Below are 57,671 nucleotides of genomic sequence, written 5' to 3'. Positions count from 1 at the left end.
GCCTTCTTCTCCCTGCCGTCAAACACCGTCGGCAGGCTATGGCACAACGGCAACCGGGCCAGCTTTTCGCGCCAATAATTGATGGACTGCTGCATCGCGTGAGAGGAAAAATAGGCTTTCTGCCCGTGGGTGTAATCGGCGTACTGATGCCGCAACGGTGCGAGCGGCTGCGCTTCCCCGCCAGCCAGACCGCGATATAACTGGCAAAAATCTCTGACCAGCACCCCCATCGACCAACCGTCGGAAACAATATGCGGCAAGGTAAACAGCAGGACGGCATGCTCTGGCGCTCGTTGCAGTAAGGTGATCCGCAATGGGATGTCCCGTTGCAAATCAAACGCGCGCAACGCTTCCGCCTGGCTCCGTAGCCGAACCTGTTCATCCAACTCATGGCCGGAGTAATCGCTCAAGTCCTGATACGCTATCGCCGGATAACGGTCGTCATGAATATGCGCCCAGATCCGCCCCGCTTCGGCCTGAAAGGTGGTTCTTAATACCTCATGGCGTGCAACCAGCAGCCGGATGGCGCCTTCAAATGCCTGGCGATCCCATTTTCCCCGCACGTCGATCTGGTTCGGCATGTTGTAAGCGCCGGACTGCGGATCCATGTTATGCAGCAGAAACAGACGCTGCTGCGCATAGGACAGCGATGACCGATCCTCATCCATAACGGAAGCCCGCTCGTCGTCACTGCCGTCGCGTTGTGCCGCTAACAGAGCGAGCAGCGCTGATTTCTGCGCTTTGACACTGGCAATAAACCGCTCGTCGGTGATCGGCGCTGACGACTTCAACTTTAAACGCCCCCCCTCTACCGAAAGCCTGATGCGATGCGTATTGCAGAAACGTACTATCTCAATGATATCCATCACATTAAAACTCCATCTCAATGCCTGAGTCATCGTCGCCGTTGTCGGTGGCGGTCTCGCTGTTGCAAGCCAGTTCCCGCTGCAGTTCGGCTTTACGCGCCCAGTAGTCCGGCGTCGGATGCATGAACAGCTCTCTCACTCCCGCGTTCATACCCAGCGTTTTATTCATGTCGCTCACCAGGCGCATCGCCATCAGCGAGTGACCACCGACATTGAAGAAATTGTCGTCCATGCTAATGGATTCGATAGTGAGATGATCCTGCCACAGGGCGGCGATCTGGTGTTCCAGCGGCGTTGTGGGCGGCGCGGCCAGTGCAACGGCAGGCATATGCAAACGGTAATCCGGCAACGATTTGCGATCGATCTTGCCGTTCGACAAATGCGGCAACGCCGTCAGCAGGACAATATGCGCGGGCACCATATATTGCGGCAGGTTCGCCGTCAGCAATGCGGTTAGCGCGTTGACGATAGCGGTGTATTCGGCGGCGAGTTCGGCTTCGCTGCGATGTTTCAAACTGACATAAGCCACCAGTTGCCGGTCATGCCGGTTGTTTTCCACCACGGCGATCACGACCTCGTTGAGGTAGGGGTAGTGCCGCAAGCTGGCTTCGATTTCCCCCAGTTCGATGCGGAATCCGCGGATCTTCACCTGATGGTCAACGCGCCCCAGAAATTCAATCGTTCCGTCTTTCTGATAGCGGGCCAGATCGCCCGTGCGATACAGGCGGGAATAGCCATCGTCGAACAGGTTGTCGATAAACGCCTCCGCCGTTTTCTGCGGATTGTTGATATAGCCGGGGCCGACGCCGATACCGGAAACATACAGTTCCCCTACGGTGCCCACCGGCACCCTTTTTCTGCGGCTATCAAGGATATACATCCGCATGTTAACCACCGGCCTGCCAATCGGCATATTAACGACGTCCGCCGCCGGCGGCGTCACGATCGGATAATGGGTAATATCATCGGAACACTCCGTCGGGCCGTAAGCATTGAGGATCGGCACCTGCGGGAACAGCGCCAGCCACTGCCTGGCCAGTTGCGGCGGCAAAGCCTCACCGGTCGGCACCAGCCAGCGCAACCGGGCCAATTGACCACGGATTTCCGGCGCGTCCTCCAACTGATTGATCACCTCTTTCAGTAGCGAAGGCACCAGTTCCAGAATCGTAATCCCCTGTGCGGCCACGGTGGCAATCAAGCGGCGCGCATCCAGTGAAATCTCATCCGGACAGATGCAAACACACCCGCCGAACGCCAATGGGGACAGAAATTGCCAGATAGAAATATCGAAGCACTGGGAAGCATTCTGGGCCACGATATCCGCCGACGTCAGCGATAAATCACGCATCTTGGCATAGACATGGTTGATAAGCCCAATGTGCTCCACCATCGCCCCCTTGGGCGTGCCTGTGGAACCCGAGGTAAAAATGATATAGGCCACATCATTAAGATCGTAACGCACGGCGGGCGGCAACGCCGTCGATGCATGCGACTGCAGATCGGCGATCGTGAGCATCTCGGGGAAGGACGGCGATCCGGCGGCTATCGCGCTCAGCGAGGCAACATGGTTCGATTCCGCGATCACCATGCGGCTGTCGCACTGTGCCAGAATGGTTCGGATCCGCTCACCAGGGTGATTCACATCCAGCGGCAAGTAGACGGCGCCGGCGTTGAAGATCCCCAGCATAACGGTCAGGAAATCGATGCTGCGTTCGGCATAGAGGGCGACGACGTCACCGGGTTTCACCCCTTGCTGTTGCAACGCGCCGGCAATCCGGTTGGCGTCATCAGACAACTGCCGATAGCTGCGCTGACGAGGGCCTTCAATGACGGCGATGCGATCCGGCGTCGCTGAGGCCTGCTGCTCGAGTAACTGATGAATACTCATCGTGGACGGCAACGTATAGTGGGTATCGTTCCAGCGGTGCATGATGTTGTCATGCTGTTCTGCGGTCAGCAGTGACAAATCCAGCCAGTCGGCATCGCTGTCGGTCGCTAGCGCGCCCAGCACCTGCTGGTAGTAATGACGGATAATGTCTACCTCGTCGTGGCCGATGCGGCTCGGATTGTAATGCAGGCTAAGCGCCACCTGCCCGTGCTGCGTATCCCGGCTGAATTCGGCACGCAGCGGATACTCCGTTTCCAGTACCGAATCCAGCTGCGCCAGCGCCTGGCTGTGCCGGGCCATCGTGTCCTGACTGACGTGGAAATGCACATAGTTGAAGACAACCTCGAACAGATTGCCAATCCCGTTGTCCAGACGCATTTGCGCCATGGGGTAATGGCGGTAGGGCATCAGCGCAATTTCTTCCTCAAACACCTGACGCACCAGATCTTTCCAGGTACCCGGCAGCAGTTCCAGCCGGAACGGCAGCGTGTTCAAAAACAGCCCCAGCGTGCGCTCGGCGTCGGCCATTTCCGGCCGTCCATTCTGCTCTAACCCGGATACCACATGGTATTGGCCGCTGATAAACGCCAGTACACGCATATGGGCCGCCAGCAAGACAACTTTCACCGGGACACCCATCTGCGCCGCCAGATTCAGCAACCCGTGGGACACTTCGGGGGCAAACTCGACCTCCGCATAACGAATGGTATGGTCTGTGCCTGCCCCGGTAAACGGCAGTGAGGTAAAGGTAAAATCAGCCAGTTTGTCGCGCCAGTAATCACGATCTTGCTGTCGCGGCAACGCGGCCATTTCCAGCGCGACATATTGTCGATACGGCAGTACCGGCAATCGATATTTCTCGGCCAGGGGCTGCCCCTGTCGACGTGCAAAATAGCGATCGAATATCTCGGAAGACAACGCATTGATGCTCCAGCCGTCCAGCATGGAGTCATGAAAACTGAGCGTGAACTGATAGCGCGTCGTCGAGATCTGATGGATAAAGTAACGGATTAACGGTGCCGTCCAGTCGAATTCATGCCGTTTTTCCTGCGCCAGAAAATCGTCCAACGCTTGCTGTTGTTGCGATGGCGACAGCGCGGTCACATCCACCCACGTCAGCCCGTTGCACTGACCAGCACGCACTATTTGCAACGGCTCGCTGAACGTTGACCAATCAAAGCAGGTTCGTAGTATCGAATGCCGCTGCTGTACCTCGCTCAGCGCCTGCGAAAACGCAGCATAATCAAGAGTATCGTCGACGGTATAGACCACGATATCGTGATAGACCGCGCTGCCCGCTGCTAACTGGCTTTCCAGCACCAGTCCTTTTTGCAGCGTCGTCAGCGGATAAGCCTCCTGGATATCGTCAGGCAGCCGACGCCGATCCTCATCGCTCAACAATGCCGTCGGGCCGACCAACACCGCGTCATCGTGCATCTGTTGCCGGGACGCCAGATATTCCGCCAGCCGATCCACCTGAGGGTATTTGTAAACATCCTGAATACTCATGTGCATGCCTCTGGCCCGACATTCGGCCACCAGCGCGATGCTGCGAATGGAATCCCCCCCCAGTGCAAAGAAATTATCCCGCATGCTAATGCGCGGTGCTTCCAGTACCCGGGCAAAAACCTGCGCCAGCGCCTGCTCCATCGGGGTTGACGCGCCGACAAACTCGGCAGCCGCCATGTCGTCGATCACTATCGCCGCCAGTGCCTTGCGATCAACCTTACCGTTTACCGAGAGCGGAATGCTCGCCAGCACCACAAAATGGGCGGGGATCATGTAGTCGTTGAGCCGCGTGCAGAGGAATGCGCGCAGCGCATCGACATCGCGGACGCCGGCGACATACGCCACCAGCTGTTTGTCGTGATGTTGCGTCCTGACCAGCACGATGCCGTGCGCACCGGGCTGAAACCCGGCGATCTGCTGTTCTATTTCCTGCAGCTCAATGCGGAATCCCTTGATCTTGACCTGATCGTCGATACGGCCGAGGTATTCGATTTCCCCCTGCGGGTGATACACCGCCAAATCGCCGCTTTGATAAACACGTTCCCCGTTAAACAGCGGATCGTCAATCTGACAGAATTTCTCGCGGGTAAGGTCATCGCGGTGACGGTACCCGCGCGCCAATCCCACCCCGCCGATATACAACTCGCCTGGACACCCTTGCGGCATCGGCTTTTTCTCGTCATTAAGGATATAGATCCGCAAGTTATCGATCGGATAACCAATCGGTACCGTCCTGGCCTGGGTGCGATCGCGCGTATCCCAGTAAGTGACATCGATCGCCGCCTCCGTCGGGCCATACAGATTATGCAACCGCGCCGTGGGCAAGGTGTGATGAAACGCCTCGACCACGTCCACTGATAGCGCCTCGCCACTGCATATGACATGCCGCAGCGCGGTACAACCGCGGCATTCGTCGATGCTCAAAAACGCCCGCAACATGGAAGGGACGAAATGCATGATGGTCACGCCCCGGGAGACGATCAGATCCGCCAAATAGTACGGGTCTTTGTGTCCGTGCGGTTTGGCGATAACCAGCGACGCGCCATGCGTCAACGGCCAGAGGAATTCCCACACCGAAACATCAAAACCGAATGGGGTTTTTGCAGGATCACGTCATCGCCGCCAAGCGGATAGGCCTTGTTCATCCAGCCGATGCGGTTGACCAGCGCGGCATGCTCCACCATGACGCCCTTGGGCGTGCCGGTAGACCCCGACGTATGGATAACATAGGCCAGATGCTGCGGCGTCAGACGCAGACTGGCCTTATCAATATTGTCGGCACAGTAGCGCTGCAACATCAGAACCGTGTCGGCATCATCGATAATCAAATGTTCGTGACGCGCCAGATTGAGTGTCGGCGCGACATCAGCAGAGGTAATCACCTGGGATATCCCGGCCGCGGCGATCATCGTCTGCAAACGCTGGGCCGGCGCTTCCGGATCAAGGGGTACATAGGCGGCGCCGGCTTTAAGAATGCCGTAGATAGCGATGACCATGTCCAGCGAACGCTCAAGACACAACCCGACCAGGCTGTCCGCCCCGACCCCTTGCTCCACCAGCCAGCAGGCTAACTGGTTGGCGCGCTGGTTCAGTTGTCGATACGTCAGCGTTTCATCGGCGAATGTCAGCGCCACTTTCTCCGGATGGCTGGCCGCACGCGCCTCAAACAGCTCATGGATACACAGACCGGGATGAAACCGTTCGATCGGGCGTTGCACCTGCTGCCGCAAACGTAAACATGCGTCGTCCCCCAAAATCGCGTAGTAATCAGCAGCCTGCCCCGGTTGAAGCACCATCTGCCGCAGCAGGATGACGTAGTACCGCGCAATGCGCTGTGAAAATGCCGGGTCAAACACCGAGCTGTCCAGCTCCAGCAACAACTCATAACGCTGCGTGGTGACATTCCTGGAAAACTGCGAGGCAAATGCATAGTTTGTTTCTGTAAACGATTGTTCCTTAACTAATTTTATTGAATCGGTCAATGCATTGTAGGTATGGAAATGGGTAAAATTAAACAGCGATGAAGAGAAATCAAGCGACGTATCCTTCTGAATATTCGCCAGCGGGTAATCACTATATTCCGCCATTGCCGCCAGTTGCTGGCGGACGTCGTTAATCAGCTGCCGCCAGGGCGTGCCGGCGTTCAGCGTCATGCGCAACGGCACCGAATTGAGGAACAAGCCCAGCGCACTGTCGCCCCCAGCGACGGCCGGTCGCTGATGCGTCACCATCGACGTCACGACCTCTTTCTTGCCGTTCAGGAATGCCAGCATAAACAGATGTGCGGTCAGAAACAGCGTGGATTCAGGTACTTGCAACTGACGCGCCAGTTTAATGAGCGCGGCGTTGACCTCCTCGTCTATCGCCACGGGTTGCAGCAGAATGCGCCCCCGTTCGCTACGATGCCACCAGGGCAACGTTGCGCCATCCAACGTCCGCTGCCAGTAATCTTTGGCCGCCACGGAACGCGCCGCACTCATTTCACTGGCGACATACCGGCTGTAGGGCAACCCTTGGGCCACCGCGCAAGGTTGTTGCAGCAAGGCGCTGCGATACTGTTTAAACAACGCGCTGTTAAACGATGCGACGCTCCAGCCATCCATAATCGCGTGGTGGCACGTCAGGGTGTAGTTGATCTCGTCATCGTTCAACACATGCACCGTGACTTTCCACAAGCGGCCGTCGTCATCAAACGCCCGGCCTTTTTCCCCTTCCATCCATGCGTCAATCGCCTGTTGCGCCTGCGCCGCCGCCATGCCGCGTAAATCGAAGCATTCCAGTTCCGGCTCAGCGTCTGTTTCCACCACTTGCAGCATGGCGTCGCCGTGCAGCACGAATCGGGTGCGCAAGATGTCATGCTGTTCGACCAGTACGCGCAACGCCGCCAGGAAGGTGGGCTGATGCCATGTGATAGACAGTTGCAGGCCCATAATATCGTGGTAAGTCGCTTTATCACCGTCGCGCTGATTGTGGAAAACCATCCCTTTCTGCAATTGGGTCAACGGGTAGGCATCCTGCAAGGTGCCGGTCATCGGCAGCCCGTCCAGCACCGCGCGTTCCCGCGCACTGAGCAGCGCAAACGGCGCCGGGCGAACATCCTCCACCGTCTGGCGCTGTTGCTGCTCCAGGTGTGCCGACAGCCGGGCGATCGTCTGGTGCGCAAACACATCCTTGGCGGAAAGCGCAATACCCGCGTCTTTGGCCGCCGCCACCATGCCAATAACGCGAATCGAGTCGCCGCCGAGGGCAAAGAAATTATCATCAACCCCGACACGGGATACATTCAGAGTACGCTGCCAGATTTCACACATTTGCTGTTGCAGCCAGGTATCCGGCGCCACAAAACTACTCTCGAAGAGCGCGCTGAAGTCCGGTTTCGCCAGCAAATGACGCGCCACCTTACCGTTAATCGTCAGAGGAATGTCTGGCGTCGCGATGAACAGCGACGGGATCATATACTCAGCCAGCGTAGCGCTGAGATGCTGTCTCAGCGCCTGTTGTAACTGGCTGTGGCTCACCCCACTCTCCTCCACCACATAGGCCACCAGTTGCGGCCCGTGTTCTTCCGGCTCATACACCATGACCACGGCTTCGCGCACCTGCGGATGCTGCAACAGGGCACATTCGATTTCGCCGGTTTCAATCCGGAAACCGCGAATTTTTACCTGCTGATCGCAACGGCCATGATAGCGGAACTCTCCCGAAGGCAAGCGGCAGGCCAGATCGCCGGTACGATAGAGCCGCTCCTGCGGGTTGAACGGATTGGGAATAAAGCGCTCGGCGGTGATTTCCGGCCGGTTCAGATACCCTCTGGCCAGGCCGCCGCCGGCGACGAACAGCTCGGCGACGACGCCGTCCGGCACCGGTTGTAATGAAGCGTCGAGCAGATAGAGCGACAGGTCGTCCAACGGTTTGCCGATCAGGCTGCCGCGACCCGATGCTATCTCTTCGCAGGTCAACGGCTTGTAGGTGACATGTACCGTGGTTTCCGTTATGCCGTACATGTTGATTAGCTGCGGTTGCCGGTCGCCATGACGCTGTAGCCAGGGCCGCAAACTCATCAGATTTAGCGCTTCGCCGCCAAAGATAACGTAGCGCAACGCCAGAGGGCGCGGTTGTCTCCCATCGGCGGCGATGAACGGATTAAACGCGGTCGGCGTTTGATTGAGCACCGTCACTCCCCGACGCGCCACCAGATCGTAAAACGCATCCGGATCCCGGCTCACTTCCCGGGGAACCAGCACCAGTTTTCCACCGAATAACAACGCGCCCCAGATTTCCCATACGGAAAAATCAAAGGCGAAAGAGTGGAACAGCGTCCAGACATCCTGAGAGCGGAAACCGAACTGCCGCTCCGTGGCATCAAACAGCCGCGCGACATTACCGTGCGTAATTTCCACACCTTTCGGTTTACCGGTCGATCCCGAGGTGTAAATGACATAGGCCGGATCGTCCGGCGTGATGGTCGCCGGCGTAAACGCCGCTGCCGACGTCGGCTCATGCTCGCATGTAATGCGCAGACAATGCCCGCATTCGGCGGGCGCCAGCGCCTGGGTCTGTTCCGTGACCAGCACCGCATCGGCGGCGGCATCCTGTGCAATATAGCGGATACGCGCTGCGGGGCTGGCAGGGTCGATTGGAATATAAGCGCACCCCGCCTTCAGTACCGCCAGAATGGCGATGATCATCTCAAACGACGGATCCGCCACGATAGCAATCCGGGACTGCGGCCGAATACCGGCGTCGACAATCCGCTGCGCCAAATGTTCCGCCGCCGTCTTTAGCGATGCATAACCCAGGGCGTGTTCGCCCAGTTCCAGCGCTATTTTTTGCGGATAGCGTTCAGCCTGACGATCGAACAGGCGATCCAACGTCAGTTCGGGCGTGTAGCACTGACGCGCAGCATCGGCGGCAGCAATGTTCGCCGCCGCCGCACTGGCGTCAAGCAGCGCGATGGCGCCAATCGTCTGTTCGGGGTGGCGGCAGAGGCTTTCCAGTACCCGGATGAAACTGCGGGACATGTTTGCAATCGACGTCGCATCGAACAGATCGGTCGAATACTCCCAGTTGAGCGACAGACCATCGTGGTGATGGCTGAGGGTCAGGACGATATCGAACTTGGCCGTATTGGTATGAAGCTCCTCAATTCGGCACTGCAAATCATGCAGATGAAGCAGTTCATGCCGTTCATCCTGATAGACAAAAACTATCTGAAACAATGGGTTGTGGCTCAGACTGCGTTCAACCTTCATCGTTTCGACCAGTTGTTCGAGCGGGTACAAGGCGTGAGCAAGACTCTGCTGGATCATCGCGCTGTTATTGGCCAGAAACTGCTCGAAAGTATCGTCCGAATGGATTTCCGAGCGGATGACCAGGGTATTCACAAACAAACCGATGAGCGCATCCAGCTCGCTGTTCGTTCGATTATTGACCGGCGTCCCCACGACGATATCTTCCGCCCCGCCGTAACGGTGCAGGAACACGGCAAATATCGATTGCAGCACGGCAAAAACCGTCGTCTGGCTTTTCTCCGCCAGCGCGCTCACTTGCCGGCCCCGCTCCGCCGGCAAACGTTCGCGATAACATTTACCCGCGGCTGACAACGTCGCCGGCCGAACATAGTCCAGCGGCAGATCGTGCAGTACGGGCAGACCGTGCAGACGCTCATGCCAGAAATGCTTCAGCCTGTCGTGGTGCATGTTCAACTGGGCGAGCTGGAAATCCGCGTAGTCGGCATACTGCAACGGCAACGCCGCTAACGGCGCTTCATCGGCATTGACGGCATGGTTGTAGGCGGTACTGAGTTGCTGACAAAAAATCGCCATCGACACATTGTCGAAGGCGATATGGTGCAACGTGATCAGCAACCGATGTTCCCGTTCTCCGACGCTGACCAGCTTGACCCGCAACGGACTATCACCGGCCAGATCAAACGCCTGTTCCGCGCTTTCCTGCGCCAGCGCCGCCAAGCGCGCTTCCCGCTGCGGTGCGGGTAACGACGTCAGATCGTCAATCGCCAGCGCGATTTCCGCATGGGCATGAAGAACGCCATAGTACCCCTGCTCGTCGAATCGGTAATGGGTGCGCAACACCTCATGGCGTTCCACCAGCGTATTGATGGCACGCTCCAGCGCGGCGCGATCCAATGGCCCTGACAGCGTGATCAACGCCGCCATGTTGTAGCTCTGCTTGTGCGCGGAAATCGTGTCCAGCACCAGCATCCGCTGCTGCTCAAAAGTCACCGGCCTTTTTTCCTGTATCGTGCGATGTTTCATCACCGGCGCACCGGCTGCCATCGCCTGTGCCGACCGTTGGTAATTCACCAGCAGGGCGATAATTTCATCCCGGTGCATAATGATTTCAGCCTTCAGAGCGCTGCTTAATTCACCCTGACTTTTAAACGCCAACCGCCCCTCATTCACATAGAGAAATACCCCGGACTCTCTCGCTTTATTGATAATGTTGATAGCACTCATAGAAATCCCTCGGTATTAAATTGAGACTGAATATGGTTTTCGTGATGGGTAACGCGATCGCGGATAAGGTCGATATTCATCGCCATTTCATGAAGGGTGGGATAATTAAAAATCAGCTCCACAGGAATAGACACGCTAAAGACATCTTTGATGCTGGCATTAAGGCGGATAGCCAGCAGTGAATCTCCCCCCAGGCTGAAGAAGCTGGTATGAATATCCACGTCATCCAGCGATAGTATTTCACGCCACAATTTTTCCAGCCTGATTTCGACGGGCGTTACCGGTTTAAAAATAACATCGTCATAATCCACCGGCGTATTGATAATACTGTTGACATCCATCTTTCCATTAGGAAGTTGGGGAAATTGCGGCTTAATAATGATTTGCGATGGGATCATATAATCCGGCAGGCGGGCGCGGAGTTTGCTCTTAATCGTTTTCGTCACCATCGCGGGCGGCGACGGCTCCGTGCGGGGAACGACATAAGCAACCAGACGGCCGTGCTCCTGCTCATGGTGCTGATAATTAACCAGCGCATGTTTGACTTCATCAATATTCAGCAGTGCAGACTCTATTTCAAGTAGCTCGACACGATGCCCTCTGATTTTTAACTGACCGTCTTTTCTGCCTATATATTCGATATTTCCATCTTCACGGAAACGAACCAAATCGCCCGTGGCATAGCAGCGTTCATTAATGCCCGGAATAAACTGCCTGACGATAAATTTACTGGCGGTGAGTTCATCGTCATGAATATAACGACGCGCCAGACTCTCTCCGGCAATCAATAATTCGCCGATACTGCCGATCGGATTCAGTTGCCCATGCCGCCCGACAATATACGTTCGATTACCGGGAACGGCTCGCCCAATAGGAACCGTGACCCCGGATGGCAACGCATCCCGTTGCACTTCATAGAGCGTACTGGTAATTACCGCTTCGGTCGGGCCGTAAGCATTAATGACTCTGTCCGCAAGATTAACGGCCAGGCATCGACGCAATACCGTGCTGTAAAAACATTCGTTGCCGACAATCAATAACCTGAGCAGGGCTTGGGGTCTGGCTGCCGCATACAGATTCAGGAACTCACTCACATACGACGCCGTTAAATCGGCGACGGTGATACGGCGCTGTTCAATAAAGGAAACCAGACTATCGACGTCATTCATCCGCAGGTCGACAAAATGTACCGACGCGCCGCAGCTCAGGGGGACAAACAGCTGTTCCAGCGCCGCGTCAAAACTGATCGACGCCGTTTGCAGACAACGATCGGCGGCACCAATGCGATAACAGCGGTTGATATTCAAAATATGTTGGGCCAACGCGCCGTGAACCACTTCAACACCTTTCGATTTTCCCGTCGAACCGGAGGTGTAGATGATGTACGCGGCGGAATCCGGCGTTAATGCCACGGCATGCGGATCAATATCCGGGCATTGCGCCTCGTCGTCATCGCATGGCGGGCGACAAAGCGCAATCTCGCGACAGCCATGAGGAAGCGCGCTTAGCCGCTCATACCCGTTCGCATGGGTATCCACCAGCACAAAACGGCTGCCTGACTGAGTGATGGCGTACTGAATACGTTGCGCGGGATACCGCAGGTCGACCGGTACGCAAACGGCGCCTGATTTCAGTATCGCCAGCATGCCGACCGTGGCGTCACACCCGGCAGACGCGCACAAAACCACCGGATCGCCGGTACAAACCCCCTGTTGCCGCAGGTATCCGGCTAACCGGTTCGCCCGCCGGTTAAGCTGAACATAGCGCAGACTGTGACCTGAGGGTTCGATTAGCGCCACGTTATCGGGCGTCATCGCCGCCTGACGTTCTACCAGCAGATGCAGGAACGAAGTGGGAACCTGCGGCGAAAGCCCTGCGGGTTGATTGGCGGCAAACTGCCGTATTAATCGCCGTTCGGGTGCGGGCAACATCGCAATCTGGCAGACATTCTCCGTTATAGCACGGGCGCAGACGTCGAAGAGGGACATCATTCTGTCTGCCAGCCGTTGCGACTCGATGGCATTGAAATACCGGAAGTTGTAATCGAAATGAAATTCTATTTCCTGCTCACTGCCAGATTCCCACAGCGTGATATTCAATGGCGTATCGTCATGGTAGTGGCTCAAATAAAACAGTTCGGATGGCTGTTCGCCAAAGACGACGCCGCCGCCAACCTTGAGATAATTGAAACTGACATCAAAAACATGACGCGCGTGATGAAGCCCGGCCGCCAGTTGTGAAATATGCCCCAATGGAAAGCGGTTATGGCTAATCCCCTGCTTCTGCCGTGCTTTGACCTGCATGGCGACATCCAAAACGCGCATATCCGCCGCGATGTCCAGATACAGCGGGGTGATATTGGTAAATACGCCGATGACATTCTTCTGCTCGCCGCCACGGCGATTGTGTACCGGAATACCGATAGCGACCTGATCGGTGTTTTCACTGCGAAAAAAAGCGATGGCAATCGCGGCGGCTATCAGGTGATAAAGCGTAAGGCCGTGCTCTTGGGCCACGGAAACCCATTGGTTATAGACCTGGCGAGCCATATAACGAATTTCACGACCGCTGGTTTTATTGTGGCTTTCATTTTCCGTCGCCGAATGAACCGGCTTCAAACGCATTGCCGTCGTGCGCTGCAGCCATTCAGACCAATATTGTCGATCCGCCAGATATTTTTCGCTGTGCACATAATCAGTATCACGGGTGGCGATATCGTGCCAACGCAACCCGACCGGTGGATTCTCGTGGTTATAAATATCGGCGAGCCGTTTCGTCCAGTTAATAAATCCGAAACCATCGTTGATAATATGGTGAGCTATACCGACATACCAACTCTCGGATGCATCTATTCTGATCAGCCAGGCGTTAAATAATTCGCTGTTCTCCAAATGAAACGGCGTGGAAAACGCATTATTCACCCACGCCAACGCTTTTTCTCTACCGGCAGGATCTGTAGAGAAATCGACGATCGGCAACCCTGTATTTCTGTTACCGGAGATCGACTGCATGGGCTGCCGGCTATCGCCAACGATGCGGATGCCGAATGCGTCATAGCGTTCAATCAATATTTGATGCGCCATGGCCAAACGGCTGCCGTCAATATTGCGTAGCTTTATATATCCACCGATATTAAATTTGGGGCTAGTAATCGTCTTGATTTGATCCAGATAAATATCCATCTGAGACAATGTCAGTTCAAATAAATCATTACTACATTCCATCCCGACATCCCGTAATAAGTAATAAGTAATAAGTAATAAAGTGATACCAACGAAAAATAATAATGTGCGTTCATAACGCCACTATCTCAGTGGCGTCATCATTCCCGAGTCCATTCTGAAAACACGATCCGCCAGATGAAAATAGTGATCGTCATGGGTAATGACGACGACCGTTTTTCCGCGCTGCTTCATTTCTGGCAGAATTTTTTCATAAAATATGCGCTTGAATTCCGGATCCTGATCGGCGGCCCATTCATCAAAAAGATAAATATCCTTGTTATCGAGCAACACCGTGAGTAATGCCAATCTCTTTCTTTGGCCGTCTGAGAGTGATGTCGTCGAAAATACGCCTGACTCAATACTGACCTTATGGGAAAGCCCCAGGCTCTTTAAATAGCCGTCGATCTCAAGGCCACTCTTATCCGACGCAATCAGTAGTGAATCAAAAAGATGATAGTCGGAATAAATACACCCAATATGCTGCCTGACCGCGTCACGATTGCTGTCATCGACAGCCTGCCCGTCCACCGTGATCAGCCCCTGGCTGGGTAAATAGTGCTGGGTAATCAGTTTTGCCAACGTAGATTTGCCGCACCCGTTGCCGCCGACGATATACACCAGTTCCCCGCGCCGCAGCGTGAAATTGACCGGGCCGACGCTAAACACGGCATCCTGATCGTGCGCCACATATTTATACGCCACATCGCTGAAGGTCATTTCCTGCCAGGGCATCAGCGTTCCATCGCTGCCGATCGTAGATTCGGCAGGCATCACGCTGATAATCTCCTTTATCTTCTTCATGGAAATAGCAGCGAGAGTCACGTTGTGGACATTATTTATAATGACGCTGATAGGCGCAGTGATATACAGCAATGTCATGATGACAGCGATCTGCTCCTGTACCGTGATCGCATGATAATTACCAAATATAAACATGGTAAACCCAATCACAAAAAAGCTGAGCAAATCGCCATAGTTCACCGCAATCGCCAATATAGTTTGGCCTTTCTTTTCATTACGGGCGATATTATCTTCGACGGCATTCAATATATTTTGATGAAAATAACCACGCTTGGCGCGATCAAGCTTTAACTCCTTAGCGCCTCGAACCAAAGCAATATTAAAGTTGCGTAGTTCATCAACCTGATTGCGTGTTTTCACCAGATAATGCCGGGAAAAATAAATGGGTATCTGATAAGTCAATACACCAAAGGCTATGGCCTTCATAATAAAAAAGACAATTTCATTGTTGACGACATACAGATAAAACATCATGCCCATCACCGTCACCATACTGATAACGATCGTCGGAATTGTCTTGGCGCCCTGAATCACCTGCATCACATCGGTCGTTAAGAGGGTGGTAATCCTTGCCAGCCCGAGCCGTTCAAGATCGACAATGCTTAACAGGCTGATTTTGTGATAAATATCCTTACGCAACGTTCTGGCGAAATCAATACCGACATGAATAAGAAGAATTTCCGATATCGAGGTAAAACACAGAATCAAGGCAATCGACATCGCGAACAGGAATGCGAGACGATAATTGGAAACGGCCACGCCTAATACGGAAATTGTCTTTTCATCAATAACGCTGAGTGACGGCGGCAACGCATGTAACCCGCTCAATGTCAGCGGGATTAACAACGCATATATCACCCCCGCCAACACACCGAAAAACACCGACAGTAATACCCGATTGGGAGCACTATGGCTGAAACTCCTGAATAATCCCACAGACAGCCCCTTATTGATTCACGCCACTGGTGAAATTATCTCTAATTTCAAAAAACGTGAATGTATTGAACGGTTTCACCATATCCCGGTAATGTTCGCTCATGATATTTCCGGATTGTCCCGTTGAGTTGATATATTGCGTGCTTATTTTTTCTGGTTTAACGTCGATAATCATTCTGAAGCTGGCGCCCAATTTTTGGTCATAGCCTTTTGATAAATCAAAATTCATATCAGCCACATTAATGGCATCCGGCGAGCCGCCATTATCGATTCGGGTGCTAAAAATATTGTCGAGAAACCGAACGGTGCTAAACAGGCTATGTTCATAATAGCTGGAATGCAGATGGCCCCATTGCCAGCGATCCATATTATCGCCCCGCATTCTGCCCAACTCATCAAGCGCCTGATCGAGGGATTTCACCAGGACATCCTGGCAATGATGCCATGACGCTTGTCGGCCAAATTCCTGGCAGGCGTCATTATCGCGCTCAAGCATTTTGACCAGCGAAGACAGCGGAATATAGGTGCCCAGTTCACTCATCAACGCATTCTTTTCATCGTCGCCCCAGGATTTAGGCCACGCATCCACGACCATATTCATGCGCAGATGCCGCGCCCAACTGACAATCAGCGTGGCCGCGACGCTTTCCCGGTTCATATCGCCATCCCACGCGGCCAATGTCTCTATCGCCATCCGCTGACGTTCGCTGGCCGGGTGCGTTTTCTTCACCACCGCGTGACGAAAGGCGGCGATATTTCGATCCAGCGTATCCCGTTGGATGGCGATCATATCTTCGCTCGTTATCCGGTTTCCCGATTTAACGATCCTGTCGCCAAGCAGCTCGACAATGCGGTCTTTACGTGTCGGCGGCGCCCAATCGTGAGAAATAAAATGCGGGTATGCCGGATGAGTCACCTCATTGTTGGCGGACACAATAAAACCTGAATCCGGATTCCAACTCACCGGCAGTTCGTTAAACGGAATATAACCTTTCCAGTCATTACCGCTGTTCTCGCCCGGCAACGGCAGCTCACCATAACCAGCGCCCCGCATCGGAATCGCCCCGGCGCTCACCATCCCAATATTATTTTGCGTATCGGCATACAGGAGATTGAGCGCAGGCGCCACCAACAGCCGCACCGCCGACTGAAACGACGGCCAGTCATGGGCATAATTGATCCCCATGAAGGCCATATAGCTGGTGTCATCAGGATCCAACGCCGTCCATCTCAGGGACAGCGTCTGGCGAACATTGGGGAACAGCGCGCTGACTACCGGGCCGTGGCGCGTTTCCTGCACGGTTAGCGTAACGTCTTTCAGCGGCGGATAGAGCCTATCGGGAATACCGCTACGCACCCGAATCGACTCCACCCTCTGGCTAAACGGCAGCCACTGGTTGTCCGCTTTATAGCGGGAAGGCTCGCCCGGTTTGACGGTTTCGGCATACAAATCCTCCACATCGGCGGTGAGAGCCGTTCCGCCCCAGGCAATATGTTGGTTGCTGCCGAAAATAACGAGTGGGATGCCTATCAGGCTCATGCCCTGAGTGTGCAATTTCGCGCCGTTTTGCGACACGACATACCACGGCGAAGGCTGCTGCAATCCCAAATGCGGGTCATTCGCCATCAGCGGATATCCTGTCTGAGTATGCGCACCCGATACCACCCAGGCATTACTGCCGACCCCGGTTCCCCCCGTACCAAAATACGGCAATAACGGCTTGATGCCGTTAACACCCAGCAGCGCAGTGTTTCTCGTAGGATCAAGGTTGGCGACACGATCCGGCGGCGCAGAGACATAGGCCGGGAAAAGCAACCTAAGCTGCTCGTGGCTCAGGCTTTCCGCGGCCATCTCATACTGTATTTCCTTGAACATGTTGCCCCCCAGATCGAGGGCAAACATTTTGACCCACGCCAGAGAATCAATAGGCGTCCACGCTTCCGGCTTCATTCCCAGCAAAATAAATTCCGGAGGCAAGGTTCGTTGTTGCTTCATCGCCTGATTGACGCCTGCCGCATAGGCGACCAGCGAATCCTGAGCTGGTCGATCCAGCCGCGTCCATGCCTGCTGGGCCGCACGATAAATCCCCAACGTTCTGATGAAAATGTCACTCTTCATCCCTTTCTCGCCGAGCATCTCACTTAATCGTCCCTGAACAATGCGTTGCTGCAAGGTCAGTTGCCACAAACGATCCTGCGCCTGAACATACCCCATCGCAAAATAGATGCTATTGTCATCATCGGATGAGAGATAAACCACGCCATTACGATCTCTTTTTACTGCAACATCATGATAACCTTGCCCTGCAAGCGTAAAATTTTCGACAGCAGGTAGACTGCGAAGAAAATAGAGATAACTCAAAAAGCAAATGGCAATCGCGGGCAATAAAATAAAGACCACAACTCGTAGTAATACAGGACAGCGCTTCATGTTGCTCTCAATTAATGATGATATAGCTCATTCCCAAACTTAATATTCAGGCGGCAATCGCGTTTATCTCGCCATATCAGGGAAGAACCCCGGAATGGAATGGCACAGTCCTTCATGCGTTGCCCGTTGATGTAAATAAGCTGCAACAGCCAAATCCAGCACACCGAGACCAAAAGGCGAGAAAATTATTGGCCGATTTTCTCGCAATTGAAATTTGCTATTCATTAATCCAGCCAGGGTACCGTCGACAAAATCCCGCCCGCCGCTGATTTGCTCTGCCAGATGGGGTGATGTATTCGCTTTCATGCAATGTTCTACATCATCGAAAACATTCACTGAACGCAAAATAATCTCAGGGCCAATATCCCTCAGTGAAATATTTAATACTATTTGATTATTTTTTATTGCATCAGGCGCCGTGATATACGGTGTGCCAGCATTGGTAGCCAAGACAATAATCTCTGCCTCATCCATGGCAGCCGTCAGGCTATTGACCGCCGTAGCCTGATATCCATGAGCGCCAGTGATATAGCGTGCAAATTTCTCAGCATCCGGCAAGGTAATATCATGAGCAACAACCTGATCGATACGCCAATGTTCTGCACGAAAAAAATCAGCGATCTTTCTGGCAATAACGCCAGTACCAATAAATGCTATTTTTCTGGCAACCTTGCGATCGTTTTTCAGCGTATTCGCAGCGAGAACAGCCGATGCTGCGGTACGGAATGCACTGATTTGTGATGCTTCCAGTAATGCAAAAGGATACCCGGTTTCATAATCATTCAAAGCAATGATTGCAGATGCACGCTGTATATTTTTTTCTAAATTCTTAGGGTAGCTGGCAATCCATTTTATTCCCGCCACCGCATCAACACCTCGTCTCGCTGCCGGCAATGCGATAATTCTGGCTTCCGGTTTATCATTAAACCGCAGGAAATAACTGTCAGGATTATTGGTTATGCCTTCTTCATGGAGTAAATAAGTTTCCCGGACAATCCGCATAATTTCACGGTAAGAATCGGCAAGGAGTGCGGTAATGGTTTCACCAGAGACTACATCAAACTTCAAATTATTCATTCAGCAATTGCTCCTGAAAAGGCATCACAACGGGATAATTCGTTTAGCGACAACAAGCCTTTTTGTTGACACCATTCATCGGAATAGATGGTATCGATGTAGCGTTCTCCGCCGTCCGGGCTAATCATAACAACCACCGAACCCGCCGGGATTTTATGGCTATACTCCTGAATCGCAGTCAGTACGGTTCCGGTTGATCCGCCCGCGAGAAAACCGTAGCGCCGGGCAACCGACCGGCAGGTCTGCACGGTATCTATTTCAGATACCTGAACCATGTCGAACAAATCCTTACTGTCGAATAATGGCGGGGGAACGCTGGCGCCCATACCAGGAATATAACGGGGTGCCGGCGGGGTGCCAAAAATAACGGAGCCCTTAGTATCAACAGCAATAATTTTTGTTGCTGGAGATTCCTCCGTGATGGTTTTCACACATCCCATCAATGTACCTGCAGTTCCCGCTGCAATAAAAAGATAGTCAATGTTCGGAAATTCATTCAATAACTCTCTGGCCGTCAGGTTTGCGTGCGCGTCTCTATTAGCAAGACTTTCATATTGATTGGTCCACACCAGGCTATTATCTGATATCAATCTTTTCCTGATATAATTGAGCCTGCCGCCCAGATACCCTCTTTCAGGATCAGGTTTATCGATGACAATAACTTCGGCACCATAGGCTTTCATTACTTTGATGGTATGAGGCAGCGTGTTTTTATCGGCAACGCATGTAAATTTATACTGTCTTGCAGCACAGATAATACTTAATGCAATACCCAAATTGCCTGAACTGGATTCAATAACGTTTTTTTTCTCTTTTAATCCGAGGTTTTTTTCTGCCGCATTTATTAGTGCTATAGCCGTTTTTATTTTTATCGAGCCTCCGGGATTCATGTTTTCTATTTTAACATGAACACTATTGTTTTTGATGAAATCGTTAATCTCTAAAAAAGCGTGACCATCATTAACATTCTCAGCTGTTTGATATCTCATTCTCTCCAACCTTTGGGGTTATTTTGTGAACCATATTTATACCGGTAATATCAAAACCTGCTTTCTTGTATAACCCGATTGCCATCTGATTATCAGGCTCAACACGTAGTTTTATCGTAGTCACATTTGAACATTCGAGCATGGATATCAAATAGCACATAGATTCATAGCCTATCTTTTTATTACGATATTCTTGAGAAATATAGAAATCCATAATAAACACTGACTGCTCCCTGGGGGAGTAAAGCAGCCATATATAACCAACATGACAGGGTTCACCCTTTAGATCTTTGGTGATTCGTAGAAGAGAGTTATTTTGCTCTGGATGATTATCCGAAAATGAGGAATTAAAAGTATCAATCGCTTTTTTATGAGCTTCCGACTGTTCGAGATGATGATTTTTGATGAGATCATTTCGATATTCTTCAACAAAAATATTGCGATATGCACCAATATCATTACCCGTGCATTCTGTCAGAACTAACACTCTGTCACCTCTTCCTGAGTTTAGGAATAAATAAAATCCTTTTGGTAAAACCCAACGTGTCGTGCGGGAAAAACATTAACAGTTATAATGTATTTATTCTATCCTCCATTTTTTCATAAAAATACAAAGCGCTAAAAAATGTAAAACAAAAAAATTAAGTTTCAATAAATAAGAGAAAATATCAAACAGAAAGAAAACTTATCCGGACATAAGCAAAAAAAAGTTTTTTATATTGGTACTATGTCAAGTTAATGTGATTTATGAATAAGTTATTTTTGTCCGTGCGGTAATGTGGAATTATTCACTTCAACATATTGTTTTTATTATGTTTTTATTGCTTGAAATTATAGAACAACCGGATTATGTACTGAATAACGCCAGACGCTAGCCTTTTAAGGCAAGGCCGATTAGACACCTTGTCACACGGCAAGTCAGTGAATCCCGAGGGGTTGACTACGGTAACGGGGGTGAAAGGCAACGCCGCGGCGGCAACGTTGAGCGCCGCGGGCGGCGGCAGCGAAGAGACACAAGGGGTTCGACGTTGTGGTTGTGGTTGTGGTTGTGGTTGTGGTTGTGGTTGTGGTTGTGGTTGATGCCGCCGTCGCGTCTGCCGGCGCGCAGTGTATCGCCCACTCGTCAATGTGCCGACAGGCGCGGAGCAGGCCATCGTCGAAGACAAGCGACGCGCTGCACCATGAGGGCTGTCAGCGCATCGTGCGCAGCGATCAGCCCTCTTACGATCATCGCATCACCGGGTGTGAACCACGGCAAAGCCATCGTCCACGTTGTTGTCGGCAGCACGACTGGCCATCACCCGGGGATGTTTCCGTTATTTGAAAATCTTCTGCACAAACTCGGCGTATGCCGGGCGCCAGACATCCATTTCATGTCCCAAACCGGGGTACTGCGTGTAATCAAACCTGACACCCTGCTGTTCCAGCAGTTTCTTCAGGCCGGCAATGTCTTTTCCGGTAACGGAATCTTTTTCGCCGACAGCCACAGTGAAGTTGCGCAGTTGCTGATTAACCTGCTGTGCTTTCGCCAACTGAGCAGAGACCAGTGCGTTGGGAACCGTCTCGGTAGTAACGCCGCTAAACGTCGCCAGCCAACCGAAATGATCCAGATGGCTCATACCGGAGACCAGCGCCTGATACCCGCCCTGAGACAACCCGGCCAATGCGCGACCGTTGGCGTCATGCCTTACGTTGTAGCGCTGACTGATCAGCGGGATGATGTCGTGAATCAACTCCCGATCGGCCGCCGCCGCATTACGCGGGTAGAAGGTTTTACGCCGTTCCTGGGGTGGGAAATCCTCCGCGACGGCATCCGCGACTTCGGTTTCCGTATCGGGGATCACCACCAGCATGGGGGCGATTTTTTTCTCCGCCAGCAAGTTATCCATGATCTGCGGGATCCGTCCCTGCGCCACCGCAGAACTCCCGGTATCGCCAAACCCATGATAGAAATAGAGCACCGGTAACGGTTTGCTGTCTTTATCGCTGTATCCCGGCGGCGTCCAGACATAGAGCTGACGTTCCGCTTTCAGCGTACTGGAATGATAAGTAACGGTGCGCAGATCGCCGTGCGGCACCGGGCGAATGTCCAGCAGACTGCCCGGTACCAGAATCATGCTGGTGTTGACCTGACGCTGCGGCTTGGGCAGCGCGCTGCCGGTATCACCGCTGCGAAAACCATCCACATTGAAGAAATATTCATACAGGTTGGGCTTCATCGGCGCACTGCTAAAAGACCACACACCCAGCGCGTTCTTGCTCATAGGATGAACCACCCAGCTTTCCGGCGTGGCGCCAGTGATGACGCTGACCGATTTGGCCTCCGGCGCAAACAAACGGAAGGTAATGCTGTGGTCTGGGTTGACCTGCGAAACATAGTCACGGGTCGCTACATCCATCCGTGGAAATGCCGGGATACCGCTCGGTAAGGCATTCGCCATCATCGGCGCCAGCAGGCTCAAGCTTGAGATCAACAGGTACAGACAGGTTTTTCTCGTTCTCATCGTTACAACCTCTTAACACGTTAAACAGGGTAAGTATGTGCTTATCGTTCAACACGGCCACACGGCATTACCACCAGACTTCCGCCTGTACGCCCACGGTGAACTGGTTTTTCTTACTGTCCGCAAAAGTGAATTGATCCAAATCGTTATCCAGCACCCGGAGATAAGTCCCGTAGAAACGGATTTCCGGACGAGAGTTAAACATGCTGGTATCCACCTTGAGGGTGTGGAACAACGTGGTCTTATAACCAGACTCGGTGAAGTATTTACCGGATTGGTTCTTATTGCTTTGGGTGAAATAGCCGGTCTCAACCCCGGTCTGGTTATAGTTATCCCAGATATACGCCGGACGAACCACCGCACGCATGCTGTCAAAGTCGGTGTGCGCACCGGTATCATAGCTATACACATCCTGACCACGGATATACACCAGCGCGCTGGCCATAATCACATCAGGGCGCAGGTACATTTCCCCTTGTGAAATCAGGCGCAACGCCGTTCCCCCCGAATGATCGCCATAATACCGACCATTGACCGCCACAAACGGGCTCGATCCCGCATAACGCGCCAAACTGCTGGCGATGGAGTTATTCGCCATCTGCGCGGTGAACTCGTTGAACCCGTTGTTCGGCAATGCCTGACGCAGAACCACGCCACCCAGCCACGAATCCTTCAGCGGGAAATAGTTATTGCTGCTCTCGTTATTTTTCTGGGTGTCGTTCTTGTTGGCCATGGCGTACTTGCCAAGCACCATCAGGCTAGCGCCGTTCCATAACGGGATCCCTTTATAACGGGCCTCCACCGCATTGGTGTTCAGCGTCTGGTATTTGGTCAGGTCACGGTTGTAAACATCCAGATCTTCGCGCGTCAGAGCGATATCCACCGAGCCGATGCCCGCCTTCAGGTTCTCGATCCCAACGCCCGCCGCGGCGTCGGTTCTATTGCTCTTCCAGTCCAGCATCTGGATTTCGTACACCGGCAGGGCATGTTTGCCCACCCAGAAATCCGCTTCGGGCGCAAATGGCAGGAACCCTTTGGTCGTCAGGTAAATATCCGAGAACTGCAGTTTATTTTCATTGCTGCTGTCTTCGCCGAACCAGGCGCCGGAGTACGACTGCCCCACGTTGCCGTCCAGTTTGATGACGCCATACGCCGTTTTACCGTCTTTGTTGTACACCCGCTGTTTCAGTATCAGGTCATACCAACTGGTGTGTTCATTGCCGAACCGACCCAGCGAGCCAATAGCCCAGGATTTCGGCGCGCCTTTCGTCCCCGTTGCCCATCCTGAGCGGAAATAGCCGGAATAGGTAAAACCGATATCCTCTTTAACATACTGACTCAGTTCATGCAGCGTCATGGATTGCGTGGGTGATAAGCCTGCCGCCGCCGTTCCGGGCGCAGATGCGCCATTGTCGGTTTTCGCCGCAGCGGTTGAGGCTGTTTTCGCCGCCGTACCGCTTTCAGCCGATTTATCTCTCACCAGTACGATATTTTTATTATTTTTTTTCTCCTGCTCTTTATATCGCTGTAATTCAAGCTTCGTATCCTGAAGATCTTTTTCCAGCGCAGCCAGACGCTCCTCTACCGACATGGGGGCAGACAACGCCGAATAGGAGACCGGATACAACAGGCTTAATATCAGCAGATAACTCTTTTTTATTTTCATAATGACCTTCCCTATTATGTGGAAATTGACCCGCAATAAAAATGGACATCACACTCATTGGTATTTTTCGGGCAAACGCTACCCTGCGGATAATCATCACCCGCAGAGTAAAGTTACTTTTAACTATTATTTTTTGAGCATGTCACCTTTACTGGAAATAACCGATTGATACCAGAAAAAGCTTTTCTTCCGCTTCCGCTCCAAACTACCATTACCCTGATCGTCACGATCAACATAGATAAACCCATAGCGCTTCGATATTTCCGCTTTGGATGCGCTGACCAGGTCTATCGGCCCCCAACAGGTATATCCCAATACATCGACGCCATCCTCAATCGCTTCGCCGACCTGCACCAGATGATCATTCAGGTATTTAATGCGATAGTCATCATTAATTGAACCGTCCGCTTCAATATTATCTCTGGCGCCAAGACCATTCTCGACAATAAATAATGGTTTTTGGTAACGGTCATACAGGAAATTTAATAAATACCGTAATCCTTCCGGATCGATTTGCCATCCCCACTCCGAACTTTCTAAATAAGGGTTCGGTACCATGTTTAATATATTGGCGCGCGCTTTTTCCACTTCGGCTTCATCGGCGCTAACGCACCCCGTCATGTAATAGCTGAAAGAGATGAAATCAACGGTCGATTGCAAATCAAGACGATCCTGCTCGGTAATATCCAGCGTGATGTTTTTTCTTTGAAAAAACGACGCATATATGCAGGATAAGCGCCCCGCACCTGAACATCGCCGAAAAACAGCCATTCCCGGTTCTGATGCAGGCTTTCCATGACATCCTGCGGTTTACAGGTCAACGGATAGAGCAATGCGCCCAGCATCATGTTGCCGATACGGGCATCGGGGATAATATCGTGACACGCCTTAACCGCCCGGGCGCTGGCGACCAGCTGATGGTGAATCGCCTGATAAATGGCCGGCAGCTCACTGCCCCGCGCCAGTCCGACACCGGTAAAGGGCTCATGCAGGGACATATTGATTTCATTGAACGTCAGCCACAGTTTCACCTTGTGCTGATAACGTTGAAAAACAGTACGCGCATAGCGTTCAAAACAGTCAATGGTCTGGCGGTTGCCCCAGCCGCCGTGGTTCTGCACCAGACCGTAAGGCATTTCATAATGCGATAGCGTCACCAGCGGCTGAATACCGTATCTGGCTAGCTCGTCGAACAGACGATCATAAAAGGCCAGTCCCGCCTCATTGGGTTGTGTTTCATCCCCCTGTGGGAAAATACGTGTCCAGGCGATGGACACACGCAGGCAGGAAAAACCCATTTCCGCAAACAACGCAATATCCTGCGGATAGCGGTGATAAAAATCGATTGCGACATCCTTAAGGGAAAAATCCCCGGAATGACGCGCCTTGATATCGCCAAAAATGCCCTGGGGCTGCAAATCAGACGTGGAAAGCCCTTTTCCATCATCCAGATAGGCACCTTCGACCTGATTGGCGGCGATAGCGCCGCCCCACAGGAAATGTTCAGGGAAAATACTGCTCATCGATCTACTCCTTTCCTTACATACAACGATTCAGTTCAGCAACGCCATCAACGGCGTCTTCGCCTGTACCGGCCCTGTCGCCATCGGCAATACCGAGGCATAGTCGTCGCTATTGGTAATAACGATGGGGGTGGTGGTGTCGTATCCCTCGGCGGCAATCGCCTGTTGATCGAATTCCAGCAACAAATCCCCCGGACTGACCTGGTCGCCGACATTGACGTGCGGTGTAAAGTGGCGTCCATCCAGCTTAACGGTGTCGATCCCTACATGAATCAACACTTCCGCGCCGCCGGCTGAGGCCAGCCCAATAGCATGGTGCGTTTTAAAGAGTGAGGCGACGGTTCCCGCAACCGGCGAATAGAGCCGGCCTTCGGTCGGTTGAATGGCGATGCCGCTGCCCATCAACCCACTGGCGAAAGTGCGATCATCAATGCTTTCCAGGGGGATGGCCGTACCGGTCAGCGGGCTTTGCAGTGTTTCATCCTGCACGCCAGCCGCGTCGGGTATGTCAGCCGTCGAACCGGAATCGCCCGATGCCGACAAAGGCGCTGGCGGTACGCTCTGAACGCTTGCTGACGGAATACCCACCGCCCAACTGGCGATGCCGGCGAAGAAAAACGCCACCAACGTACCTATCACACCCGCCCAGAAACTGCTGTCGATACCCGCGGCGGGGATGATCTGCGTGAAGGTGAAAATACTCGGCAGACCAAAGGAATAGATGGTGGTATGGAAATATCCCATGATCGCCGCGCCGATGGCGCCGCCGATACAGCCGAAGATAAACGGCCGACGTAACGGCAGCGTCACACCGTATACCGCCGGTTCGGTGATGCCGAATATCGCTGCGGAAAACGCAGAACCGGCAATCCCTTTCTGTTTCATATCGCGGGTACGCAGCAGGATCCCAAGCGTTGCCCCTGCCTGCCCTAATACCGCTGGCGTTAACAGCGGCAACAGCGTGTCATGGCCCATCACGCTCAGATTATTGAGCATCAACGGAACAAATCCCCAGTGCAGCCCGAAAATCACGCACACCTGCCACATCGCCCCCATGACCGCGCCGGCCAGCAACGAGTTGAGGCTATACAACCATTGATAGCCGGCAGCTAGCGTTTGGCTGAGCCAGGTGGCGCTGGGCCCAATCAGCAGGAACGTCAAGGGTACCGTGATCACCACGCACAGCAATGGCGTAAAGAAATTACGGATATTGGCATGCAACACGGCGTTCAGCGGTTTTTCCAACTTACTGGCGACCCAACTGGCGAAAATAATCGGAATAACCGATGAGCTGTAATTCAGGAACGTGATAGGAATACCCAGAAAATACAGCATCTGGTGATCCGCCGATTGCATGGTATTAAATGCAGCGATCATCGACGGGTGAACCAGCGTGGCACCAATGACCATAGAAGTGAAAGGATTGCCGCCGAATTTTTTCCCGGAGGTATAACCCAGAATAACCGGAAAGAAATAAAACAACGCATCGCTGGCGGCAAATAATAATTTATACGTGCCGCCGCTTTCCTGCATAAACCCGATCGCCAGACTTAATGCCAGAAAGCCTTTCAAAATACCCGATGCGGCCATGACGCCGATAAAAGGCGTAAATATACCTGAAATAATATCGATAAATCGTTCGAACAGATTTCCCTTTTTACCTTCGTCGGTCATGGCATTATCACCGTCCTGTTCGATACCGGAAACTGTCAACAGAGCCTGATAAACATCACTGACATGGTTGCCGACGACGACCTGGAACTGTCCGCCGCTTTCTACCACCATAATCACGCCCGGATTATTCTTTAATACTGTTGCATTGGCTCTGGCGTCATCCTTAAGTTTAAATCTCAGCCTGGTCGCACAGTGCATTACGCTGCTGATATTACTTTTCCCGCCAACGCCTTCCATTATTTCACTGGCTAACGTTTCGTATTTCATGGATACATCCTTAATACTCATTCACTGCTCAGGTAAACCCTGATCACATCAGGTGCCCGACGCTGTTTTAAGACAAAAAAAACCCAAACCGTTTTCCTTGGAATAATGCATCCAGGGGAACTGGTTTAGGTTTTGCCTGTATTCTTATTGAGAATGACAGTAACAATCCAGATTGTGCTACCGGCAGATTACCGGTTAATTTTCTGCTGACAAGCTTTTTTATTTCCCATCAGCAGTTTTGTGAACTTACGCAATATTTATTCTTCCGGCTCCACACCCTGCCATTCCGCTCTGACTCGTTCGATATGAATAGTCAGAAACATTAATTCTTCTTTGGTCAAAGAATAATGATAATGCTGAAAAATGTGACCTTGTATTTTCTCAGCACACCGATAGGCCAGGATGTATTTCTCCCTCACTACGTCATGCAGGGATTCATCATCGCTGAATACCGTACTATTTCCCATCAAACGTTGAGCAAAAAATTTCAGATGCGTAATAAAACGGTGATAACTGAATGATTGTTCGTTGTAATCAATATTCAGTTGGTATTTAACGATATTCAGAATTTCCTGCGTTACCCGGGTTATCTGGATAACTTCAGGCATATGGCTGTCCAATTGCGCATTCACCAGATGCAGCGCGATAAACCCCGCTTCGTCCTCCGGCAACCTTACGCCCAGGCGCTGCGCTATGATGTCAAGCGCTTCCAGACCTACCAAAAACTCCTTTTGATACAATCGCTTGATTTCCCACAACAGACCATTGCGGATATCAATGCCCTGTCGGTGTCGTTCAATCGCAAAATGGCAATGATCGGTCAGGGAAATATAAATACTATTTTGCAATTTGACGGATAGCCGCTCCTGCGCCAGCGTGATGATTCTGTCTGCCGTCGTTACGACATCAAGCGGGATGCCGTCCAGTATTTCCCCCAGCCGGGCAGTTAACTCGCTACTGCGCAGTGAAAATACTTTTTCAATCAACCCACTATCAATGCTATCGCCAATCCGTTTCTTAAAACCCAATCCACGCCCCATCACTACTTGTTCATTCTGATGTTCATCGATGACGGTCACGACGTTATTGTTAAGTATTTTGGCTATTTTCATTTTCTGAGCCCTGGAAACAAAAAAACCAGACAATCGCATCAGTTGGCGATCATCTGGTTTTGCCTGCCAATGGCAGTAACAACCCTCTTTGGCTATAAACTACCATCAGCCCGCGCCAGCTCAATATTGAACAGCCAGAAACGTGATGCAGATCGACACAAAAACAAATTTTTCACAAGCCGTTTTTTTCTGTTCATTATCAACATCGGTACGCCGACGATACGGACAGTGACGCCGAAGGAACTTTCTCTATCGCAGAACAAGTTTTAGGGCATTTGCGCAACAAGTTTGTGTAAAAGTAATAAATCGTGCATTTTTTTGCGCAAAAGCACGAAAATAGACGTTTTCCTCCGTTTAAGCGCTTGTTTCTCTTTGCATGATAACTATAATACGGAACGTCGTTTCATTGAATGGTTTCAGCGAATCACGTGCCACGATCAATAACATTTCATACATGGGTATTGCCTCTGTTTTTTTCCTTTAATATTCAGGGCGATCCTACACACGCGCTTCTCTGTTACGCAACGACTGTCATATACGCTATCTATACTCTCTATTTACCTGCGATTACGTACAAATCACGCCCGGTGGCAGACGCTGTCAGCCACCGGGCTCCTGCTTTCCTATCCATCACAACTTGTAGAAACTGACCGTTATGAAAAAGACTAAAATCGTTTGTACTATCGGCCCGAAAACCGAATCAGAGGAAATGCTGGGCAAGATGCTGAACGCGGGCATGAATGTCATGCGCCTCAATTTCTCTCACGGCGACTATGAAGAGCACGGACAGCGCATCAAAAACCTGCGTGCTATTGTCGAAAAAACCGGGAAGAAAGCAGCCATTCTGCTCGATACCAAAGGCCCGGAAATCCGTACCATGAAACTGGAAAACGGCGCGGATGCGACGTTGGTTGCCGGGCAAACGTTCACATTTACCACCGATCAGAGCGTCATCGGCAATACCGAGCGTGTTGCAGTCACTTACGCCGGTTTCGCCAGCGATCTGCAGGTTGGTAATACCGTACTGGTCGACGATGGTTTGATTGGCATGGAAGTGACTGCCATCAAAGGTGGCGAAGTCGTCTGTAAAGTGCTCAACAACGGCGATCTGGGCGAAAACAAAGGCGTCAATTTGCCCGGCGTTTCCATCCAGTTGCCGGCCCTCGCCGAAAAAGATAAACGCGATCTGATCTTCGGCTGCGAACAGGGCGTAGATTTCGTGGCCGCCTCCTTTATCCGTAAGCGTTCAGACGTTGAAGAGATTCGCGCCCACCTGAAACAGCACGGCGGCGAACATATCCAGATCATTTCCAAAATTGAAAATCAGGAAGGCCTGAACAATTTTGACGACATCCTGGAGGCATCCGACGGCATCATGGTCGCTCGCGGCGATCTGGGCGTTGAAATTCCAGTCGAAGAAGTCATTTTCGCTCAGAAGATGATGATCGAGAAATGCAACCGGGCGCGGAAAGTCGTCATTACTGCAACCCAAATGCTTGATTCCATGATCAAAAACCCACGGCCAACCCGTGCGGAAGCCGGCGACGTTGCCAATGCCATCATTGACGGCACTGATGCAGTCATGCTGTCCGGCGAAAGCGCCAAGGGGAAATACCCGCTGGAAGCCGTCAGCATCATGGCGACCATTTGCGAACGTACCGATAAGGTCATGAAGCCTCGTCTGGAGAAACTGAATCAGAACAAACTGCGTATTACCGAAGCAGTATGCCGCGGCGCAGTAGAAACTGCCGAGCATCTGGACGCACCGTTGATCGTCGTCGCCACCCATGGCGGCAAATCAGCCAAATCAATCCGTAAATACTTCCCGAATGCGCGTATTTTGGCTCTCACCACCAACACCATCACCGCTCGTCAGTTGCTGCTGACTAAAGGTGTTGAAACTCAGTTAGTGGACGAGATCGCGTCTACCGACGATTTCTATCGCATCGGTAAAGAAGCCGCGCTGAACAGCGGTTTCGCGCAACCAGGCGATGTCGTAGTGATGGTTTCCGGCGCACTGGTCGCCAGCGGTACGACCAATACGGCATCAGTACATCGCCTGTAATCAGGTAATGAGAACGCTTATTAAAAAAGCGCCCAGTCGGGCGCTTTTTTTTATTCTCGCTGATGTCCGGTATTAATCTACACCCGTTACAGTTATACAAAATTAGTATATCAACAAAAATCAAGACCAGAAGAATCTGATAAAACTCCCCTGTTTTTCTTGCTTTTTTTAACCTGTTTGTAAAACTCGATGATTCTTTGAGCGAACGATCAAAATTAAGCATGTTCCCATCAAAAATTTATTCTCATCAGAAAAAGGTTTGTGTAATACTTGTAACGCTACATGGAGATTAACTCAATTTAGAGGGTATTAATAATGAATCGTACTAAACTGGTACTGGGCGCGGTAATCCTGGGTTCAACTCTGCTGGCTGGTTGTTCCAGCAACGCTAAACTGGATCAGCTGTCTTCTGACGTTTCTTCTCTGAACGACAAAGTATCTGCTCTGACCAGCAAAGTTGACGCTCTGGCTACTGACGTGCAGGCTGCTAAAGATGACGCAGCTCGTGCTAACCAGCGCCTGGACAACCAGGTTCGTACTTACAAGAAGTAAGAGCTGGTTGAACGAAAAATGGCGCACAGTGTGCGCCATTTTTTTATCTGTTGATTTCCCTTCGTATTCTCACCGTTTCCCCGTAATACGCATCAGAGCGTCTACACGCCCTGACGCGCCCTATCCCTGAATTTATCGGACTGGAACGGCTACCGTCACCGGCGCTGCGCCAGTTTGCGGTGTAGACAGCACTTCACCTTTGTTCACCAGTATCGGCATACCAGAACGGCGGACGATCGCATTGTGTACAACCTCAACATCCGTCTCTGGGCTGCGCACGAACGCTTGTACTTTCTGGCCTAACCCAATCGGCATCGTCTGGGGATCATCCTTATCAGTACGAGAGAGCGGCTGATGAACCTCGATATAGCGTTTCCCATCCGGCTCTACCGCCACTTTGATGGGTTCATTAATAATCTGAACCCGTGTTCCTACGGGAACATCGTTGAACAGTGCTTCAATATCCTCGGGACGAAGACGAATACAGCCAGAGCTGACGCGCATGCCGATACCGAAATTAGCATTGGTGCCATGGATGGAATAAACCCCACCACTCTTTTCCAGACGCAATGCAAACAACCCCATCGGATTATCCGGGCCACCCGGTACGACTGCCGGCAAATCAATACCCTGTTCTTTATAATGACGACGGATATTGGCTGTCGGTATCCAGGTAGGATTGGGACGACGTTCGATAACCCGTGTCACCATCACCGGCGTATTTCGGCCTAGCTGGCCAATGCCAATGGGATACACAATGACGGTGCCCTTGCCTTTAGGAAAGTAATACAGACGCAGTTCAGCCAGGTTGACCACAATCCCTTCCCGCGGCGTATCCGGCAACAGCATCTGTGATGGGATCGTCAGCGTCGACCCTGGTTTGGGTAGATAAGGATCTGTCCCTGGGTTAGCCTCCAGCATATTCAGCAAGCCAATCTTGAAGTTAGCGGCTATCGTCTCCAGCGGGTGTCCATCATTCGAGACGGTATAGCTTATATTCTCTCCAATCAACCGGCTATCTGGCGGCGGTAACGGGTATTCGGCCGCTTCCGCAAGCGCGCTCCCCAGTAAACACAGCGTAAACAACGTTCCCAGTAGAGTAATCGCACGTTTCATAGTCAGATTCCTATTCACTGCCTCATTATCCGAAAAATCTTTCCAAATACGGCGAGCACCGCTCGGTAAGAGCGTGCAACGACCATTCGGAAACGATCATTTTCTATTTCTTAATCAACAAGTTATCAATAACCAACTTTAAACGGACTTTCAAGGATAAAAGCAGTTTGACGTAAAATCCACCGCCCGGACTCCGAAATAATGCATAACGTTCCGTGTTACGGCCTCCTGTTAAACATCGCCGCCGTACATTTACCCCAGGTAGACACACAACGACAACGATAAGGATGGGACATTCGCAGTGCTACTGACAATGTTTCGCAGTCTTGCCGTTACAGTGGGTTTTTCTATCTGGAACACCACGCACCATGCGCTCTGCCCTGTTTTTTACACAGCGATTATTGCATCTCACCGCCGCGACAAATACGATAATGATTCTTATTTATATTTAAGGAGCGCCGCACATGTTCCCGTTCAACGCCTGGCTGAGAACGCAAATGGACAACTATCACCACAAATTGCGCTATGCCTCGGTGGATTTTTATATGGCGGAACTGGCGATGGATCGGGAAATTTGCGATATCGGCCAGTTGCGAAACTACTATCTGACCGGGATGAAAATGGCCGAACTCAGCCAGCAATCGGGGGATGAAGGCCGCTATCTTTTCAGCCTGATAAAAATGCACCATTGCCTTATCACCGCAATCAACGACGCCAATCGTTGTCATCTTTTTCGGGTACAGAGTTACTACTTTGCCCGCCAGACACTGCAGATGATTTGCAATCAGTTCAGCGTGTTGGGATGTTGGGAAAAGGTTTCCGCCTTTCAGCAGGACTTCGTGCAGCGTGTGGCGTTTATGCCATAACGCACGGTGGGACACACGTTCCGGATACGTCTCCATACCCGGAACGTTGCGGTATTATCCTTCCGGCGTGAGTACCGCCGTCGTCAAGCGAGAAGTGCAGCAGAGGCGAGCCTGGTCGTCAAAAATATCAATTTGCCAGACTTGTAAACGCCGCCCGGCATGCACTGCACGACAGACGCCGTGTACTTCGCCTCCCGTTACCGCCCGCAGATGATTGGCGTTAATTTCTACCCCGACGACGCGCTGTTCACCCTCGGTGCACAGATAGCCGGCGATCGACCCCAGCGACTCCGCCAACGTGACCGAGGCGCCGCCATGCAGCAACCCGAACGGCTGACAGGTGCGGCTATCAACCGGCATGACCGCTTCAATGGTATCGTCGGTCAGATTCGTCATGCGAATCCCCAGATGCCCGACCATGCACCCGACGGACATCTGATTAAGCTGCTCCAGATCGATCGATCTTTTCCATATCATCGCACCAACTCCAGCAACGCCTGCAACGGATGTTTCAATCCCCGGCCTTCCATACGCTTGACCTGGCTGCGGCAGGAATAACCGGTTGTCAGGCAGCGCTCCTGCGGCAAACGTTGTAACGCCGGTTGCCAGGACAAATCATAAATGCCCTGTGAATGAACCAGGTTCCGGCTTTCATGCCCATAGGTTCCCGCCATTCCGCAGCACCCGACGCTGACGTTTTCAAGACGAGCGCCGAAATACGCAAAAATATCGCTCCACTGTGCGGTACTGGCCGGTAATGCCGTGGTTTCCGTACAGTGGCCGAACAGGTACCAGACATCCCCCTGCCGGGTTTCCGTTTTCTCCCTTTTCCGCTGTTTCAGCCAATCGGATAGCCATTCATGCACCAGTTGCACCTGAAAATCGCCGCGCTTATCGCCCAGCGCTTCACGGTATTCATCGCGATAACACAGCACCAGCGCCGGGTCGACACCTATCATGGGCAGCCCCAGCCCGGCGACACGGTTCAGAAACTCCGCCGTCCGGGCGGCAGTTCGAGCAAATTGTTGCAGGAATCCCTTGATATGCTGGGGCTTTCCATTGGGTGAAAACGGCAGCAATACCGGCTTCAACCCCAATTTTTCCACCAACCGCACCAAATCCGCCACGACTTGCGCGTCATAGTAGCTGGTAAACGGATCCTGCACGATCAACACATACTGTCCCCGCGTTTCCGCCGGCATCTGTTCCAATTGCTCCAGCGTGGTCGTCATGGCGGAGTGACCAGCAAACTGCTGTTTCAGCGACGGCGATGACAACAGCGGCAAATCCACCATGCCGATACAACGGCGGCTGAGTGCATTCACCCACGGCTGGCGCAGGAAAAAGTTGAAGGTCTTCGGGGTACGCGCCATCAGCGGGGCATAGCGCTCTACCTCGGCCACCAGATAATCCTTCACCGGCCGCAGATAGCGCGTGTGGTAAAGCTGCAGGAAACGGGCCCGGAAGCTGGGCACATCGATTTTTTATCGGGCACTGGGTCGAACAGGCTTTACAGGCCAGACAGCCGGACATGGCGTCTTTGACCTCATGGGAGAAATCGTACTCTCCCTGGCGCGCCGCCAGCGTATTGCGGGTTTTGGCGATGATGCTGCGCAGGCTCAGGCGCTGCTGCGGCAACTGCGTTTCCAGCAACAGTGGGTCGACGCCCTGCTCCGCCAGCAGACGCAGCCATTCTCGCACCAGCGTGGCGCGCCCCTTCGGCGAATGAATCCGATCGCCGGTGATTTTCATGGAGGGACACATCGGGCTGCGCGCATCGAAGTTAAAACAGAGGCCGTTGCCGTTACATTCCATTGCACCGCGATAGGCGCTTCTCACCGTAAGCGGAATTTGCCGATCGAACGTGCCACGTTTTACCGCGTCCACCCTCATCATTGGCGCATCGACATCGAGCGGCGCGCAGATCTTACCGGGGTTCAACCGGTTATCCGGGTCGAACGCCGCCTTGACCCGCCGCAGCTCGTCATACAATTCCGCACCGAAAAACGCCGGGCTGTATTCGGCGCGGAATCCCTTGCCGTGCTCCCCCCACAACAACCCGCCGTACCTGGCGGTCAGATCCACAATGCGGTCGGAAAGCTGCTTCATCAGCAGCTCCTGCTGCGGATCGCACATGTCCAGCGCCGGACGGACATGCAGCACCCCGGCATCCACATGGCCGAACATGCCGTAACTGAGATTATGGCTATCGAGCAGCGCGCGGAACTCGGCGATGTAGTCCGCCAGATGCTGCGGCGGCACGCAGGTATCCTCGGCAAACGGAATGGGTTTCGCCAGCCCCTTGCTGTTGCCCAACAGGCCCACCGCTTTTTTGCGCATCGCATAAATGCGTTCGATCCCCGTCAGGTCATTGCAAACCTGATAGCCAATGACGCCCGACTCGCGGGTGGACAGCAGTTCATCCAGCCGGCGGCACAGCGCAGACAACTGGCTGTCGATCAAGGCTTCATCATCGCCGGCAAATTCGACGATATTCAGCCCCTGCATGTCCTGACCGGGAACATCCGCGATCAGCTCGCTGACGGAGTGCCAGACGATATCCTCACGCGCCAGATTCAACACCCGGGAATCAACGGTTTCTACCGACAGGGCTTTAGCTTCTACCATGAACGGCGCGCTGCGCAGCGCGGAGTCGAACGAATCGAACTTGACGTTGACCAACCGGCGAATCTTCGGCAACGGCGTGATATCCAACGTCGCCTCGGTAATAAAGGCCAGCGTACCTTCTGCGCCGGTTAACATCCGCGTCAGGTCAAACGTTTGCATATCGTCGCTGAACACATGCCGCAGATCGTATCCGGTCAGGAACCGGTTCAGTTTGGGGAATTTTTCTATGATCAAATCCCGCTGCTCGCGGCAACGGTGCAACACCGTGCGGTAAATGCGACCGGCGGGCGACGCTTCCTGGGCCAGCTGTTCAGCCAGTTCGACCGGCATCGCGCGCGTATCCAGCAACTCACCGCCCAGCAAAACGGCGCGCAGCCCCAGTACATGGTCGGAGGTTTTACCGTACACCAACGACCCCTGGCCGGAAGCATCGGTATTGATCATGCCGCCCAGCGTAGCGCGGTTGCTGGTAGACAGTTCCGGTGAAAAGAAATAGCCGAACGGCTTCAGATATTGATTGAGCTGATCCTTGATGACGCCCGCTTCCACTCTGACCCAACCCTGCTCCGGGTTGATTTCCAGAATGCGGTTCATATAGCGGGACATATCCACCACAATCCCTTGATTGAGCGCTTGCCCGTTGGTACCGGTTCCGCCGCCGCGCGGAGTAAACGTCAGAGCGCGAAAACGCGCCTCCCCCGCCAGACGGGACAGTAATGCCACATCCGCCGTGGATCGGGGAAATACCACCGCATCCGGCAATAGCTGATAAATGCTGTTGTCTGTGGCCATGGTGAGACGATCGGCATAGTTTGTCGCCGTATCGCCGGTGAATCCGTTTTGCTTCAATGCTTCCAAAAAGCTCAGCACCGGCTGAATCAGCCCGGGCGCCTGCGTGATCTGTGGGATCATTATTTGTGACCCTGTCTGTGCGAGAGGTGTTTGCCTAATACGATAACGGCCGGAGAACAAGGGGTTGTCCTTTCCGGCGCACCCCGTTTTATCCTATTCAGTACGCCGTGCGTCAAGGGATAAATAAAAACTTATGGTAGCGCGCCGCGATCCGACGCGACTCAGGTAAGAACTGCTGTCCAAATTGCGGGAAATCACGCATCATAAATTATTCCCGTTTTCATCATGTTGCCTGAGGGATGCTCCCCAGGCGAAGTCCGGTTCAGGTAGGGCGCCACGCCTGCGCATGAGGATTCGACAAGGTTTATCACCCGCTGACATTGAGGTAACACCCGTTGATGAAGCAATCTCAACCCCCGCGCTTCGATCTCGCAAGAATCGTATTCAGCCTGTTGTTTATCGGTATTCTGATCATCGCCTGCTTTTGGGTTGTACAACCGTTCATTCTGGGCTTCGCCTGGGCCAGCATGGTGGTTATCGCTACCTGGCCGCTGTTGATCAAGCTACAGAGCATGTTATGGGGCTACCGCTTTCTGGCCGTGATAGTCATGACCGTGCTGTTGGTGCTGTTCTTCGTAATCCCGACGTCGATTCTGGTCAGTAGCGTTATCGACAATACCTCTACGCTCATCGCCTGGGCCGGCAGTCAGGAGCGCATTACCCCGCCGTCTCTCGACTGGCTGCGTTCCATCCCCATGTTCGGCGAGAAGCTGCACAGCAGCTGGTATGGGCTGGTGCACAGCGGTGGCGCCGCCGTGATGGCCAAAGTGCAGCCATACGTTGGTCAGGCGGCCTCCTGGGCGGTCGCACAGGCGGCGCATATCGGCCGTTTCCTGATGCCACTGTGCCTTGATGGTGTTATTCAGCATTCTGCTGTACAGCAAAGGTGATCAGGTCGCGCTTGGCGTTCGTCGCTTCGCCATGCGGTTGGGTAAACAGGGGGGTGAAGCGGCAGTCATCCTTGCAGCCCAGTCTATCCGGGCCGTGGCCCTGGGGGTCGTGGTCACGGCAATCGTACAGTCATTACTGGGGGGCATTGGGTTGGCACTCTCGGGCATTCCCTATACAACGCTGCTGACGGTACTGATGTTCTTATCATGCGTCGCGCAACTGGGCCCATTGATGGTACTGGTGCCCGCCATCATCTGGCTCTACTGGACGGGGGATACCACCTGGGGAACTATCCTGCTGGTCTGGAGCTGTATTGTCGGGACGCTGGATAATGTCATCCGCCCGTTACTCATCCGCATGGGTGCGGATTTACCCATGTTGCTGATTCTCTCCGGCGTTATCGGCGGCCTTTTGGCCTTCGGCATGATCGGGCTGTTCATCGGCCCCGTAGTGCTGGCCGTCTCTTACCGGTTGCTTTCCGCATGGATGAAAGATACGCCCGAATCCGTCCACTTCCGAATTCACAGCGACCACAAAAAGTAATCGCCCTCTCACGGTTTACGGCGTTCCTGACGGATGAAAGCAGGAATGCCAAACTCTATAATCGCTCTTATGTGTTTAAGACAAATCTCAATAAAAATTCATTTTTAGTGCCTGTATTAGGTATTTTTTATTCAACTTTATTGAATCTAAGGTATTCTTTCTTTGGTCATTATTAAAAAATTATTAACCATTAGGATGATTCTTAATGACTCACAAGCGCTGAATTTCTAGTATTAATCCCGGAGCTATTGTTAACGTAATGTTTGTTGATTGAGGTTTCTCCTCATCAAGAACCAGTAACGAATTGCTGTGTGTAGTCTTTGCCCATCCCCCGAGATGGGCTTTTTTTGGTTCATCGCGCACTACCGGAGAACGCTGCTTTTTTCACGCCACCCTGTCCATAGGGTACGAGCATAAGGTTGATCGCGAGCCGCGCTTCTTTCGCAGTCGGCTTTACTCTCTTCCTGAACTATTCACCCGCACTGGAAAAAAGAAAACCATCCGTTGTCGTTAATGCCACCGCGTCACAGCCGGACGGTATCCGTGCAGAAAACAGAAATGTAATCTCCTGTGCACGTTACCGATAAGCCATGCTAAACAGTTAGCATCCGATACGGATGGTTTTCATCTCCAGAGCAGCGCCCCGTCATCATGCGAGGCGCCGCCTGAACTCAACGAACAGCAAACAGCATCAGCGTTGACCCGCCAGGCTCAACCAGGTTTGCACGACGGTATCCGGGTTGAGTGACAGACTATCAATCCCTTGCTCCATCAACCAGGCGGCAAAATCTTCATGATCAGAAGGCCCCTGACCGCAAATACCGACGTATTTTCCTTGCTTCTTCGCTGCCTGAATCGCCATTGCCAGCAACGCTTTCACGGCATCGTTACGTTCGTCGAACAGTACCGACACCACGCCGGAATCGCGATCCAGACCCAGCGTCAGTTGCGTCATATCGTTGGAGCCGATCGAGAACCCATCAAAATGCTGCAGGAATGCGTCGGCCAGCAAAGCATTGGAAGGAATCTCGCACATCATGATGATCTTGAGACCGTTTTCTCCACGTTTCAGCCCCTGCGTAGCCAACTCGTCGACGACGGCCTTCGCCTGCTCAACGGTGCGTACAAATGGGATCATCACCTCGACATTGGTAAGCCCCATCAGGTTGCGCACACGTTTGACGGCTTCGCACTCCAATGCAAAACACGCACGAAAATCCGGCGAGACATAACGACCTGCGCCACGGAAGCCGAGCATCGGGTTTTCTTCGTCCGGCTCATAACGGCTACCGCCCAGCAGGTTGGCGTACTCGTTAGACTTGAAGTCGGACAGGCGGACAATCACCCGTTTCGGCCAAAACGCCGCCGCCAGCGTTGCAATGCCTTCCCTCAGCCGTTCGATGTAAAACTCGACCGGATCCTGATATCCCTGCATCAATGTGCGGATTTCGCGCTGCAATTCGGGAGGTTGCTGATCAAACTCCAACAGGGCTTTCGGATGAACGCCAATCATGCGGTTAATGATGAACTCAAGCCGCGCCAACCCACGCCTTCATTCGGCAGACAAGCAAAATCAAACGCCCGATCGGGGTTGCCGACGTTCATCATGATTTTCAGCGGTAATGTCGGCATGGTGTCAACCTGCGAACTGTCCACAGAGAAGTCCAGCAGATCCTGATAAACATAACCGGTATCGCCCTCGGCGCAGGAAACCGTCACTTTCTGGCCATTGCGCAAACGTTCCGTCGCATCGCCACAACCGACCACCGCCGGAATACCCAGTTCACGCGCGATAATCGCCGCATGGCAGGTGCGACCGCCGCGATTGGTCACAATCGCCGCCGCTTTTTTCATGATCGGTTCCCAATCAGGATCCGTCATGTCAGTCACTAGCACATCGCCGGCATTAACGCGGTGCATTTCGCTGATGTTATTAACGATTTTGACCTCGCCAGCGCCAATGCGATGGCCGATGGCGCGACCCTCGACCAACACCTTGCCTTTCGCCTGCAACTGATAACGCTCCATCACCTGCCCGTTGGAACGCACCGTTTCAGGACGCGCCTGAACGATATACAGTTTGCCGGTATGGCCATCTTTCGCCCATTCGATATCCATCGGACGACCATAATGTTTTTCAATCAACAGCGCCTGATGCGCCAGCGCCTGGATTTCGTCATCCGACAGGCAAAAACGGGCGCTCTCTGATTCCGGCACATCTTCGATACGCACCTGCTTGCCATGCTCCTGACTGGCGGCATAGACCATCCGTATCTTTTTCGACCCCATGGTACGGCGCACGATAGCCGGTTTTCCGCTCAGCAACGTCGGCTTGTGGACATAAAACTCATCCGGGTTGACCGCGCCCTGCACCACCATCTCACCCAGCCCCCACGCGGCGGTAATAAACACCACCTGATCAAATCCGGACTCGGTATCAATGGTGAACATCACGCCTGACGCGGCCAGATCAGACCGCACCATACGCTGCACGCCGGCGGAAAGCGCCACGCCGCGGTGGTCATACCCCTGATGTACACGATAAGAAATGGCGCGGTCATTAAACAGCGAAGCAAACACGTGCTTCACCGCCACCATCACCGCATCAATGCCTTGCACATTGAGGAAGGTTTCCTGCTGGCCGGCAAAGGAAGCATCCGGCATATCTTCTGCGGTAGCGGAAGAACGCACGGCGAAAGAAGCATCCGGCTCACCATTGGCCAGTTGCTGGTATGCATCGCGAATAGCCTGTTCCAGCTCAGGCTGGAACGGCGTATCGATGATCCACTGACGAATCTGCGCACCCGCTTTAGCCAGTTGATTCACATCATCCGCGTTGGTTTTATCCAGCAGCGCATAAATACGCTGGTTGATTCCACTCTGATTAAGAAAGTCATTAAACGCCTGGGCAGTCGTGGCGAAACCATTCGGAACGGATACGCCCAGCTCCGACAAGTTGGTGATCATTTCCCCCAGCGAGGCGTTTTTACCTCCCACTCGCTCAACGTCGTGCATACCAAGCTGGTTATACCACAGGACATTACGCATATCAGGGCCATTGTTGGACATCGAAAATAATCCTTTCTGCATACAATTAGGGTATGAAATATCTTGCTGGGAATCGGTCTCAGCGTTTTGAGCGTAGCATAGGGTTTTGGAAAGGACGGAAAGGTGAATCGATCAACCTATTAAAAAAAATGGAATCCACTATTCTAAATAGTCATAACGCGGAAAAATCCCAATATTGAAAAAGAAAGGCATCTGAATCATTGAGATAATGAAATGATGTTTTAATAAAAATTGGCGTGAACCGACAATTTTCGGCACGAATAATTTTTATCATCACAAAAAAACAGCAAGGAGTTCCCGTGGAGAGAAGTGTCTTTTACGTATCAGACGGTACGGCGATTACCGCCGAAGTGCTGGGACACGCCGTCCTTTCCCAGTTCCCCATCAGTACCGTCAGTTACACCCTGCCCTTCGTCGAAAACGAAGCGCGAGCCCGTGCAGTCTGTGAACAGATCAATACCCTTTACCAGCAGAGCGGCTTACGCCCGCTGGTGTTCTACTCCATCGTCACCCCGGAAATTCGCGACATCATTACCCATAGCGAAGGCTTTTGTCAGGATATCGTTCAGGCGTTGGTCGCTCCGCTGCAACAAGAACTGAACGTCGCCCCCTCGCCGGTCGCCAATCGAACACACGGCCTGACCGCCAATAATCTGATCAAATACGACGCCCGTATCGCTGCCATCGACTACACGCTGGCGCACGACGACGGTATCTCATTGCGCAACCTCGATCAGGCGCAGATTATTCTGCTGGGTGTTTCCCGCTGCGGCAAAACGCCGACCAGCCTCTATTTGGCCATGCAGTTCGGCATCCGGGCGGCGAATTATCCTTTTACTGCAGACGACATGGATAACCTGCGATTACCGGACGCACTGAAAACCTATCAACATAAGCTGTTTGGTCTCACTATCGATGCGGAACGGTTGGCCGCCATCCGTGAAGAACGCCGCAACAACAGCCGTTACGCCTCGCTGCGGCAATGCCGCATGGAACTGAGTGAAGTCGAGTCGATGTTTCGCCGCCATCAGATTCGTTACATCAATACCACTAACTATTCCGTAGAAGAAATCTCTGCCCGTATCATTGACATCATGGGTATCAACCGTCGTATGTACTGAACATCGTGATAGAATGCTCCTCATTACGGTTCGCGGAGTGTTATCGGCAACCGAGATCATTGCGATCCGGTTGCCGTTTTATTGGTTTACGCTCCGTTCGTTTATCACGTTAAAGCATTCAGAGATTACACATGTACCAAACTGATGAGTTGCGCAGTAAACGCCTCACCGATCTGATGTCCCCCCATGCGTTGCTTACCGCCCTACCGATGACCGCCGGCACGGCCGAATCGGTGCTCAAGGCGCGATCGCGCATTGAAGATATTCTGACCGGTCACGATCACCGCCTGCTGGTGGTAATCGGCCCCTGTTCCATCCATCACCCGGAAAGCGCGCTCGAATATGCGCATCGGCTGGCGGAATTGCAAAGCTATTACCGGGAACGGTTGGAAATCGTCATGCGGGCCTATTTTGAAAAACCCAGAACGGTCGTAGGTTGGAAAGGATTGCTCGCCGACCCTTATCTGGATGGGTCATTTGATGTCAATGAAGGCTTGCGGTTGGCACGTCGGCTACTGCTGGACGTCAATCAGCTAGGCCTTCCGACTGCCACAGAATTCCTCGATACGGTGACAGGGCAATATATTGCCGACGTGATCAGTTGGGGAGCGATTGGGGCGCGGACAACGGAAAGCCAGATCCACCGTGAAATGGCCTCCGCACTCTCTTGCCCGGTCGGATTCAAAAACGGTACCGACGGCAATGTCCGCATCGCCATTGACGCCATCCGGGCGGCGCGCGCCAGCCATATGTTTCTGTCGCAGGATAAACAAGGGCGAATGGCCGTCTATCAGACCCAGGGCAATCCGTTCGGCCATGTGATTCTGCGAGGCGGCGCTGAGCCCAATTATCAAGCGGAGTATATCGCCGCGGCCTGCGATGCCCTGAGAACCCATGATTTGCCCGCACGTCTGGTAGTGGATTGCAGTCATGGCAACAGCCAGAAACAATTCCAGCGGCAGTTGGTCGTCGCTGAGGATATTTGCCGCCAGATTCGCACAGGTTCACACTCCATCGCCGGCGTTATGGTCGAAAGCTTTCTGGAAGAAGGCAATCAGCCTATGACGTCCCCAGGCGCCATGACCTGGGGAAAATCCATTACCGATGCCTGCCTTGGCTGGGAAGATAGCACCCGGTTATTGTCGATGCTGGCGGATGCAGTCGACAGCCGTCTTGCACGCTAATACGCCGGAAACGAAAACCTCCGCCTTGGCGGAGGTATTTCCCTTTTTGTGACTGACAGGCGGGGAGTCAGGCCATCACCGTCCTGTCTTCCATGGCTTCTCGCCAACCTCCCAACCAGTGAGACCGGGCATCGACCGCTTGATAAGGACACAGTTCCTTGGAACGCCCTGATATGCCAGCCTGATACCCTTTTGCATGCGCCCGAACCAGACGATCTCGTTTTTGTCTCTTCATGCCTTGTTTCCCTCATGTTGACTCTGGTGGAAAGAAAACAGTGGTCAGATTTCGGCCAACCACAGGTTATGAATAGCCATTCGGGAAAAGAAGATCAAGCCATGAAAGTCATACCGCTGTCACATTTATGCACTAATTTGGTGAGTTTTTCTCTCACGGCCGCTGGAATGATGCATTAACAGCTTGAGGGCAAAACAAAACCCCTGAATAGTGAAACAGCTCACAAAAATAGTATTCAGAGGTATTTGCTATGCCCGGGAAGCGAACCGGTTCAGGACAACGCGGCAACCTGGTGAGCCAACGAAAGCGACACCTGCTGCCATCCCTGCGCCAACGCTTTCACCAATGCATCGTAACCGTCTTCGTGCAGGGAAACTTCCACATTAAACGGCTGAGTGACGACGCGGGATTTATCGCGCAGAACCCATTCGCCACGCACTATCGCCCGCCCGTCGAATCGCCCCTGGAACGCCGTAACGTTTACCTGAAGCGTTACCGGCGTCGCGCCGGCGCCGCTGGTCGTCACATCCCAGCCCGGCAGCCCACTGCGCAATGCCGTCAACAATGCCAATTGCAATTGCTGATCCAACGGGCTCGCCCACTGGTTCTGCGTGGTGAGGGTATATCTGACGTCCGAGGTCTGAAACACGATGCCGTTTCCGGCCAGCGCATCGGTCAATGTCACCGGCGCCACCAGCAATTGCCGCCCGGACGTTTTACTGACGACGGCGGACGATGCCGTAACCGCCGGTAACTGATAATAATTTTTTTGCGGGCTGCTGCAGGCCCCCAGCAATAACAGCAGCAGCAACGACCAGCGCTTCATCATGGTTTCGCCTTTTTCGGTTGAGGATCCTGGGCGCCGGGCGCCTCGAAGATCAACGCATTGCTTTTGTCGTTCAGGGTACGCAACAGTGGTTGCAGTTCCCGCAGGGTTTGATCGAGCCGCTGCAAGTCGCTCACCATGCGGTTATAGGCGGGAGAGCCGGGTTGTACGCCCTGCAGGCTGTGATTCAGTTCGCGCAACGTCTGTTGTAGATCGTCCGGCAACTGCTGCATGGCCGGGCTTGCGGTAATGCGGTTCAGCGACGCCAGCGTTTTCTGCATCTCACGCAGGGTCGACTGACTTTCCGCCAACGTTTTAGTGGCCTGATCCAGCATCGGATTCAGCGGCAGATTGTTGACTTTATCCAGCACCGCCATCAGTTTCTGCTGGATTTGCGTCAACCCGCCATTGACCGTCGGCAATACTGGATAACCATCCACTGTCTGTAAGACAGGGCGTTTGCCTTTGCTTTGCGGATAAAAATCCAAATCGATATACAGTGCACCGGTCAGAAGATTCCCTGTCTTTAGCGAAGCGCTCAGCCCCAGGGCTAAACTTTTCTCAAGCTCCTCATCGAGATTGAGCTTGTCACGTACACTTTTTTTCAACCGCTCGGATTCAATACGAACCAAAACGGGGATGCGATAATCGCTGTCGAAGCGCTGAAACACGCTGGGTGGAAAAAACGGCACTTCCATCACCGTCCCCAGCCGAATTCCACGGAACTCGACCGGAGCCCCGACTTGCAAGCCACGCACCGACTCATCAAAAAACATCAAATACTCTTTGTAATCGGTATACAGCGAATCCTGAATACTATTTTTGCTGTCAAAAAGTCTGTATTCATCACGGTCACGGGCTAATTTCCCTAACTCCCAGCCAGCAGGAACATCGAAACTGACGCCACCAGTCAACAGGGTGCTTATTGACCCCATTTCAACCCGCATCCCCTGCGACGAGAGATCCAACGCGATGCCGCTGTCTTTCCAGAAACGCACGTTGGTCGTCACCAGGCTGTCATACGGCGCAGAAATGAACAGTTGATAGGTCATCTTGCGCGCATTGGCGTCAAACTGACCGGTTTCCACCGACCCGACCCGATACCCCCGGAACAACACCGGGTCGCCCGGCGACAGTTGCCCCGACTGCTCACTGCTGAGCATGATGCGGATCCCCCGAGCATTAGGCGACGCCAGCGGCGGCGAATCCAGCAATTGGAACTCGCGAGCTTGCGCCTTATCCGTCCCTGGCTGCAGTTCGATATAGGCGCCGGACAACAACGTACCCAGCCCTGAAACCCCCTCGCGCCCGATCTGCGGCTTAACCACCCAGAATACCGCGTCCTTGTTCAACAGCTTATCCATACCGTCGTTCAACCGGGCCTTCACCTCCACCCGATGCAGATCCTCGGTCAGCACGACGGTCTCCACGATGCCAACATTCACGCTGCGGCTCTTGATCGTGGTTTTCCCCGCTTCGATGCCTTCGGCATTGCTGGTGAACAGCGTAATTTCCGGCCCCTGATGACTAAAGTGATAAAACAGAATCCAGGCGCCGATCAGCACCGTGACAATAGGAACAATCCACACCGGAGACCAGCGCTTGATGGTTTCAATCTCCGCTACGCTGCGCTTAGTGTTCGTCAACAGACGTCTCCTCTAACTCATGATTATCGCGATCCCACAACAAACGGGGATCAAACGTTATCGCGGCGAACATGGTCAGAATCACCACTGCGGCGAACAGCACCGCGCCAATCGCCGGATAAATGCTCATCAGACGGCCGATACGCACCATCGACGACAATACCGCAATGACAAACACATCGATCATCGACCAGCGCCCGACGAATTCGACCATCTCATAGACCCGATGCATCCGCTCGGTATCATGATGATGATGGCCCCGGGCACACCAACACAACCATGCCAATGCCAGCATTTTCAGCGTCGGCACCATGATGCTGGCGATGAAGATCACCAGCGCCACCGGATATGACCCCATCTCCCACAACAGAATAACGCCGGACATAATCGTGGAGGTGAGTTGCTCGCCCAGCGCTTCAGTGACCATGATCGGCAGGATATTCGCAGGCACATACAGCATCAGCGAGGTCATCAGCAGCGCCAGCGTCCATTGCAGACTCTGATGCCGCCGGATATGTCCATGGGTATGACAGCGCGGGCAGCGGCGCGTTTGCGCCGGCAAAATCGCACTGCAACAAGAACAGGAGCGCACACCCTGCAATAACCCGCTGCGCCCGCTGGTCAATCCCATCGGCAACGGCGGCGGCGGTGCGACGTCATCCCACAACCAGCGGCGATCCAGATTCAGGAAAGCCAACAGTTGCATGACGCAAAACACGATGTAGGGAATAAAACTGGCGCCGATACCGATCTGCCCGTAAGACATCAGCTTGACGAAGCTTACCAGCACGCCGGCCAGAAAGATTTCCGCCATGCCCCAGGTTTTCAGCAGGAACAGCATACGGGTCAGCCAGCGGCGAATGTCCTCAGAGAGCGGCGCGCGCAGACACAGCAGCAGTATCGCCGCCATGGAAAACGCCGGCAGCAACTGCACAAACAGCAGGAACAGCGTCGCCACGCTGACATAGTTTTCCGCCACCATCACCTGGGGAATTTCCAGCAGCGTAATCTCACGGGTGATACCGGCCACGCTCATGGAAACAAACGGGAACAACGTGGACAGCACCAGCATGATCAACGCACTGAACGCGAAACTGGCAGGTCGCCAGCGCGGCTCGCGTTGGCGACTGGAAAGCGCGGTTTTACAACGCGGACACACCGCCCGCTGCCCGTCTTGCAGTGCCGGCAGTTCAACCAGCAAATCACACTGTGGGCACAGCATATGACGATCGTAGTGGTCGTGATGCGTACACATGCGCTGCCTCCTTTTCGGCCTCGGCGCACAACGCGCCGTGCCGTTAACCGCGCAGGGATTATCCGTTTTTCTGTGCTTCCAGCGCTTCCCAGCGCTCAAAGCTGTTCTCCAGTTGCTGCTCCGCCTCCGCCAACGCCGCCAGTACCGGCTGCGTTTCGTCATGGGGACGAGAGAAAAACGACGGATCGTTCATTTGCTGCTGCAGCGAGTCGATTCGTTGTTCCAGCGCTTCAATCTGCTGCGGCAACTGTTCCAGCTCCCGCTGCTGGTTATAACTGAGTTTCCCCGATGCGCGCTTAGCAGGCGCTGCGGTGCCCGACGGCGTAGCTTCGCGCTCATCCCGTTTAACCGATGTCGGTTGACGCAACGGCGTGGCTGATGCGCGCTGCTGTTGTGCATCATAATAGCCGCCGACATACCGCCCGATACGGCCATCGCCTTCAAAAATCCAGCACTCGGTCACGCTGTTATCCACAAACTGACGATCGTGGCTGACCAGCAGTACGGTGCCCTGATATTGCTCGATCAGTTCTTCCAGCAGCTCCAGCGTTTCCACATCCAGATCGTTGGTGGGTTCATCGAGGATCAGCAAATTGCTGGGCTTCAGAAACAGACGCGCCAGCAACAGACGGTTGCGTTCACCACCGGACAACGCACTGACCGGCGTCATTGCGCGTTTCGGGTGAAACAGAAAATCCTGTAAATAGCCCAGGACATGACGCGGGCGACCATTCACCATCACCTCCTGCTTGCCCTCAGCCAGATTATCCATCACGGTTTTTTCCGGATCGAGCTCGGCGCGGTGCTGGTCGAAATAGGCCACTTCCAGTTTGGTGCCGCAGTGGATACGGCCGCTGGATGGTTTCAGTTGCCCCAACATGAGTGTTAGCAGTGTGGTTTTACCGCATCCGTTCGGCCCCACCAGCGCGATCTTGTCGCCGCGCTGAACCTGCGAGGAGAAATGGTCGATCAGCGTGCGCCCGTCGACCTGATAGCACGCTTGCTCCAGTTCGAACACGATTTTGCCGGAACGAGCAGCCTCTTCCACCTGCATTTTGGCAGAGCCCATCACCTCACGCCGCTGGGCACGCTCCTGGCGCATGGCTTTCAACGCCCGTACCCGCCCTTCGTTACGGGTACGTCGGGCTTTGATGCCCTGCCGGATCCAAACCTCCTCCTGCGCCAGTTTGCGATCGAACTCCGCATTTTGCAGGTCTTCCACCCGCAACGCTTCTTCCTTGCCCAGCAGATACTTGTCGTAATCCCCCGGCCAGGACACCAGCTTGCCGCGGTCGAGATCAACGATGCGGGTCGCCATATTGCGAATGAAGGAGCGATCATGAGAAATAAACACGATGCTCCCCTGAAACGTTTTCAAAAAGCCTTCCAGCCAGTCGATGGTTTCTATGTCCAGATGGTTCGTCGGTTCATCCAGCAATAACACTTTCGGCGCGCTGACCAATGCCCGTCCTAATGCCGCTTTACGCAACCAGCCGCCGGATAAGGCTGATAGCGGCATATCCGCCGACAACCCCAACTGCCCCAGCACGTCATTGATGCGATCTTCCAGCTTCCACAACTCTTGATGCTCCAGCACTTCCTGGATCTTCGCCAGTTGGTTCAAATGTTTCTCGCTGGGATCGTCCTCCACCCGACGCAACGCCGCGTGATACGCTTTGAGGTATCCGGCCTGCGCCGCTACGCCTTCCGAGACGAAATCAAATACCGTCCCCTCGACATCCCGTGGCGGATCCTGTTGCAGGCGGGCCACCACCAGATCCTGCTCATACACCAGGCGACCGTCATCCAACGGCACCTCTCCCGACAAAATTTTCAACAGCGTGGATTTGCCGGCGCCGTTACGGCCGACCAGACAGACACGCTCATTTTCTTCGATGTGCAGTTCGGTATCGTCCAACAACGGCGCATCGCTAAACGACAGCCAGGCACCGGATAAACTGATCAATGACATGGTGTTACTTTTCCTCTCCGGCATGCGTCAGCAGCCAGCAGTTATGAATCTGACGGTTACGGGCGAAATCCTGCGAAAGCGTGCGCGCGGTGATCTCTTGCGCGGTCAACCCCAGCGCAGCCAGCCCGTTCTGATCCATCTGGAAACCGCGTTTATTGTTGGAAAACATAATGGTACCGCCAGGGCGCAGTATGCGCTTGAGATCTTTCATCAACGCCAGATGGTCGCGCTGCACGTCGAAGGTGGCGTCCATCCGCTTGGAGTTGGAAAACGTGGGCGGGTCGATAAAAATCAGATCGAACTGTTCGCGCGTATCACGCATCCAGGCCAGACAGTCGGCATGAATCAAACGATGTTGCCGCCCGGTCAACCCGTTAAGCCGCAGGTTCTTTTCCGCCCATTCCAGATAGGTACGGGATAAATCGACCGTCGTGGTGGAGCGCGCGCCGCCCAGGCCGGCATGCACGCTGGCAGTGCCGGTATAAGCGAACAGGTTGAGGAAATCCTTGTCTTGGCTCATTTCGCCCAGCATCCGCCGGGCAATGCGGTGATCCAGAAATAGCCCGGTATCCAGATAGTCCGTCAGGTTCACCCACAAGTGAGCGTCAAACTCCCGCACCTGCAGAAACTCACCTTTCTCCGCCAGTTTTTCGTATTGATTTTTACCCTTCTGCCGCTCGCGCGTCTTCAGCACCAACTGGTTGGCGGGCACATTCAGCACCGCAATCGTGGCGTTGATGACATCAAACAGCCGCTGACGGGCTTTCTGTTCATCCACACTTTTCGGCGGCGCGTATTCCTGAATCACCACCCGACTGCCGTAGCGATCCACCGCCACGTTGTATTCCGGCAGGTCGGCATCGTACAACCGATAGCATTCAATACCCTGCTGGCTGGCCCATTTCTCCAGCTTGCGCAGATTTTTTTTCAGGCGGTTGGCAAAGTCCTCCGCGAGCGGCGCCGCAGCGTCGCTGCTTTTCTCCGACAACCGATAATTTTTCTGCACACAATCCAGGGGGCCGTTTTTCGCTTTGAACTGACGATCGGCACGCAGTTGAAGGCTATCGAGCAGCGCCGGCGATGCGCTGAACAGCGACAATTGCCAGCCGCCGAACGCACTTTTCATTTTGCGTCCCAACAGGTTGTGCAGTGCAATCAGCGCCGGTTCGCTTTCCAGACGTTCGCCGTAAGGCGGGTTGCTGAGCACGGTACCCACCGGCCCGGCCGGCAACGGGTTCTGCAGGCGGGCGGCATCCTGCACATCAAAACGGATCAGCGAGTCCACGCCCGCCCGGCGGGCATTGGCGCGAGCGATATCGATCACCCGGCCATCAATATCGGAGCCAAAGAACCGCGACGTCGTTGCCGGTAAGCCGGCACGAGCACGCTGTTGCGCCTCGGCCACCAGGCTTTGCCACAGTTCAGGCTGGTGACGGCTCCAGGCAAGGAACCCCCAGTGCTGGCGCGTCAGCCCCGGCGCACGATCCGAGGCCATCATCGCCGCTTCAATCAGCAAGGTGCCGGAGCCGCACATCGGATCCACCATCGGCGTTCCCGCTTTCCAGCCGGAACGCAGCACAATGGCTGCCGCCAAGGTTTCTTTCAACGGCGCCTGACCTGCCATTTCACGATAGCCGCGCAAATGCAGCCCCTCGCCGCTGAGATCCAGCGCCAGGGTGGCCTTTTCCTTATTCAGAAAGACATTGACACGTATATCCGGTTGCTGGCGCGCCACATCCGGACGCTGCCCGACTTTGCGGCTGAAACTGTCGACGATGGCATCTTTGACTTTCAACGCACCATACTGGCTGTTGCGAATATCCTCATTGGTGCCGGTGAAGCTGACGGCGAAGGTACTACGGACGTCAAACACCGTCGGCCAGTCTACCGACTGCACCCCCAGATAAAGATCTAAATCGCTGTAAACCTTGAATTCTTTGAGTGGCAGCAAGATGCGCGACGCCAGACGGCTCCACATCAACGCCTGATAAAGCAGGCGATCGTCACCCTGAAAATGTACGCCGCCCTGCACTACGGTACAGTCCTGCGCGCCCAGCGCCTCGAGTTCACTTTTTAACAGTTCTTCCAAACCACGCGCCGTGCTGGCAAACAGAGAGTTCATAGTGCAGCTATCACCTTAAAGAAAATTGAGGCGCATTATAGCCAATCCCGACGGCTTGTCATAAAGTTGCCGCTTTACATCAGCAAGGAATGTCCCCCCGTGATAGCGTTAAGTCGGCTTTTCGTCCATCCAGTCAAATCCATGCGCGGCCTCCAGCTTTCCCAATCCTTCGCCGGTCTTAGCGGACTGAGTTTCGATCGTATTCTGATGGTGAGTGAACCCGATGGCACTTTTATTACCGCCCGGCAATCTCCCCAACTGGTGCTGTTTACCACCGCATTGACCCACGAAGGGATCAGCCTGCGCGCGCCGGATGGCGATTACCTGCACATCCGGTTTGACGAATTCGCCGCCCCGACGCATCCCACGGAAGTGTGGGGAAACCACTTCCAGGCCGGCATCGCGCCGGAGCACGTCAACCACTGGCTGAGCCATTACCTGCAACGCCCGGTGCAATTGCGTTGGCAGGGCTGGGCGCTATCACGACGGGTTAAACGTCATCCCGATATTCCGCTCGGTTTTGCTGACGGCTACCCGTTTTTGCTGATTAATGAAGCCTCATTTGAAGATTTGCGCCAGCGCTGCCCGGCAGGAATCCGCCTTGAGCAGTTCCGTCCTAATCTGGTGGTCAGCGGTGCGGCCGCTTATGCGGAGGACAGTTGGAAAACATTGCGTATCGGCGAGGTGATTTTCGATGTCGTCAAACCCTGCAGCCGCTGCATCCTGACCACCGTTAGCCCGGAGCGCGGGCGACACCATCCGACAAGCGAACCGCTGGCGACATTGCAGGGCTACCGCACCGCCGACAACGGCGACGTGGATTTCGGTCTCAATCTGATCGCCCGCAATCAGGGGATTTTGCGCGCCGGCGACAACGTCGACATTCTGGCGACACATCCACCACGTCCTTATCGCGCCGGACGGCGGGTAGAAACGCTCGCACCGCCGCCCATGGCGGAAAACAGCGTGGAAATCGATTTTCAGGGGAAACGCTTTCAGGGTGACAATCAACAGATACTGCTGGAGCAATTGGAACAGCAAGGTATTCGTGTTCCCTACTCTTGTCGGGCGGGATTATGCGGCTGCTGCAAACTGACGCTGCTGGACGGAGAAGTCGCTGAATTGAAAAGCGGAGCAAAAAGAGAAGATGGCACCCTGCTCGCTTGCAGTTGCGTGCCTTTAGGCAACCTTCGCCTGGCATAATTATCCGGCGGCCTGCGCCGGGCGGCATTACCCGGCGTGGGCGAAATGCAGTGACGACTGCGCGTGATCAGCGCCTTCATCAACCGGGCAAAGCCGATCATGCATGATTTTAATCGCCTCCCCCAGCACCATGACTTTACCGCTGAGCGCCAGCTCTGCCTGCGCCAGCAGGCACAGGCTGGCCTTGTCGCCGGTATCCACCACCATAAAGCAGGCGTCTTCGAGCCGTTCGTTCAAACGCACCCAGACCAGCTCACCCAACTGCGGGCAATATTCGCCATGCCCCAGCGCGGCAAAGTGCCAGCTTTTCGGCATCAGCGGTTTCAGAAAGCGATTGGCCACCAGCGCATTTAATACCAATTCGGCTTTGGCTTGCGCATCGATATTCAACGTCAGACATTTTTCCTGATAGGTAAAAAACAACGCGGCGTCTTCGACACAGAAATCGCTGGGATTAAATGCGTCAGGCGTCAACATGGTGGCGGAAAAACGGGAACGAAAAGTCATGCCGTTGGCCAAATCCAACATCAAGCGCGCCTGATCGGCATCGAAATACCAGCGCCAATTATCGTCAGGGATTAATTTCATCGTTTTACCTTTATTTATCCTTAGCGTTATTCGCCGGGTAATTACCACATACCGAATAGTCAATCAGACAAGGCGCTGACGTATTTTTGCACAAACGAAGAAAATATAGACCAGCCGGGGGGAGAAATAAACCCCCCGGTGAAATGAGAACGGACGAAAAATCAGATATGAGTAACAATATCCTTAATCAGTCGTGGGCCACGATAAATAAAGCCGCTATAAATCTGTACCAGTGTGGCGCCTGCCGCTATTTTTTCACGCGCGGCAATAACGGAATCAATTCCACCGACACCAATAATCGGCAATCGACCATTTAATTCCTGAGACAGTCGCCGAATAATTTCTGTACTGTGAAGTTGCAAGGGGCGGCCGCTTAATCCGCCGGTTTGCCCGCAATGATTGAGGCCCTGAATCAATTGCCGCTCCAACGTTGTATTGGTGGCAATGACGCCATCAATATTATGACGCACCAGGCTGTCGGCAATCTGGATCAATTCTTCTTCGGAAAGATCCGGTGCAATCTTCACCGCTACCGGTACATATTTTTGGTATTGGTTATTCAGCGCCACCTGCTTATTTTTTACCGCTTGTAACAAATCATCCAGCGCTTCGCCATATTGCAGCGTCCGCAGCCCAGGTGTATTCGGCGAAGAAATATTGATGGCAATATATCCGGCGTGGGAATACACCTTCTCCATACAGATGAGGTAATCCTCTTTCCCATGCTCTACCGGCGTATCTTTATTCTTACCGATATTGATGCCGAGCACGCCGCCGAAATGGGATTTTTTGACATTCTCCACCAGATTATCCACCCCATGGTTATTGAAACCCATACGGTTGATTAATCCTTCCGCTTCCACCACACGGAATAAACGCGGCTTATCATTGCCCGACTGAGGACGCGGCGTTACCGTGCCCACTTCAATAAAACCAAACCCCATAGCGCCGAAGGCGTCGATACATTCGCCATCCTTGTCCAACCCGGCGGCCAACCCCAACGGATTGGGGAAAGACAATCCCATGCAGGATACCGGTTTGGTAGGAACAGATTGGCGAACCAGAAAAGTGAACGGGGTATGAGTAATACGACGCAACTGCTGAAGGGTAAATTCATGAGCTCGTTCGGGGTCGAGCTGGAATAACGCTTTGCGAATAAGGGGGTACATGAATTCTCCTGAATTCCCGGTGGCAAACCGGGGCGGTATTATCCTGCATCATCGAATGAAAGGGAATTGACCTGAGGCAAAAAACCCCGGAACAGCATGGCGAAATAACCACCCGCCTCAATCGACATCGATTTATTCACACCGACGCCCCCTAATGATCACTTTTTATTCACATTTCGGCTTTCTATTCCACAATAAATTATTTTCTGGGCCTTCTTTCCGCTGCCAGACTACACGTCATGTTATTAATCCGCTGCATCTAAAAACGTTTGGTTATAAGGAGTCAATATGCGCGTTATAACGTTGGCTGGCAGTCCCCGTTACCCTTCCCGCTCCAGCGCCTTACTGCACCATGCCGGCAAGTGGCTGGAATCCCAGGGCGTCGATGTTCTGCCCTGGCATTTGCATAACTTTCCACCGGAAGATCTGCTGGCGGCTCGTTTCGACAGCCCGGCGCTGATCACCTTCACCGAGCAACTCGCCAGCGCCGACGGCCTGATTATCGCCACCCCCATCTACAAAGCCTCCTTTCCCGGCGGCTTGAAAGCGGTGCTGGACATACTGCCGGAACGCGCGCTGGAACATAAAGTGGTGTTGCCTCTGTCCACCGGCGGTTCCGTCGCCCATATGCTGGCGGTGGACTACAGCCTGAAACCGGTACTCAACGCGCTAAAAGCACAGGACATTCTGCAAGGCGTATTCGCGGATGACAGCCAAATCGCCCACTACGACCGCACGCCGGTTTTCACCGCGGCGCTGGAAGCGCGCCTGAAGGAATCGCTGCACCAGTTTCTGCAGGCGCTGATTCGGCGTCAGCCGGAACCGCTACGCCGGAGTGCATGATCCCCGTTCAACCATTTAAGGAAACACCATGTTTGCATCGTTCAAGGCCACGCTTTTCGCGCTGCTGGTCATTGGCTTACCGGGCTTCACGTCGGCGGCGCAATCCACCAATACGCCAACACCATCCACCGATGCGCCGGCACAATTGCGCATCGGATACCAGAAAGGTTCGGTCAGCCTGGTACTGGCCAAGACCCACCAGTTGCTGGAAAAACAGTTTCCTAACACCCGCATCAGTTGGATTGAATTCCCAGCCGGCCCGCAAATGCTGGAAGCGCTCAACATCGGCAGCATCGATGTCGGCAGCACCGGCGATATTCCGCCATTGTTTGCACAGGCGGCCGGGGCCGATTTGGTTTACATCGGCGTAGAACCGCCGAAACCTAAAGCCGAAGTGATTCTGGTCAAGAGCGAGAGCCCAATCAAAACCGTCGCCGACCTGAAAGGCCGCAAGGTCGCGTTCCAGAAAGGCTCCAGTTCCCATAATCTGCTGCTGCGCAATCTGCAAAAAGCCGGGCTGACGTTTAGCGACATTCAGCCGGCCTACCTGACGCCGGCCGATGCGCGCGCCGCCTTCCAGCAGGGTAATGTCGATGCCTGGACGATCTGGGATCCGTACTATTCCGCCGCGCTGCTGCAAGGCGGCGTGCGGGTGCTGGCCGACGGCACCGACCTGAATCTGACCGGTTCGTTTTATCTGGCCTCGCGTCGCTATGCCAAGACGTATGGCCCGTTTTTGCAGCAATTTCTTCATACCCTGACGCAGGCCGACGCATTAACCATCAGCCAACGTCAACAGAGCATCACTCTGCTGGCTAATGCGATGGGGTTGCCCGAGGCGGTGATCGGCAGCTATTTCGACCATCGCCCCATTACCCTCATCAGGCCGGTGGATGAACGCACCTTGCAGGCGCAGCAGCGAACCGCTGATCTGTTCTATGACAATCACCTGATCCCCACCCGGCTGGATATCGCCAGCCGTATCTGGCGCGCCCCGACAGCGCAATAACCCACCGGCCCATTTCACGGAGACGAAGACGATGAGTCTGAATATGTTCTGGTTTCTGCCTACCCATGGCGACGGCCACTATTTTGGTAAAGGAGAGCGCGCCCGCTCGGTTGATTACGGCTACTTACAGCAAATTGCTCAGGCGGCCGACCGGCTCGGCTTCGGCGGCGTGTTGATCCCCACCGGGCGCTCTTGCGAGGACTCCTGGCTGGTGGCGGCCTCGTTGATAAGCGTCACCCAACGGCTGCGCTTTCTGGTGGCGCTGCGCCCCGGGATTGTGTCGCCGACGCTGGCGGCGCGTCAGGCAGCGACGCTGGACCGGCTTTCCAACGGTCGCGCACTGTTCAATCTGGTCACTGGCGGCGATCCCGACGAGCTGGCCGCCGAAGGTTTATTCCTCGATCACGCTGCGCGTTACGAAGCCTCTGCCGAGTTCACTCGCATCTGGCGGCGAGTGCTGGCGGGGGAAAGCGTCGACTACGACGGTAAACATATTCAAGTGAAAGGTGCCAGATTGCACTATCCACCAGTGCAACAACCGCATCCGCCGCTCTATTTTGGCGGTTCGTCCGACGCAGCGCTGGATCTGGCCGCCGAACAGGTAGACCTCTACCTCACCTGGGGCGAGCCGCCGGCACAGGTGAAAGAAAAGCTGGATCGCGTGCGGGCCAAGGCCGCCGCGCAGGGGCGCAGCGTGCGCTTCGGCATCCGCTTGCATGTCATCGTGCGGGAAACCAGTCAGGAAGCCTGGCAAGCCGCCGAACGACTGATCTCCCGGCTGGACGACGACACCATCGCCCAGGCACAGGCGTCGCTGAAGCGGTTTGACTCGGTCGGACAACAGCGTATGGCGGCACTGCACGGCGGTCGACGCGATCATCTGGAAATCAGCCCCAACCTGTGGGCCGGTATC

33 protein-coding genes and 4 pseudogenes (2 of these 37 only partly in view) are annotated in these 57,671 nt (G+C 53.6%); 11 read left to right on the top strand and 26 right to left on the bottom strand.

Annotated features, from left to right (window positions below):
* The 9 genes from DPA2511_RS21370 to DPA2511_RS08600 form a co-directional block, all read right to left on the bottom strand.
* Nucleotides 1–866, bottom strand: partial view of a non-ribosomal peptide synthetase gene (locus tag DPA2511_RS21370; protein ID WP_012765292.1) — the beginning only. The gene continues 3,316 nt to the left of window position 1, outside the view; the window shows 866 of its 4,182 coding nt (coding positions 1–866); the start codon lies at nt 864–866; the stop codon falls past the left edge of the window.
* A 4-nt stretch (nt 867–870) separates the two neighbouring features.
* Nucleotides 871–5,337: a non-ribosomal peptide synthetase gene (locus tag DPA2511_RS08635; protein ID WP_023638259.1), complete on the bottom strand. Its 4,467-nt coding sequence runs from the start codon at nt 5,335–5,337 to the stop codon at nt 871–873.
* Nucleotides 5,313–10,739: a non-ribosomal peptide synthetase gene (locus tag DPA2511_RS08630; protein ID WP_023638258.1), complete on the bottom strand. Its 5,427-nt coding sequence runs from the start codon at nt 10,737–10,739 to the stop codon at nt 5,313–5,315. Before DPA2511_RS08630 ends, DPA2511_RS08635 begins: the two co-directional genes overlap by 25 nt.
* On the bottom strand, nt 10,736–13,963 hold the full coding sequence (locus DPA2511_RS08625; RefSeq protein WP_012765290.1) for a non-ribosomal peptide synthetase: 3,228 nt from the start codon (nt 13,961–13,963) through the stop codon (nt 10,736–10,738). Before DPA2511_RS08625 ends, DPA2511_RS08630 begins: the two co-directional genes overlap by 4 nt.
* An 81-nt stretch (nt 13,964–14,044) precedes the next feature.
* A complete protein-coding gene (locus tag DPA2511_RS21365; protein WP_226376650.1) occupies nt 14,045–15,484 on the bottom strand; it encodes a cyclic peptide export ABC transporter in 1,440 nt (479 codons plus the stop codon).
* Nucleotides 15,485–15,710: 226 nt separating this feature from the next.
* The gene (locus DPA2511_RS08615; protein ID WP_012765288.1) at nt 15,711–18,131 is read right to left on the bottom strand and encodes a penicillin acylase family protein; all 2,421 of its coding nucleotides are present in this window, start codon (nt 18,129–18,131) and stop codon (nt 15,711–15,713) included.
* A gap of 63 nt (nt 18,132–18,194) precedes the next feature.
* Nucleotides 18,195–19,208 (bottom strand): 2,3-diaminopropionate biosynthesis protein SbnB, encoded by a 1,014-nt coding sequence (gene sbnB, locus DPA2511_RS08610; protein ID WP_012765287.1) that lies wholly within the window; start codon nt 19,206–19,208, stop codon nt 18,195–18,197.
* Entirely contained in the window at nt 19,205–20,197 is a 993-nt protein-coding gene (gene sbnA, locus DPA2511_RS08605; RefSeq protein WP_012765286.1) for a 2,3-diaminopropionate biosynthesis protein SbnA, read from the bottom strand. The genes sbnB and sbnA overlap by 4 nt, the downstream gene beginning before the upstream one ends.
* Entirely contained in the window at nt 20,178–20,684 is a 507-nt protein-coding gene (locus tag DPA2511_RS08600) for a GNAT family N-acetyltransferase (RefSeq protein WP_012765285.1), read from the bottom strand. Before DPA2511_RS08600 ends, sbnA begins: the two co-directional genes overlap by 20 nt.
* A 434-nt stretch (nt 20,685–21,118) precedes the next feature.
* Here DPA2511_RS08600 and DPA2511_RS23410 point away from each other — a divergent pair, with 434 nt between their 5' ends.
* Nucleotides 21,119–21,277, top strand: coding sequence for a hypothetical protein (locus tag DPA2511_RS23410; protein WP_153247089.1), 159 nt, complete (start codon nt 21,119–21,121; stop codon nt 21,275–21,277).
* A 236-nt stretch (nt 21,278–21,513) separates the two neighbouring features.
* Here the strand turns inward: DPA2511_RS23410 and DPA2511_RS08595 are convergent, their stop codons facing one another.
* The 5 genes and pseudogenes from DPA2511_RS08595 to licT all read right to left on the bottom strand — a co-directional run bounded on the left by DPA2511_RS08595 (nt 21,514) and on the right by licT (nt 28,943).
* Nucleotides 21,514–22,701 carry an alpha/beta hydrolase-fold protein gene (locus DPA2511_RS08595; protein ID WP_012765284.1) on the bottom strand — a complete coding sequence of 396 codons (1,188 nt, stop codon included), beginning with the start codon at nt 22,699–22,701 and terminating at the stop codon, nt 21,514–21,516.
* A 67-nt stretch (nt 22,702–22,768) separates the two neighbouring features.
* Entirely contained in the window at nt 22,769–24,367 is a 1,599-nt protein-coding gene (locus DPA2511_RS08590) for a carbohydrate porin (protein WP_012765283.1), read from the bottom strand.
* Nucleotides 24,368–24,493: 126 nt separating this feature from the next.
* Nucleotides 24,494–25,890 (bottom strand): annotated as a pseudogene (locus tag DPA2511_RS21360) (glycoside hydrolase family 1 protein).
* Nucleotides 25,891–25,920: 30 nt separating this feature from the next.
* Nucleotides 25,921–27,831 (bottom strand): PTS beta-glucoside transporter subunit IIABC, encoded by a 1,911-nt coding sequence (bglF, locus tag DPA2511_RS08580; RefSeq protein WP_012765281.1) that lies wholly within the window; start codon nt 27,829–27,831, stop codon nt 25,921–25,923.
* Nucleotides 27,832–28,088: 257 nt separating this feature from the next.
* Nucleotides 28,089–28,943: a BglG family transcription antiterminator LicT gene (gene licT, locus DPA2511_RS08575; protein ID WP_012765280.1), complete on the bottom strand. Its 855-nt coding sequence runs from the start codon at nt 28,941–28,943 to the stop codon at nt 28,089–28,091.
* 655 nt (nt 28,944–29,598) lie between these two features.
* Between licT and pykF the strand changes: the two genes are divergently transcribed.
* The gene (gene pykF / locus DPA2511_RS08565; RefSeq protein ID WP_012765278.1) at nt 29,599–31,008 is read left to right on the top strand and encodes a pyruvate kinase PykF; all 1,410 of its coding nucleotides are present in this window, start codon (nt 29,599–29,601) and stop codon (nt 31,006–31,008) included.
* Nucleotides 31,009–31,323: 315 nt separating this feature from the next.
* Nucleotides 31,324–31,560 (top strand): major outer membrane lipoprotein, encoded by a 237-nt coding sequence (locus DPA2511_RS08560; RefSeq protein ID WP_012765277.1) that lies wholly within the window; start codon nt 31,324–31,326, stop codon nt 31,558–31,560.
* 132 nt (nt 31,561–31,692) lie between these two features.
* Here the strand turns inward: DPA2511_RS08560 and DPA2511_RS08555 are convergent, their stop codons facing one another.
* Nucleotides 31,693–32,676, bottom strand: a complete 984-nt coding sequence (locus DPA2511_RS08555) for a L,D-transpeptidase family protein (protein ID WP_012765276.1) — start codon at nt 32,674–32,676, stop codon at nt 31,693–31,695.
* 464 nt (nt 32,677–33,140) lie between these two features.
* Between DPA2511_RS08555 and DPA2511_RS08550 the strand changes: the two genes are divergently transcribed.
* On the top strand, nt 33,141–33,542 hold the full coding sequence (locus tag DPA2511_RS08550) for a hypothetical protein (protein ID WP_012765275.1): 402 nt from the start codon (nt 33,141–33,143) through the stop codon (nt 33,540–33,542).
* Between the two features lie 54 nt (nt 33,543–33,596).
* On the opposite strand, the gene DPA2511_RS08545 is transcribed toward DPA2511_RS08550, so the two are convergent.
* Together DPA2511_RS08545 and ydiJ are read right to left on the bottom strand one after the other, a co-directional pair.
* A complete protein-coding gene (locus DPA2511_RS08545; protein WP_012765274.1) occupies nt 33,597–34,019 on the bottom strand; it encodes a hotdog fold thioesterase in 423 nt (140 codons plus the stop codon).
* Nucleotides 34,016–37,082 (bottom strand): annotated as a pseudogene (gene ydiJ / locus DPA2511_RS21355) (D-2-hydroxyglutarate dehydrogenase YdiJ). Before ydiJ ends, DPA2511_RS08545 begins: the two are co-directional and overlap by 4 nt.
* Before the next feature lie 335 nt (nt 37,083–37,417).
* On the opposite strand from ydiJ, the pseudogene ydiK reads away from it, so the two are divergent.
* Nucleotides 37,418–38,516, top strand: a pseudogene (gene ydiK, locus DPA2511_RS21350) (AI-2E family transporter YdiK).
* A 691-nt stretch (nt 38,517–39,207) separates the two neighbouring features.
* Here ydiK and ppsA read toward each other — a convergent pair.
* Nucleotides 39,208–41,585 (bottom strand): annotated as a pseudogene (gene ppsA, locus DPA2511_RS21345) (phosphoenolpyruvate synthase).
* A 299-nt stretch (nt 41,586–41,884) separates the two neighbouring features.
* Between ppsA and ppsR the strand changes: the two are divergent.
* Nucleotides 41,885–42,706 carry a posphoenolpyruvate synthetase regulatory kinase/phosphorylase PpsR gene (ppsR, locus tag DPA2511_RS08525; RefSeq protein WP_012765270.1) on the top strand — a complete coding sequence of 274 codons (822 nt, stop codon included), beginning with the start codon at nt 41,885–41,887 and terminating at the stop codon, nt 42,704–42,706.
* A 131-nt stretch (nt 42,707–42,837) separates the two neighbouring features.
* A complete protein-coding gene (locus DPA2511_RS08520) occupies nt 42,838–43,890 on the top strand; it encodes a 3-deoxy-7-phosphoheptulonate synthase (RefSeq protein ID WP_012765269.1) in 1,053 nt (350 codons plus the stop codon).
* 67 nt (nt 43,891–43,957) lie between these two features.
* On the opposite strand, the gene rmf is transcribed toward DPA2511_RS08520, so the two are convergent.
* From rmf to rlmKL, 6 genes are all read right to left on the bottom strand, one after another.
* Entirely contained in the window at nt 43,958–44,125 is a 168-nt protein-coding gene (rmf, locus tag DPA2511_RS22760; RefSeq protein ID WP_012765268.1) for a ribosome modulation factor, read from the bottom strand.
* A gap of 271 nt (nt 44,126–44,396) precedes the next feature.
* Entirely contained in the window at nt 44,397–44,954 is a 558-nt protein-coding gene (gene pqiC, locus DPA2511_RS08515; protein WP_012765267.1) for a membrane integrity-associated transporter subunit PqiC, read from the bottom strand.
* The gene (pqiB, locus tag DPA2511_RS08510) at nt 44,951–46,597 is read right to left on the bottom strand and encodes an intermembrane transport protein PqiB (protein ID WP_012765266.1); all 1,647 of its coding nucleotides are present in this window, start codon (nt 46,595–46,597) and stop codon (nt 44,951–44,953) included. Before pqiB ends, pqiC begins: the two co-directional genes overlap by 4 nt.
* The gene (pqiA, locus tag DPA2511_RS08505) at nt 46,584–47,852 is read right to left on the bottom strand and encodes a membrane integrity-associated transporter subunit PqiA (RefSeq protein ID WP_012765265.1); all 1,269 of its coding nucleotides are present in this window, start codon (nt 47,850–47,852) and stop codon (nt 46,584–46,586) included. Before pqiA ends, pqiB begins: the two co-directional genes overlap by 14 nt.
* 58 nt (nt 47,853–47,910) lie before the next feature.
* Nucleotides 47,911–49,824 (bottom strand): ABC transporter ATP-binding protein, encoded by a 1,914-nt coding sequence (locus DPA2511_RS08500; protein WP_012765264.1) that lies wholly within the window; start codon nt 49,822–49,824, stop codon nt 47,911–47,913.
* A gap of 4 nt (nt 49,825–49,828) precedes the next feature.
* Nucleotides 49,829–51,946, bottom strand: coding sequence for a bifunctional 23S rRNA (guanine(2069)-N(7))-methyltransferase RlmK/23S rRNA (guanine(2445)-N(2))-methyltransferase RlmL (gene rlmKL, locus DPA2511_RS08495; RefSeq protein WP_012765263.1), 2,118 nt, complete (start codon nt 51,944–51,946; stop codon nt 49,829–49,831).
* 99 nt (nt 51,947–52,045) lie between these two features.
* Between rlmKL and DPA2511_RS08490 the strand changes: the two genes are divergently transcribed.
* Entirely contained in the window at nt 52,046–53,149 is a 1,104-nt protein-coding gene (locus tag DPA2511_RS08490) for a YcbX family protein (RefSeq protein ID WP_012765262.1), read from the top strand.
* Between the two features lie 27 nt (nt 53,150–53,176).
* Here DPA2511_RS08490 and DPA2511_RS08485 read toward each other — a convergent pair whose 3' ends face one another.
* Nucleotides 53,177–53,737, bottom strand: a complete 561-nt coding sequence (locus DPA2511_RS08485) for a cell division protein ZapC (RefSeq protein WP_012765261.1) — start codon at nt 53,735–53,737, stop codon at nt 53,177–53,179.
* 161 nt (nt 53,738–53,898) lie between these two features.
* Entirely contained in the window at nt 53,899–54,906 is a 1,008-nt protein-coding gene (pyrD, locus tag DPA2511_RS08480; protein ID WP_012765260.1) for a quinone-dependent dihydroorotate dehydrogenase, read from the bottom strand.
* Nucleotides 54,907–55,194: 288 nt separating this feature from the next.
* Here pyrD and ssuE point away from each other — a divergent pair, with 288 nt between their 5' ends.
* The 3 genes in view from ssuE to ssuD are tightly spaced (at most 31 nt apart) and all read left to right on the top strand, a layout consistent with a single transcriptional unit that may run on beyond the window.
* The gene (ssuE, locus tag DPA2511_RS08475; protein ID WP_012765259.1) at nt 55,195–55,749 is read left to right on the top strand and encodes an NADPH-dependent FMN reductase; all 555 of its coding nucleotides are present in this window, start codon (nt 55,195–55,197) and stop codon (nt 55,747–55,749) included.
* A 28-nt stretch (nt 55,750–55,777) separates the two neighbouring features.
* Entirely contained in the window at nt 55,778–56,758 is a 981-nt protein-coding gene (locus tag DPA2511_RS08470) for a sulfonate ABC transporter substrate-binding protein (protein WP_012765258.1), read from the top strand.
* Nucleotides 56,759–56,789: 31 nt separating this feature from the next.
* On the top strand, nt 56,790–57,671 hold the 5' portion of the coding sequence (gene ssuD, locus DPA2511_RS08465) for an FMNH2-dependent alkanesulfonate monooxygenase (protein ID WP_012765257.1). Its footprint extends 267 nt past the window's final position; only the first 882 of its 1,149 coding nucleotides appear in the window; its start codon is at nt 56,790–56,792; its stop codon lies off the right edge, out of view.

The organism is Musicola paradisiaca NCPPB 2511, assembly GCF_000400505.1.
GTDB lineage: Bacteria > Pseudomonadota > Gammaproteobacteria > Enterobacterales > Enterobacteriaceae > Musicola > Musicola paradisiaca.
Note: the sequence above shows the minus strand (reverse complement) of the source record. Positions and strands in the feature narration are given on the sequence as shown.

Coding starts and splice junctions, on each gene's coding strand:
- DPA2511_RS08630 (WP_023638258.1), bottom strand. CDS start 10,739: ATGAGTGCTATCAACATTATCAATAAAGCGAGAGAGTCCGGGGTATTT.
- DPA2511_RS08625 (WP_012765290.1), bottom strand. CDS start 13,963: ATGGAATGTAGTAATGATTTATTTGAACTGACATTGTCTCAGATGGAT.
- DPA2511_RS21365 (WP_226376650.1), bottom strand. CDS start 15,484: ATGTCGATTGCCTTGATTCTGTGTTTTACCTCGATATCGGAAATTCTT.
- DPA2511_RS08615 (WP_012765288.1), bottom strand. CDS start 18,131: ATGAAGCGCTGTCCTGTATTACTACGAGTTGTGGTCTTTATTTTATTG.
- sbnB (WP_012765287.1), bottom strand. CDS start 19,208: ATGAATAATTTGAAGTTTGATGTAGTCTCTGGTGAAACCATTACCGCA.
- sbnA (WP_012765286.1), bottom strand. CDS start 20,197: ATGAGATATCAAACAGCTGAGAATGTTAATGATGGTCACGCTTTTTTA.
- DPA2511_RS08595 (WP_012765284.1), bottom strand. CDS start 22,701: ATGAGAACGAGAAAAACCTGTCTGTACCTGTTGATCTCAAGCTTGAGC.
- DPA2511_RS08590 (WP_012765283.1), bottom strand. CDS start 24,367: ATGAAAATAAAAAAGAGTTATCTGCTGATATTAAGCCTGTTGTATCCG.
- bglF (WP_012765281.1), bottom strand. CDS start 27,831: ATGAAATACGAAACGTTAGCCAGTGAAATAATGGAAGGCGTTGGCGGG.
- licT (WP_012765280.1), bottom strand. CDS start 28,943: ATGAAAATAGCCAAAATACTTAACAATAACGTCGTGACCGTCATCGAT.
- pykF (WP_012765278.1), top strand. CDS start 29,599: ATGAAAAAGACTAAAATCGTTTGTACTATCGGCCCGAAAACCGAATCA.
- DPA2511_RS08560 (WP_012765277.1), top strand. CDS start 31,324: ATGAATCGTACTAAACTGGTACTGGGCGCGGTAATCCTGGGTTCAACT.
- DPA2511_RS08555 (WP_012765276.1), bottom strand. CDS start 32,676: ATGAAACGTGCGATTACTCTACTGGGAACGTTGTTTACGCTGTGTTTA.
- DPA2511_RS08550 (WP_012765275.1), top strand. CDS start 33,141: ATGTTCCCGTTCAACGCCTGGCTGAGAACGCAAATGGACAACTATCAC.
- DPA2511_RS08545 (WP_012765274.1), bottom strand. CDS start 34,019: ATGATATGGAAAAGATCGATCGATCTGGAGCAGCTTAATCAGATGTCC.
- DPA2511_RS08520 (WP_012765269.1), top strand. CDS start 42,838: ATGTACCAAACTGATGAGTTGCGCAGTAAACGCCTCACCGATCTGATG.
- rmf (WP_012765268.1), bottom strand. CDS start 44,125: ATGAAGAGACAAAAACGAGATCGTCTGGTTCGGGCGCATGCAAAAGGG.
- pqiC (WP_012765267.1), bottom strand. CDS start 44,954: ATGATGAAGCGCTGGTCGTTGCTGCTGCTGTTATTGCTGGGGGCCTGC.
- pqiA (WP_012765265.1), bottom strand. CDS start 47,852: ATGTGTACGCATCACGACCACTACGATCGTCATATGCTGTGCCCACAG.
- DPA2511_RS08500 (WP_012765264.1), bottom strand. CDS start 49,824: ATGTCATTGATCAGTTTATCCGGTGCCTGGCTGTCGTTTAGCGATGCG.
- rlmKL (WP_012765263.1), bottom strand. CDS start 51,946: ATGAACTCTCTGTTTGCCAGCACGGCGCGTGGTTTGGAAGAACTGTTA.
- DPA2511_RS08485 (WP_012765261.1), bottom strand. CDS start 53,737: ATGAAATTAATCCCTGACGATAATTGGCGCTGGTATTTCGATGCCGAT.
- pyrD (WP_012765260.1), bottom strand. CDS start 54,906: ATGTACCCCCTTATTCGCAAAGCGTTATTCCAGCTCGACCCCGAACGA.
- ssuE (WP_012765259.1), top strand. CDS start 55,195: ATGCGCGTTATAACGTTGGCTGGCAGTCCCCGTTACCCTTCCCGCTCC.
- DPA2511_RS08470 (WP_012765258.1), top strand. CDS start 55,778: ATGTTTGCATCGTTCAAGGCCACGCTTTTCGCGCTGCTGGTCATTGGC.